Annotated in this window: 54 protein-coding genes and 1 pseudogene (2 of these 55 cut by a window edge); 21 read left to right on the forward strand and 34 right to left on the reverse strand. The window is 68.6% G+C overall.

Features of this window, described 5'->3' with window-relative positions; translation table 11 throughout:
- The 5 genes from VKQ35_RS19805 to VKQ35_RS19825 all read left to right on the forward strand — a co-directional run.
- Positions 1–9 carry the end of a 6,7-dimethyl-8-ribityllumazine synthase gene (locus VKQ35_RS19805; protein ID WP_324364445.1) on the forward strand. Its footprint begins 516 nt before the window's first position, so 9 of the gene's 525 nt are visible here — the last part of the coding sequence; its start codon lies beyond the left edge, outside the window; the stop codon is at positions 7–9.
- Positions 10–19: 10 nt separating this feature from the next.
- Positions 20–457, forward strand: coding sequence for a PaaI family thioesterase (locus tag VKQ35_RS19810; RefSeq protein ID WP_324364446.1), 438 nt, complete (start codon positions 20–22; stop codon positions 455–457).
- 98 nt (positions 458–555) lie between these two features.
- Positions 556–951 (forward strand): hypothetical protein, encoded by a 396-nt coding sequence (locus tag VKQ35_RS19815; RefSeq protein ID WP_324364447.1) that lies wholly within the window; start codon positions 556–558, stop codon positions 949–951.
- A 36-nt stretch (positions 952–987) separates the two neighbouring features.
- The gene (locus VKQ35_RS19820; protein WP_324364448.1) at positions 988–1,653 is read left to right on the forward strand and encodes a DUF2461 domain-containing protein; all 666 of its coding nucleotides are present in this window, start codon (positions 988–990) and stop codon (positions 1,651–1,653) included.
- Between the two features lie 90 nt (positions 1,654–1,743).
- Positions 1,744–2,646: a LysR substrate-binding domain-containing protein gene (locus VKQ35_RS19825; protein ID WP_324364449.1), complete on the forward strand. Its 903-nt coding sequence runs from the start codon at positions 1,744–1,746 to the stop codon at positions 2,644–2,646.
- A 3-nt stretch (positions 2,647–2,649) separates the two neighbouring features.
- On the opposite strand, the gene VKQ35_RS19830 is transcribed toward VKQ35_RS19825, so the two are convergent.
- On the reverse strand, positions 2,650–3,012 hold the full coding sequence (locus VKQ35_RS19830) for a DUF1428 domain-containing protein (protein ID WP_324364450.1): 363 nt from the start codon (positions 3,010–3,012) through the stop codon (positions 2,650–2,652).
- Positions 3,013–3,178: 166 nt separating this feature from the next.
- Between VKQ35_RS19830 and VKQ35_RS19835 the strand changes: the two genes are divergently transcribed.
- On the forward strand, positions 3,179–3,661 hold the full coding sequence (locus tag VKQ35_RS19835; RefSeq protein ID WP_324364451.1) for a DUF1203 domain-containing protein: 483 nt from the start codon (positions 3,179–3,181) through the stop codon (positions 3,659–3,661).
- An 18-nt stretch (positions 3,662–3,679) separates the two neighbouring features.
- Here VKQ35_RS19835 and VKQ35_RS19840 read toward each other — a convergent pair whose 3' ends face one another.
- Together VKQ35_RS19840 and VKQ35_RS19845 are read right to left on the reverse strand one after the other, a co-directional pair.
- A complete protein-coding gene (locus tag VKQ35_RS19840) occupies positions 3,680–5,020 on the reverse strand; it encodes a cytochrome c3 family protein (protein WP_324364452.1) in 1,341 nt (446 codons plus the stop codon).
- A 76-nt stretch (positions 5,021–5,096) separates the two neighbouring features.
- Entirely contained in the window at positions 5,097–5,579 is a 483-nt protein-coding gene (locus VKQ35_RS19845; protein WP_324364453.1) for an SRPBCC domain-containing protein, read from the reverse strand.
- 185 nt (positions 5,580–5,764) lie between these two features.
- On the opposite strand from VKQ35_RS19845, the gene uvrA reads away from it, so the two are divergent.
- Together uvrA and VKQ35_RS19855 are read left to right on the forward strand one after the other, a co-directional pair.
- A complete protein-coding gene (gene uvrA, locus VKQ35_RS19850; RefSeq protein ID WP_324364454.1) occupies positions 5,765–8,683 on the forward strand; it encodes an excinuclease ABC subunit UvrA in 2,919 nt (972 codons plus the stop codon).
- A gap of 81 nt (positions 8,684–8,764) precedes the next feature.
- Positions 8,765–9,376, forward strand: a complete 612-nt coding sequence (locus tag VKQ35_RS19855) for a glutathione S-transferase family protein (RefSeq protein WP_324364455.1) — start codon at positions 8,765–8,767, stop codon at positions 9,374–9,376.
- Here the strand turns inward: VKQ35_RS19855 and VKQ35_RS19860 are convergent.
- Positions 9,373–10,212, reverse strand: a complete 840-nt coding sequence (locus VKQ35_RS19860) for a hypothetical protein (RefSeq protein WP_324364456.1) — start codon at positions 10,210–10,212, stop codon at positions 9,373–9,375. The genes VKQ35_RS19855 and VKQ35_RS19860 overlap by 4 nt on opposite strands.
- A 27-nt stretch (positions 10,213–10,239) precedes the next feature.
- Positions 10,240–11,166, reverse strand: coding sequence for a hypothetical protein (locus VKQ35_RS19865; RefSeq protein WP_324364457.1), 927 nt, complete (start codon positions 11,164–11,166; stop codon positions 10,240–10,242).
- Positions 11,167–11,313: 147 nt separating this feature from the next.
- On the opposite strand from VKQ35_RS19865, the gene trmFO reads away from it, so the two are divergent.
- On the forward strand, positions 11,314–12,714 hold the full coding sequence (gene trmFO / locus VKQ35_RS19870; protein ID WP_324364458.1) for a methylenetetrahydrofolate--tRNA-(uracil(54)-C(5))-methyltransferase (FADH(2)-oxidizing) TrmFO: 1,401 nt from the start codon (positions 11,314–11,316) through the stop codon (positions 12,712–12,714).
- On the opposite strand, the gene VKQ35_RS19875 is transcribed toward trmFO, so the two are convergent.
- The 7 genes from VKQ35_RS19875 to yajC form a co-directional block, all read right to left on the reverse strand.
- Positions 12,698–14,308, reverse strand: a complete 1,611-nt coding sequence (locus VKQ35_RS19875) for an L-lactate permease (RefSeq protein ID WP_324364459.1) — start codon at positions 14,306–14,308, stop codon at positions 12,698–12,700. The genes trmFO and VKQ35_RS19875 overlap by 17 nt on opposite strands.
- 112 nt (positions 14,309–14,420) lie before the next feature.
- Positions 14,421–15,113 carry a squalene/phytoene synthase family protein gene (locus tag VKQ35_RS19880; RefSeq protein WP_324364460.1) on the reverse strand — a complete coding sequence of 231 codons (693 nt, stop codon included), beginning with the start codon at positions 15,111–15,113 and terminating at the stop codon, positions 14,421–14,423.
- A gap of 65 nt (positions 15,114–15,178) precedes the next feature.
- Entirely contained in the window at positions 15,179–15,784 is a 606-nt protein-coding gene (locus VKQ35_RS19885) for a urate hydroxylase PuuD (RefSeq protein ID WP_324364461.1), read from the reverse strand.
- 82 nt (positions 15,785–15,866) lie between these two features.
- A complete protein-coding gene (locus VKQ35_RS19890) occupies positions 15,867–16,226 on the reverse strand; it encodes an Mth938-like domain-containing protein (protein ID WP_324364462.1) in 360 nt (119 codons plus the stop codon).
- A gap of 16 nt (positions 16,227–16,242) precedes the next feature.
- Entirely contained in the window at positions 16,243–17,223 is a 981-nt protein-coding gene (gene secF, locus VKQ35_RS19895; protein WP_324364463.1) for a protein translocase subunit SecF, read from the reverse strand.
- Positions 17,224–17,234: 11 nt separating this feature from the next.
- Positions 17,235–18,842, reverse strand: coding sequence for a protein translocase subunit SecD (secD, locus tag VKQ35_RS19900; protein WP_324364464.1), 1,608 nt, complete (start codon positions 18,840–18,842; stop codon positions 17,235–17,237).
- Between the two features lie 17 nt (positions 18,843–18,859).
- Positions 18,860–19,174: a preprotein translocase subunit YajC gene (gene yajC, locus VKQ35_RS19905; RefSeq protein WP_324364465.1), complete on the reverse strand. Its 315-nt coding sequence runs from the start codon at positions 19,172–19,174 to the stop codon at positions 18,860–18,862.
- A gap of 118 nt (positions 19,175–19,292) precedes the next feature.
- On the opposite strand from yajC, the gene VKQ35_RS19910 reads away from it, so the two are divergent.
- Entirely contained in the window at positions 19,293–20,132 is an 840-nt protein-coding gene (locus VKQ35_RS19910; protein ID WP_324364466.1) for an ATP-binding protein, read from the forward strand.
- Positions 20,133–20,135: 3 nt separating this feature from the next.
- On the opposite strand, the gene VKQ35_RS19915 is transcribed toward VKQ35_RS19910, so the two are convergent.
- The 11 genes and pseudogenes from VKQ35_RS19915 to VKQ35_RS19965 all read right to left on the reverse strand — a co-directional run bounded on the left by VKQ35_RS19915 (position 20,136) and on the right by VKQ35_RS19965 (position 30,228).
- Positions 20,136–21,644, reverse strand: a complete 1,509-nt coding sequence (locus VKQ35_RS19915; RefSeq protein ID WP_324364467.1) for a LysM peptidoglycan-binding domain-containing protein — start codon at positions 21,642–21,644, stop codon at positions 20,136–20,138.
- 109 nt (positions 21,645–21,753) lie between these two features.
- Complete coding sequence (locus VKQ35_RS19920; RefSeq protein WP_414692370.1) at positions 21,754–22,413, reverse strand: protein-L-isoaspartate(D-aspartate) O-methyltransferase; 660 nt, start codon at positions 22,411–22,413, stop codon at positions 21,754–21,756.
- An 8-nt stretch (positions 22,414–22,421) separates the two neighbouring features.
- Complete coding sequence (gene surE, locus VKQ35_RS19925; protein ID WP_324364469.1) at positions 22,422–23,195, reverse strand: 5'/3'-nucleotidase SurE; 774 nt, start codon at positions 23,193–23,195, stop codon at positions 22,422–22,424.
- Positions 23,192–24,481 (reverse strand): serine--tRNA ligase, encoded by a 1,290-nt coding sequence (gene serS, locus VKQ35_RS19930; protein WP_324364470.1) that lies wholly within the window; start codon positions 24,479–24,481, stop codon positions 23,192–23,194. The genes surE and serS overlap by 4 nt, the downstream gene beginning before the upstream one ends.
- A gap of 71 nt (positions 24,482–24,552) precedes the next feature.
- Complete coding sequence (gene tatC / locus VKQ35_RS19935) at positions 24,553–25,467, reverse strand: twin-arginine translocase subunit TatC (protein WP_324364471.1); 915 nt, start codon at positions 25,465–25,467, stop codon at positions 24,553–24,555.
- A complete protein-coding gene (gene tatB / locus VKQ35_RS19940; protein WP_324364472.1) occupies positions 25,464–26,060 on the reverse strand; it encodes a Sec-independent protein translocase protein TatB in 597 nt (198 codons plus the stop codon). The genes tatC and tatB overlap by 4 nt, the downstream gene beginning before the upstream one ends.
- A 160-nt stretch (positions 26,061–26,220) precedes the next feature.
- Positions 26,221–26,436: pseudogene (locus tag VKQ35_RS19945) on the reverse strand (twin-arginine translocase TatA/TatE family subunit); the annotation flags it as partial.
- 99 nt (positions 26,437–26,535) lie between these two features.
- Positions 26,536–27,180: an SMC-Scp complex subunit ScpB gene (gene scpB, locus VKQ35_RS19950; RefSeq protein ID WP_324364474.1), complete on the reverse strand. Its 645-nt coding sequence runs from the start codon at positions 27,178–27,180 to the stop codon at positions 26,536–26,538.
- A gap of 220 nt (positions 27,181–27,400) precedes the next feature.
- Positions 27,401–28,207, reverse strand: a complete 807-nt coding sequence (locus VKQ35_RS19955) for a ScpA family protein (protein WP_324364475.1) — start codon at positions 28,205–28,207, stop codon at positions 27,401–27,403.
- Positions 28,208–28,268: 61 nt separating this feature from the next.
- Positions 28,269–29,294 carry a beta-N-acetylhexosaminidase gene (nagZ, locus tag VKQ35_RS19960; RefSeq protein ID WP_324364476.1) on the reverse strand — a complete coding sequence of 342 codons (1,026 nt, stop codon included), beginning with the start codon at positions 29,292–29,294 and terminating at the stop codon, positions 28,269–28,271.
- Between the two features lie 13 nt (positions 29,295–29,307).
- The gene (locus VKQ35_RS19965) at positions 29,308–30,228 is read right to left on the reverse strand and encodes an SPOR domain-containing protein (protein WP_324364477.1); all 921 of its coding nucleotides are present in this window, start codon (positions 30,226–30,228) and stop codon (positions 29,308–29,310) included.
- 357 nt (positions 30,229–30,585) lie between these two features.
- Here VKQ35_RS19965 and VKQ35_RS19970 point away from each other — a divergent pair, with 357 nt between their 5' ends.
- Complete coding sequence (locus VKQ35_RS19970) at positions 30,586–31,872, forward strand: aspartyl/asparaginyl beta-hydroxylase domain-containing protein (RefSeq protein ID WP_324364478.1); 1,287 nt, start codon at positions 30,586–30,588, stop codon at positions 31,870–31,872.
- Positions 31,873–31,893: 21 nt separating this feature from the next.
- Here VKQ35_RS19970 and VKQ35_RS19975 read toward each other — a convergent pair whose 3' ends face one another.
- From VKQ35_RS19975 to VKQ35_RS19985, 3 genes are all read right to left on the reverse strand, one after another.
- Complete coding sequence (locus VKQ35_RS19975; protein WP_324364479.1) at positions 31,894–33,897, reverse strand: toll/interleukin-1 receptor domain-containing protein; 2,004 nt, start codon at positions 33,895–33,897, stop codon at positions 31,894–31,896.
- 24 nt (positions 33,898–33,921) lie between these two features.
- A complete protein-coding gene (locus VKQ35_RS19980) occupies positions 33,922–34,686 on the reverse strand; it encodes a PEPxxWA-CTERM sorting domain-containing protein (protein ID WP_324364480.1) in 765 nt (254 codons plus the stop codon).
- Positions 34,687–34,889: 203 nt separating this feature from the next.
- The gene (locus VKQ35_RS19985; RefSeq protein ID WP_324364481.1) at positions 34,890–36,086 is read right to left on the reverse strand and encodes a deoxyguanosinetriphosphate triphosphohydrolase; all 1,197 of its coding nucleotides are present in this window, start codon (positions 36,084–36,086) and stop codon (positions 34,890–34,892) included.
- 81 nt (positions 36,087–36,167) lie between these two features.
- Between VKQ35_RS19985 and erpA the strand changes: the two genes are divergently transcribed.
- Entirely contained in the window at positions 36,168–36,500 is a 333-nt protein-coding gene (gene erpA / locus VKQ35_RS19990; RefSeq protein WP_324364482.1) for an iron-sulfur cluster insertion protein ErpA, read from the forward strand.
- Here the strand turns inward: erpA and VKQ35_RS19995 are convergent.
- The gene (locus VKQ35_RS19995) at positions 36,484–36,837 is read right to left on the reverse strand and encodes an ATP-binding protein (RefSeq protein WP_324364483.1); all 354 of its coding nucleotides are present in this window, start codon (positions 36,835–36,837) and stop codon (positions 36,484–36,486) included. The two genes, erpA and VKQ35_RS19995, sit on opposite strands and share 17 nt — an antisense overlap.
- 120 nt (positions 36,838–36,957) lie before the next feature.
- Here VKQ35_RS19995 and VKQ35_RS20000 point away from each other — a divergent pair, with 120 nt between their 5' ends.
- A complete protein-coding gene (locus tag VKQ35_RS20000; RefSeq protein ID WP_324364484.1) occupies positions 36,958–37,389 on the forward strand; it encodes a FecR family protein in 432 nt (143 codons plus the stop codon).
- An 11-nt stretch (positions 37,390–37,400) separates the two neighbouring features.
- Entirely contained in the window at positions 37,401–37,985 is a 585-nt protein-coding gene (locus tag VKQ35_RS20005) for an OmpA family protein (RefSeq protein ID WP_324364485.1), read from the forward strand.
- Here the strand turns inward: VKQ35_RS20005 and VKQ35_RS20010 are convergent, their stop codons facing one another.
- The 3 genes from VKQ35_RS20010 to VKQ35_RS20020 are packed head-to-tail and all read right to left on the reverse strand — an operon-like array spanning position 37,986 to position 41,405.
- Positions 37,986–40,043, reverse strand: a complete 2,058-nt coding sequence (locus VKQ35_RS20010) for a CHASE2 domain-containing protein (RefSeq protein ID WP_324364486.1) — start codon at positions 40,041–40,043, stop codon at positions 37,986–37,988. It abuts the gene before it with no gap.
- Positions 40,044–40,078: 35 nt separating this feature from the next.
- Positions 40,079–41,041 (reverse strand): MBL fold metallo-hydrolase, encoded by a 963-nt coding sequence (locus VKQ35_RS20015; RefSeq protein WP_324364487.1) that lies wholly within the window; start codon positions 41,039–41,041, stop codon positions 40,079–40,081.
- A 31-nt stretch (positions 41,042–41,072) separates the two neighbouring features.
- Positions 41,073–41,405 carry an STAS domain-containing protein gene (locus VKQ35_RS20020; protein WP_324364488.1) on the reverse strand — a complete coding sequence of 111 codons (333 nt, stop codon included), beginning with the start codon at positions 41,403–41,405 and terminating at the stop codon, positions 41,073–41,075.
- 133 nt (positions 41,406–41,538) lie between these two features.
- Here VKQ35_RS20020 and VKQ35_RS20025 point away from each other — a divergent pair, with 133 nt between their 5' ends.
- The 3 genes from VKQ35_RS20025 to VKQ35_RS20035 are packed head-to-tail and all read left to right on the forward strand — an operon-like array spanning position 41,539 to position 43,522.
- Complete coding sequence (locus tag VKQ35_RS20025) at positions 41,539–41,913, forward strand: hypothetical protein (protein WP_324364489.1); 375 nt, start codon at positions 41,539–41,541, stop codon at positions 41,911–41,913.
- 21 nt (positions 41,914–41,934) lie between these two features.
- The gene (gene xth / locus VKQ35_RS20030; RefSeq protein WP_324364490.1) at positions 41,935–42,714 is read left to right on the forward strand and encodes an exodeoxyribonuclease III; all 780 of its coding nucleotides are present in this window, start codon (positions 41,935–41,937) and stop codon (positions 42,712–42,714) included.
- A gap of 49 nt (positions 42,715–42,763) precedes the next feature.
- Entirely contained in the window at positions 42,764–43,522 is a 759-nt protein-coding gene (locus VKQ35_RS20035) for a hypothetical protein (RefSeq protein ID WP_324364491.1), read from the forward strand.
- A gap of 3 nt (positions 43,523–43,525) precedes the next feature.
- On the opposite strand, the gene VKQ35_RS20040 is transcribed toward VKQ35_RS20035, so the two are convergent.
- Together VKQ35_RS20040 and ilvD are read right to left on the reverse strand one after the other, a co-directional pair.
- Positions 43,526–44,215: an aspartate/glutamate racemase family protein gene (locus VKQ35_RS20040; RefSeq protein WP_324364492.1), complete on the reverse strand. Its 690-nt coding sequence runs from the start codon at positions 44,213–44,215 to the stop codon at positions 43,526–43,528.
- 11 nt (positions 44,216–44,226) lie between these two features.
- Entirely contained in the window at positions 44,227–45,963 is a 1,737-nt protein-coding gene (ilvD, locus tag VKQ35_RS20045) for a dihydroxy-acid dehydratase (protein ID WP_324364493.1), read from the reverse strand.
- A 499-nt stretch (positions 45,964–46,462) separates the two neighbouring features.
- Here ilvD and VKQ35_RS20050 point away from each other — a divergent pair, with 499 nt between their 5' ends.
- Both VKQ35_RS20050 and VKQ35_RS20055 read left to right on the forward strand, forming a co-directional pair.
- The gene (locus VKQ35_RS20050; RefSeq protein WP_324364494.1) at positions 46,463–49,093 is read left to right on the forward strand and encodes a TonB-dependent receptor; all 2,631 of its coding nucleotides are present in this window, start codon (positions 46,463–46,465) and stop codon (positions 49,091–49,093) included.
- A 116-nt stretch (positions 49,094–49,209) separates the two neighbouring features.
- Positions 49,210–50,022 (forward strand): enoyl-CoA hydratase-related protein, encoded by an 813-nt coding sequence (locus VKQ35_RS20055; protein ID WP_324364495.1) that lies wholly within the window; start codon positions 49,210–49,212, stop codon positions 50,020–50,022.
- Here the strand turns inward: VKQ35_RS20055 and VKQ35_RS20060 are convergent.
- Complete coding sequence (locus VKQ35_RS20060; RefSeq protein ID WP_324364496.1) at positions 50,019–50,498, reverse strand: glutathione peroxidase; 480 nt, start codon at positions 50,496–50,498, stop codon at positions 50,019–50,021. The genes VKQ35_RS20055 and VKQ35_RS20060 overlap by 4 nt on opposite strands.
- Positions 50,499–50,780: 282 nt before the next feature.
- Between VKQ35_RS20060 and VKQ35_RS20065 the strand changes: the two genes are divergently transcribed.
- Positions 50,781–53,672 carry a TonB-dependent receptor gene (locus VKQ35_RS20065; RefSeq protein WP_324364497.1) on the forward strand — a complete coding sequence of 964 codons (2,892 nt, stop codon included), beginning with the start codon at positions 50,781–50,783 and terminating at the stop codon, positions 53,670–53,672.
- A 73-nt stretch (positions 53,673–53,745) separates the two neighbouring features.
- Here the strand turns inward: VKQ35_RS20065 and VKQ35_RS20070 are convergent, their stop codons facing one another.
- Positions 53,746–54,678: a Gfo/Idh/MocA family oxidoreductase gene (locus tag VKQ35_RS20070; protein ID WP_324364498.1), complete on the reverse strand. Its 933-nt coding sequence runs from the start codon at positions 54,676–54,678 to the stop codon at positions 53,746–53,748.
- Between the two features lie 117 nt (positions 54,679–54,795).
- Between VKQ35_RS20070 and VKQ35_RS20075 the strand changes: the two genes are divergently transcribed.
- On the forward strand, positions 54,796–55,638 hold the 5' portion of the coding sequence (locus VKQ35_RS20075; RefSeq protein ID WP_324364499.1) for an NADP-dependent oxidoreductase. 159 nt of this gene lie beyond the right edge of the window; the window shows 843 of its 1,002 coding nt (coding positions 1–843); its start codon is at positions 54,796–54,798; its stop codon lies off the right edge, out of view.

Raw genomic sequence — 55,638 nt, forward strand, 5'->3', positions numbered from 1 at the left:
GCGGCGTGAGGGGGCGGCCATGAACATCGTCACCGACGGCCCGCCGGCCGGGTTCGAACCCCACGACCGCAAGAGCGCGCTCACCGAGCCCTGGGAGCCGCTCTACAGCCGCAAGACCGATCGCGCGGTGGTGCTGGGCCTGCGCGCCAGTCCGGCCCACGCCAACAGCCGCGGCTTCGTGCACGGCGGCCTGATCGGGGCGCTGGCCGATAACGCCATGGGCCTCTCCTGCGGCGCCATGCTGGGGCACACGGGCGGCCTGGTCACCGTCAACCTCAACGTCGACTTCCTAGCGAGCGCGCTGGAGGGCCAGTGGCTGGAGTTCGACACGGTGTTCGTGAAGCCGGGCCGCACCCTCTGCTTCGCCCAGGCCTTCGTCACCGCCGACGGCCAGCCCTGCGCGCGGGCCAACGCGGTTTTCAAGGTGGTCGGAGGCGAGATGCGGCGGACCGGCTGAATTCGCGCAGGTCCGCGAGCTTGGCCCTGGCGGATCGTGGGGCGCCACACTAGGTTGAAGCCTGAGAAACCAACCCTCGCACCCGGGGTTTTGCTAGCATGACCCAAGTTCCCCGCGTTCCGCTTCGCCCGCTCGCGTTGGCCTTGGCCGTGGCGGTCATGGCTGCCGCGGCGGGACCAGCGCTGGCCCAGGTGACCGACCCGCGCACCGATGAGCGGGTCGAGCCCTGGCGCGGGCCCGAGCCGCCTCCCGGCAAGCCCCGGAACGCCACCTCGAGCACGTCGGCCACCGAGCCGACCGAGGCCGAGCAGCGCGAGGCCCGCAAACTCGCCACCGCCATCTTCGCCGCCCCGTCCGCCGGCCAGCGGGCCGCCGACAAGGCAGCCCCGCCCGCCGCCGCCAAGGTGCCGCCGGCCCAGCCCAAGGCGGAGTGGCTGGCGGACGACAAGCTCGGCCCAGGCGGCGAAGGCGTGCAGGTCAAGACGCCGTTCTGACGCGCGCGTGACCGGCCCCGCGATGATCGGCCGCCCATGACCGACGCCAGCTTTCCCGGCTTTCCACCCGAGGCGATGGGCTTCCTCGCGAACCTGCGCGACAACAACGACCGCGAATGGTTCGCCGCCCACCGCAAGACCTACGACCAGGCGATCAAAGGCCCGGCCGAGCACCTGCTGGCGGCCCTCGAACCGGCGCTCGCCGATCTCACCGGCCGCCCCGTCACCGGCAAGATCTTCCGCATTCACCGCGACGTCCGCTTCTCCAAGGACAAGCGGCCCTACAACGCCCACCTGCACATCGCCTTCCCGGCCCGAAGCGGCGAGATGACCGCCTGCGGCTATTTCTTCGGCCTGGAGCCGGAGCGTGTCCTGGTTGGCGCCGGCGGCTTCGACTTTTCGGGGCCCGTGCTTGACGCCTACCGCGCGGCGGCGGCCGACGCGAAGAAGGGCCCCGCCCTGGAAGCGATCCTGGCCGGGCTGGAAAAGGCCGGGCTGCGCATCGAAGGCGCCGAGCTGAAACGGGTACCGCAGCCCTACGCCCGGGACCATCCGCGCGCCGCCCTCCTGCGCCGCAAGGGCCTCAACGCCTGGCGCGATATCACCGACCGCAAGACGGTCGAGAGCGAGGCGCTGTTCGCCGAAACCATAGCCGCCTTCACCACCCTGGCGCCCCTGGTGAACTGGCTGGCCGATCTGTGAGCTGAGATCACGGACGGGGCGCCCAGATGTCGTTTGGGCGGTTCGGCGACTGCGGTTATATCCAGGCTGACGTTCGTGAGCTGAGGTCACATGGCCAAGCGCAGCCAACTCCCCCTGACAGCCCTTCGCGCCTTCGAGGCGTTCGCGCGGCTCGGCAAGATGAGCCTCGCGGCCGACGAGCTCTGCGTCACCCACGGCGCGGTCAGCCGCCAGGTCCGAAGCCTCGAGGCGCTCTGCGGCGCCAAGCTCACGCAGGGCCCCCGCAACGCCCTGAAGCTCACCGACGCCGGCGAGCGCATGTCCCGGTCGCTCGGGCACATCTTCGACGAGCTGGAGCAGTCGTTCCGCGAGGTGCGCGCCGCGGCCGACCGCGAGCTGCACGTCTCCTGCGTCGGCACGCTCGCGATGAAGTGGCTGATCCCGCGCCTGTCGGGCTTCCACGCGCGCCATCCCGAGCTCTCGATCCGGGTCACCGAGGCCTATGGCCCGGTCGACTTCACCCGCGAACCCTTCGACGCCGCCATCCGCCTGACTGAGAGCGTGGTCGGCGACGGCCTGACGTCGACGGCCTTCCTGGACAACTTCCACGGCCCCATCGTCGCCCCGGAGCTGGCGCGCGGCGGCCTGGACCTGGCGCATACGCCCAGGCTCTACACCCGCTCGCACCGCCAGGCCTGGGACGAGTGGTCGGCCCATTCGGGCATCCCGGTCCCGCCGGAGCCGGAGAGCCGCGAATACGAGCACCTGTTCTATCTGCAGGAGGCCGCCGTCGCCGGCCTGGGCGTCGGCATCTCGCCCTGGATCTACGTCGCCAACGACATCGCCGCGGGCCGCCTCGTCGCGCCCTTTGGCTTCACCCGCACGCCGGCCAGGTTCCACCTGATCCTGCCGGGCCAGCCGCCTAAGCGCGGCCTGAAGGCCTTCCGCGAGTGGCTGATCGAGGAAGCCGCCACCGCACCGGCCCCGCCGATGCTGGCTGCCGCCGACGCCTAGCCCTTAGGCCTCGGTCCGCCCCATGGCGAAGACCGGCTGGAAACAGCCCAGGATCAGACGGCCGGGGTCGAACGGCGGCTCGCCGCCGGTGTCCAGGCGCCCCTCCTCGTGCATCTTCGCCTCGGCGGCCTCGAAGCTCGCCTTGTCGGGCCAAACCTGCCAGGTGAAGACGATTTTTTCGCCAGGCTTGGCGGCCACGGCCTTGCGGAAGTCGGTCTGCTTGCCGTCGGGGACGAAGTCCTCCCAGCTCTCGACGATCTCCAGGCAGCCGTAGTCCTTGAAGACCTGCGCGCCGTTCTGCGCCCATTGGCGATAGGCCTCGATTCTGTCCTCAGGCACTGGGATCACCAGACCGCAGACGTACATGACGAGGCTCCTCTGGCTTCGCATTGGGGGCTCGGCGCTAGCCTCTCAGACCCGGCGCCAGGCGCCAAGCCCACCCGCCGAGTGGCGGCTTTCGGACATGTGTTGATTTCGCCAGATTGGCTCCAAGGCCTCCCGCCCCGATGTTCCGGCCGCAAAGGAGACCCGCATGTCCGCCACCCAATCCTACGTCGTTTCCGGCCTTCCCCTGGAGCCGTTCGCCCCGCTATTCGGCCTTTCCGACGCGGATCTGGCCGACCGCGGCGTGATCCGCCGCGTCGTCGACAGCCCCACGGGCTTTCCCAGCCGCGTCGAGCTGGAGGACGCCCAGGTCGGCGATACGGTCCTGCTGCTCAACTACGAGCATCAGCCCGCCGATACGCCCTTCCGCGCCCGCCACGCCATCTTCGTCAACGAGAAGGCGCGCGCGACCCGCCGCGCCGTCAACGAGCTTCCCGGCGCCCTGGCGGTCCGCGACGCGGTCTCGCTGCGCGCGTTCCGCGAGGACGGCATGATGATCGACGCCGGCTTCGCGCCAAAGGGCGAGGTGGAGCGCGCCATCGGCCGCTTCTTCGGCCAGCCGCAGGTCGCCTACCTGCACGCCCACACCGTCGGCTGGGGCTGCTACCTGGCGCGCATCGACCGCGCCTAGCCGATCCGGACGACGCGGCTACTGTGTCATCCGCCAGGGCGAGCGGTCGTCCCAGTGCTTCAGCGCGTCCGTCGCCCAGGCGGTCGTCTTGTCCTTGTGGCACTGGTTGCAGGCGTTGGGGATCTTCAGCGCATCGGTCTGGGTCGGCGTCACGAAATGGAAGGTGTGGCTGGCGACGTTCACGTTGGCCACGGTCTGCGCGATCAGCGGCATGTGGCAGGCGACGCACTGCCCGCCGGGGCTGCCGGCCGCGTGGTGGGTGTGGGTCTCGATGGTCGCGGCGTGCGGGCCGTTCCGGCCGTTGGGGCTGTGGCAGGTCAGGCAGATCGTGGCCGGCGGCGCGCGCAGCATGGCCTGGTTCGGCGTGCCGTGCGCATCGTGGCAGGAGAAGCAGGTGACGCCGCGGGCGTACATCAGGCTCTGGGTGAAATCGTTGCCCTGCATGCGGTTCTTGTGCGCGGTCCCGTCGGGGAAGTGGGTGAAGGTCAGTTCGCCCAGCTTGTGCGGCTCCAGCTCCCAGTAGTCGCGCAGGTTCAGCCCGACGTGGAAGCCGACCGGCCAGTCGTAGTACTTGCCGTCCGCCGCCGGCTTGCCGGCGATCGGCTGGCCCTGCGAATGGCATTGGATGCAGGTGTCGTTGGCCCGCACATAGTCCATTCGCGCCGGGTTGAGGATGTTGTCCTTCGCCGGATGCGCCGCATGCGCCGAGCCAGCCCCATGGCACATCTCGCAGCCGACGTTCCATTCGGCCGGCGTCTCGGTCTTGGGGTCGTAGGCGACCGAATGACAGCCGTCGCAGGTCGGCCCGGTCGGGCGGCCCGAGTTGTCGCCCTTGGGGTCCGGATAGTGCGCCGCCCACCAATCGGCGGTGTCGGCGACATGGTAGGGCAGCCACTTCTTGTTCGTGATGTCCCACTGCGCGGGATAGGGCACGTAGGTCCGGCCGACCTTGTGGAAGTAGCGTTGCTTCCAGACCGTGCCGTAGACGAAGTCCACGTCCTTGACCTGGAAAGTCACCAGCGGGTTCGGCGTCTTGAAATCGCCGACCACGACCTCAGGATGGCTCTTCGGATCGGTCACGACGTTGGCCATGCGGGTCTTGGACCAGCGGGCGAACTGGTCTGCGTGGCAGCTGGCGCAGGCCTTGGAGCCCACGTAGCGGGCGCCCGGCGGCGTCGCCTGACTGTCCGGCTTGCGCTCGAGCGAGGCGAAGATCGGGTACTTGGTCGCGGGAAACTCAGGCGCCTGGGCATGCGCCGCGACGCCGGGCCACGTCAGACCCACTACGGCGAGCGCGATCATCCCCACGATCCCACCCCAGATCCGGGCTCCGCGCACCGCCGCGTCGTCGCCGACCATGAACGCTCCTCCTGATTGAGGCGCCACCTTAGGGCACGGGTTCCACCAGGCGAAAGCGCCGATGCGTCGTCGGCGGCTATGTCGAAGCCCGCGCGGCCAACCCCTCCAGCCACCGCTGGTGCCAGCGCTCCATGCGGCCGGGGAAGATCAGGCGGCCGGCGCGGGCGGCGAGGCCGTGCTGGGTCTCCTCGGTGACCACATGGCAGCCACCCGCCGCGGGCAGGATCAGCCAGGCGTGGTAGGCCTCGATCAGCGGCGCGGTGGCGAGCCAGGCGATGCGCTCGAAGGGCTCGAACTCGGTGACCTGCGTCTGCAGGTCGACGCCGAAGGTCTTCCAGGTGAAGCGTGCGCCGGCCGAAAGGTCGGGGCCGCCGCCTTCGACAACCACCTTCGAGGCGTTGGCGTAGTAGTCCGGCCATTCCGCCGCCCGGATCAGCACCCGCCACACCGCCTCCGGCGAGGCGGCCACGGTGATCGCATTGACCACGTGCACCGGCGCCCGGTCGGGTGAGAAACGGTCGGGCCAGCGGATCGAGGCGTCGGTCATGGCGCGGAGCATAGCGCAGGCCGCGCGTCCTGCTGCCACCGTCATGTCAGCAGAACGGCCGCGCGCTGTCGCCGCAGGGGCGCTGTTCAGGTTATGTTCCTATGTAATCTGCGAGTCGGCGCATTACATTGAGCGATCGCCCGACAGGACCCTTATCAACAAACCCTGCCACTGCGCTTTTGTGTTTCCGGGACAAGATGGCCGAACAACTCAACTTCATCCGCGTGCGCGGCGCACGTGAGCACAATCTGAAGAACGTCAGCGTCGACATCCCGCGCGGCGAGCTGGTGGTGCTGACCGGGCTCTCGGGCTCGGGCAAGAGCTCGCTCGCCTTCGACACCATCTACGCCGAGGGCCAGCGCCGCTATGTCGAGAGCCTGTCGTCCTATGCGCGCCAGTTCCTGGAGCTGATGAGCAAGCCGGACGTGGACCTGATCGAGGGCCTCTCGCCCGCCATCTCCATCGAGCAGAAGACCACCAGCCGCAATCCGCGCTCCACCGTCGGCACGGTGACAGAGATCCACGACTACATGCGCCTGCTCTGGGCGCGGGTCGGCGTGCCCTATTCGCCGGCCACCGGCCTGCCCATCGAGAGCCAGACCGTCAGCCAGATGGTCGACAAGCTGACCGCCCTGCCGGACGGCGAGCGCATCTACCTGCTCGCGCCCGTGGTGCGCGGGCGAAAGGGCGAGTTCCGCAAGGAGATCGCCGAGTGGCAGAAGGCGGGCTTCCAGCGCCTGAAGGTCAACGGCGAGTACTTCCCCATCGAGGACGCGCCGACGCTGGACAAGAAGTTCAAGCACGACATCGACGTGGTGGTGGACCGGCTGGTCACCAAGGCGGGGTTGGAGACCCGCTACGCCGACTCGATCGAACAGGCCCTGCGCCTGGCCGACGGCATCGCCGTCGCCGAATGGGCCGACAAGGACCCGACCGAGAACGAGCCGAAGCGCATCCTGTTCTCCGAGAAGTTCGCCTGCCCGGTTTCCGGCTTCACGATCAGCGAGATCGAGCCCCGGCTGTTCTCATTCAACAATCCCTACGGCGCCTGCCCGGTCTGCGACGGCCTGGGCATGAAGCTCGCCTTCGACGCCGACCTGATCGTTCCGGACAAGGACAAGACCCTGCACAAGGGCGCGGTGTCGCCCTGGGCCAAGGGACCCTCGCCGCTCTACACCCAGACCCTGCAGGCGCTGGCGCGGCACTACGACTTCTCGATGGACACGCCGTTCTGGAAGCTGCCGGACCAGGCCAAGCAGGTGATCCTGCACGGCTCGGACGGCGAGAAGATCCGCTTCGTCTATGACGACAACGCCCGCAAATATGAGGTCAACAAGACCTTCGAAGGCGTGCTGCCGAACCTGGAGCGCCGCTGGCGCGAGACGGACTCCTCCTGGGTCCGCGAGGAGCTGGCGCGCTACCAGTCGGAAACCCCCTGCGAGGCCTGTGAAGGCTATCGCCTGAAGCCCGAGGCGCTGGCGGTGAAGATCGCCGGCCAGCACGTGGGCCAGATCAGCCACCTGTCGATCAAGCACGCCGCCGCCTGGTTCGAGGGGCTGGAGAGCCAGCTCACCGCCAAGCAGATGGAGATCGCGCGCCGCATCCTGAAGGAGATCACCGACCGGTTGCGGTTCCTGGTCAACGTCGGCCTGGACTACCTCGACCTGTCGCGCTCCTCCGGCACGCTGAGCGGCGGCGAGAGCCAGCGCATCCGGCTGGCCAGCCAGATCGGCTCGGGCCTCACCGGCGTGCTTTACGTCCTGGACGAACCCTCCATCGGCCTGCACCAGCGTGACAACGCCCGCCTGCTGGTCAGCCTGAAAGGCCTGCGGGACCTCGGCAACTCGGTGCTGGTGGTCGAGCATGACGAAGAAGCGATCCTCACCGCCGACTACGTCATCGACATGGGCCCCCGCGCCGGCGTCCACGGGGGCGAGATCATCGCCACCGGCACGGCCGACGACATCATGGCCGAGCCCAGGAGCCTCACCGGCCAATACCTCTCCGGCGCCCGCGAGATCGAGGTCCCGGCCAAGCGGCGGCCGATCTCGAAGAAGAACGTGCTGCGCGTGATCGGCGCCACCGGCAACAACCTGAAGAACGTCACCGCCGAGATCCCGCAGGGGACCTTCACCTGCATCACCGGCGTCTCCGGCGGCGGCAAGTCGACCTTCACGATCGAGACCCTCTACAAGGCCGCCGCACGGCGGCTACACAATGCGTCCGACGCGCCGGCGCCCTACGAGCGGATCGAAGGGCTGGAGCTGTTCGACAAGGTCATCGACATCGACCAGTCGCCGATCGGGCGAACGCCGCGCTCCAACCCGGCGACCTACACCGGCGCCTTCCAGCCGATCCGCGACTGGTTCGCCGGCCTGCCGGAGGCGAAGGCGCGCGGCTATGGGCCGGGTCGGTTCAGCTTCAACGTCAAGGGCGGCCGCTGCGAGGCCTGCCAGGGCGACGGGCTGATCAAGATCGAGATGCACTTCCTGCCCGACGTCTATGTCACCTGCGACGTCTGCCACGGGAAGCGCTACAATCGCGAGACGCTGGAAATCCTTTTCAAAGGCAAGAGCATATCCGACGTTCTTGACATGACGGTCGACGAGGCCGCCGACTTCTTCAAGGCCGTGCCGGTGCTGCGCGAGAAGATGCAGACGCTCAATCGCGTGGGCCTGGGCTACGTCAAGGTCGGCCAGTCCTCGACCACGCTGTCCGGCGGCGAGGCCCAGCGGGTCAAGCTGTCGAAAGAGCTCAGCCGCCGCGCTACCGGCAAGACCCTCTACATCCTCGACGAACCGACCACCGGCCTGCACTTCGAGGACACCAAGAAGCTGCTGGAGGTGCTCCACGAGCTGGTCGACCAGGGCAACACCGTGGTGGTCATCGAGCACAACCTCGACGTCGTGAAGACCGCCGACTGGATCGTCGATTTCGGCCCCGAGGGCGGCGACGGCGGCGGCGAGATCGTCGCCGTCGGCACGCCGGAACAGGTCGCCCGCAGCGCCAACAGCTGGACCGGCCGCTACCTCGCCGAGCTCCTCGAGCGCCAGGCCGGCCGCCAGCGCGCCCAGGCGGCCAAGGCCGCTCCCAAGAAGGCCAAGGTCAGCGCCTGACGGATTGGGACTAGTCGGGGCGCCGACGGGTCCGTAAGCCTGGGAGCAATCGTCGTCAGAACGAACCCCAGGAATGAACGCATGATCCTCTATGGCGCGCCGAACCCCGCTCCCAATCCGCGCCGGGTGCGCATCTTCCTGGCCGAGAAGGGCATCGACCTGCCCGAGACCCGCGTCGATATGATGAAGCGCGAACACAAGTCTCCGGAGTTCCGCGCCAAGAACTCCATGGGCCAGTTGCCGGCGCTCGAGCTCGACGATGGGACCTGCATCGCCGAGACGGTCGCCATCTGCCGCTACTTCGACGAGACCCAACCCGACCCGCCGATGTTCGGCGTGACGCCGGTGGAAAAGGCGCTGGTCGACATGTGGGTGCGGCGCACCGAGTTCACGGTGATGACACCCGTGGGCATGTTCTGGCGCCACGCGCACCCGCGCACCGCCGCCCTGCTCACCCAGTTCAAGGACTTCGGAGAGAGCAACAAGCAAACCTACCAGGGGGCCCAGCGCTATCTGGACCGCGAGCTGGAGGGAAAGACCTGGCTGGCCGGCGACCGCTATTCCATGGCCGACATCTGCCTGCTGACCACCGTCGATTTCGCCGACTGGATCGGCCTGCCGCTGGAGCCCGAGTATGAGCAGCTGAAGGCCTGGCACGACCGCGCCACGGCGCGGCCCAGCGCCAGCGCCTAGCCCCCGTCAGGAGCGTCTTCGGGGGCCTCATCCGGCGCGGTCAGGGCCTGATAGGCCGCCGCCCAGGGGGCGCAGAAGACCACGATGACGAAAGGCCCGAACAGGAAGGGCGCGATGGCCTGCAGCAGGAAGAGGCCCGGGTGGTCGCGGAAGCCTTCGGGGCCTGCGAGGTTGCCGAGTTCCTGAAAGCCGACCACCGACAGGGTCAGCAGGAAGAACGCGCCCCAGACCAGAACGCTCATCAACAGGCCCAGGCAGCCGGCCAGCAACGTCATCCCGACCAGCGACCAGGTGTGGCCGCGGCTGAGGCGCCAGGAGCGGCCAAAGTCGATCCGCCGCTCGGCGACACAGATCGGCGCTGCGAAACTCAAGCGCATGAGCAGCCAGAAGCCGACGACGATGGCGCCCAAAGCCACAGCGCCGCTGGCGACGGGCGGCGCCGCCCGGGCCACGCCGACCGCCAGCAAGGCCAAGGCGCCGACACCCGCGGCCAGGACCAGGCTGACGCCGATCCCGCGCAGCTCGTCCGGCCCGAACCGCAGGTAGAGCCAACCGCGCTCTTGCGGCTGAAACATCAGCCGGTAGAGCGCCATGCCGATCACCAGCTGGATGGCCAGAGTCGCCAGTGAGAGCAGCGGACCGACAACCACCGCGCCGAACTGCGAGGCGTCACCGCCGGCGGTGGCGGCATAGAACACCCCGGTGATGACGATGACCGCGACCGCGGCGACCGGGGCCACCAGGTTGAAGCCGGCCCAGCCGACGATCACGCGCCAATGTCGGCGGATGACCTGGAAGCCTTCCAGGGCCGCGTCGCTGGCGGAAAAGGCGGCCATTCTCGCCAAAATCTCCGGGGGCGCTACTCAGCCCGCCTCGGGCTGGACGCTCAGCGGCCGTGGCGGCGGGTCGCCATGCAGCTGCTGATAGGCCACCGCGCCGGGCGCGGCCATCACGGCGTTCCAGAGCGCGCTGAACACGCTGGAAAGGATCATCGAAGCGATCAGCCCGATGCTGAGATAGCTGCTCAGCGTCACGTCCTTGGGGTTCAGGATCGACCCCAGGTCGGCCAGCTTGCCGCCGGTCAGCAGCACCACCACGCCAGCCGCGCCGGTGAACACCACGAGCGCCAGGAAACCCACCACCACCACGCAGGCCAGCGCCAGGACATAGGCTCCGAACAGCCGCCAGAACTGGCCCCGCGTCAGCCCCCAGGACTCGAAGATCGCCAGGCGCCGCTCGGCGAAGGTCGCCACCGGCGCCAACGACAGCCGCACCAGGACGTAAACGATCACCCCGAAGGACACCGGGATCGACAACCAGCCCAGGAAGTTCTGGACCGTAGGGCCCGCCAGGCCCGCGAGCGCGACAACGATGCCCGAGACCATGCCGACGCCGACCACGAGCGCGATGAACAGCACGATGTAGATCAGCGTCAGGCCCATGAGGCGCAACTCGTCCGCGCCCAGCCGCAGATAGCCGAAGCGGGTGTCGTCGTGCCGGAAGATCAGCCGATAGACCGCCGCGGCCATCACGTTCAGCACCGCCAGGCCCAACAGGATCACCGGCGCGGTCAGGATGAGCGCGTCCAGCAGCTGTGGCCCGGTCATCACATCGCTGGCGCTGATGGTCTCGAGCCCGTGCTTGACGCTGGCGGGCATGAAGGCGTCGATCACCCCGCTCAGCACATTGACCAGCAGCGACGCCGCCGCCCAGATGCCAAAAGCCTTGGGATTCTCACGGGTAAGCCGAAAGCCCTCAAGCGCCGCATCAGAGGGTGAAAACCCCGCCATCCTCGTCCTTCAAGGCCCGACCCGCGACGTAGGTCTACGCCATGGGAAACGAGTCGGCCTCCCCTTTGGATGCAAGGGTGGGGCTCGGCCGTGCCGCGTGCAAGGCCCTGCTCGCGATCTGACACGATCGTTGCTAGTTAGCCACGCATGACGAGCGGAAAACTCTCTGGTCCTGTACATGTGGTGGGCGGCGGCCTGGCCGGCTCCGAGGCGGCCTGGCAGATCGCCCAGGCCGGGGTTCCGGTGGTGCTGCACGAGATGCGGCCCGTGCGCGGCACCGACGCCCACCAGACCGACAAGCTGGCCGAGTTGGTCTGCTCCAACTCCTTCCGCGCCGACGACTGGACCGGCAACGCCGTGGGTCTGCTGCATGCCGAGATGCGCAAGCTGGGCTCGATCATCCTTTCCTGCGGCGACGCCCATCAGGTCCCGGCCGGCGGCGCGCTGGCGGTCGACCGCGACGGCTTTGCCCAGGCGGTCACCGAGCGGCTGGAGGCGCATCCGCTGGTCACCATCGCCCGCGAGGAGGTGGCCGGCCTGCCGCCCGCCGAGTGGGACAGCGTGGTGGTCGCCACCGGGCCCCTCACCTCGCCGGCCCTGTCGCAGGCGATCCTGGAGCTGACCGGCGAGGGCGAGCTGTCGTTCTTCGACGCCATCGCGCCGATCGTGCATCTGGAAAGCGTCGACATGGGCAAGGCTTGGCGCCAGTCGCGCTACGACAAGGAAGGCCCGGGCGGGGACGCGGCCGCCTACATCAACTGCCCGATGGATCGCGAGCAGTACGAGGCCTTCATCGACGCCCTGCTGGCCGGGCCCAAATCGGAGTTCAAGGACTGGGAGCATGTGCCCTATTTCGACGGCTGCCTGCCCATCGAGGTGATGGCCGAGCGCGGCCGCGAAACCCTGCGCCACGGGCCGATGAAGCCGGTCGGCCTGACCAACGAACACGACCCGCAGACCAAGGCCTGGGCCGTCGTCCAGCTGCGCCAGGACAATGCGCTGGGCACGCTGTGGAACATGGTGGGCTTCCAGACCAAGCTGAAGCACGGCGCCCAGACCGACATCTTCCGGATGATCCCGGGGCTGGAAAAGGCGGTGTTCGCCAGGCTCGGCGGCCTGCACCGCAACACCTTCCTGAACTCGCCCGCCCTGCTGGACGGGTCGCTGCGGCTGAAGGCCGATCCCCGGATGCGGTTCGCGGGCCAGGTGACCGGCGTCGAGGGCTATGTGGAGAGCGCCGCCATCGGCCTGCTGGCCGGCCGGTTCGCCGCCACCGAGCGCCTGGGGCGCCCCGCCACGCCGCCGCCGGCCACGACGGCGCTGGGGGCTCTGATCGGCCACATCACCGGCGGGCACCTGGACGGCGGCAAGGGCTCGTTCCAGCCGATGAACATCAACTACGGCCTGTTGCCACCGATCGAGGGCCCGCGCCACGGCGAGGACGGCAAGCGGCTGCCGCACAAGGAACGCGGCCGCGCCAAGAAGCGGCTGATGGGCGAGCGCGCGCTCGCCGACCTCGACGCCTGGACGGCTAGTTCGCCGGGATGATCCAGGGGATCAGGAACTGCTGAGCGGCGACCAGCGCCCCCAGGATCACGGTCAGCACGATACTGTGCGGGAAGGTGCGGGCGAAGATCTCGCCCTCCCGGCCGGTCATGCCGGTCACCGAGACGCCGGTGGCGATGTTCTGCGGCGAGATCATCTTGCCCATCACCCCGCCGGAGGAATTGGTCGCGGCGAACAGCACCGGGCTGAGATTCAGCTGGTTGGCCGCCACCACCTGCAGGTTGCCGAAGAGCGCGTTGCCGGAGGTGTCGCTGCCCGAGAGCATCACCGCCATCCAGCCCAGGAACGGCGAGATCAGCACGAAGGCGTGGCCGGTCGACGCCGCGCCGAGACCCAGCGTGTAGGCCAGGCCGGAATAGTTCATCAGATAGGCCAGGCCGACGATCAGCATGACCGTCACGACCGCCTTCCAGGCCTGGCGCACCGTCTGCACGGCGCAGCCGACGAAGGCGGCCGGGGAAATCCTGACAGCTACGGCGGTGATCACCGCGGCCAGCAGGATCGCGGTGCCGGTGGCCAGCGGCTGAAAGGCCCAGACCGCGGCATAGGGCTTGTCGTGGTAGAGGGTGATCGAGATCGCCTTGTCGAGCAGCGGCCAATGGATGGCCTGCTGGCCGATGTTGGCGACCTTGAAAGCGGTCCACAGCACCACCGTCGCCGAGAGGATCGCCCACGGTAGCCAGCCCTGCCAGGCCGCCGGCGCGCCGGCCGGCGGGGCTTCCAGCGCCGCCTCGTCCCGGATCGCGAAGGCCGGGTCCGGCGCCGGGCGCCAGACCTTCAGGAAGGCGAGCGTCACCAGCAGTGAAACCAGCGCGGCCAAGACGTCAGTGAGCGTGTAATCGATGTAGTTGGAGGCCGCGAACTGGCCGGCCGCGAAGCTCAGGCCCGCCACCACCAGCACCGGCCACAGGGCCCGCACCGAGCGCCAGCCGCCGTAGAGCGCCATGACGTAGAATGGCAGGATCGCCGCCATCACCGGCAGTTGCCGCCCGATCATCGCCGCCAGCACATGGGCCGGCAGGCCGGTCACCGAGCCCAGCACAGTCACCGGCGCGCCGAGCGCTCCGAACGCCACCGGCGCGGTGTCGAAGATCAGCACCAGGACCAGGGCCTCCATGGGCGGAAATCCGACCATGATCAGCAGCGAGCCGGTAATCGCCACAGGCGTCCCGAAGCCCGCCACGCCCTCCAGCAGCGCGCCGAAGCAGAAGCCGATGACGATCAGCACGACCCGCCGGTCGTTGGGCACATTGGCCAGCACCCAGGACCGGAAGGCCTCAAAGCGGCCCGAGACCACGGCGATATTGTAGACCAGCAAGGCGGCCAGAACGATCCACATCACCGGCCAGAGCGCGAACACCGCCCCGTTGGCGACCGCGCTCAGCGCCAGGGTCATTGGCAGTTTCCAGACCATGACCGCCGTCGCCAGGGCCACGGCGAGGCCGCCCAGCGACGCCTGCCAGGCCGGCCGCCGCAGCACGCCCAGCAGCAGGAGCACGGTTGCGATCGGGAGCGCCGCCACCAAGAACGACAGCGGCAGGCTGTCGGCGACCGGCGTCAGAAGCTGTTTGAACACCGGACGCCCCCATCCCATTGGGCGACCGCTGGCTCAGCCGCCTCATCGGCGGAGCTTGGCGCACGCCGGCCGATTGGCAAGCGGCATCTCGCGCGCCCCAGATAGCAGGCGCTCAGATCCTGCCGCGCGCCACCGCGATGGTCAGGCGCAGCCGCCGCGCGAAGTCGTTGCTGGCCGGGCGCCCCGCCAGCGCCGCGTGCGCCACCGCCGGAAAGGCCGCGACGCTGAGGTTGCGCGAGGCGCTACGCGCCGCATGGATCACCTTCAGGAAGGTGGGTCGCAGGTCCGGTGTCTCGGCGAGCCGTTTGCCCAGCGCCCAGGCCGAGCCGCCGGCCAGGGCCATCTTGGCGTCGGTCGCGGGGTCCAGGACCTCGGCCGCCAGCTGCGCCGAAAGCCCGCCGGTGTCCCGCGCCCAATCCAGGACCTCGCCCTCGCCCATCGGCGCGGGGTCGAGCTCGCGGTAGCGGGCGTCGATCATCCCCTCCAAGGGCTCGCGCTTCAGACCGCGCCGCTCGACCACGCGCAGCAAGGCCTGGGCGGTCGGATGCTGGCGCACCGGGCGGCCCTCGAACATCTCGTCCAGCGCCTCGCGCCACCAGGTCAGGCGCACCTCGCCGAGCAGCGAATTGGAGGCCACGCGGGGGGCGCGGGCGAGTTCGTTGTCGAAGGCGTAGATCGCCACCACGTCGGCGCGCGCCTCGCCCGCCCCGATGAACCGGCTGGAGAGCCAGCGGTCCGGGTCGATCCGGCGGATCAGGCCGTCCAGGTCGCCCTGGTCGGCGCTTGGGGCGTCAGGCTCGCTCATCGTCGCCTATGAAAAGGCCCGCCGGTTAAGGCGGGCCTTCCCGATATCAAGATCCAGGTCCGCGATCAGCCGAAGATGGTCTGGTTCATGGTCATGCAGGCCAGCATCGGCACCGACAGCAGGGTGTTGATGCGCGAGAAGATCATCGCCTTGCGCCCGGCGGCGGCCTTGGCGTCGGCGTCACCGTCGACGATGCCGAGCGCGATCTTCTGCGCCGGCCAGATGAAGGCCCAGACGTTGACCATCATGATCATGCCCAGCCACATGCCCAGGCCAATGAAGGCGTGGCCGATGCCGACAGGCGTTTCGGTGAAGCCGAACGTCAGCGCCTGCACCAGATAGCCGCGGTTCCAGGCCAGGATCAGGCCCATCAGCACCGTGAACAACGCCGCCCAGCGGAACCAGAACAGCGCCTCAGGTGCGATGAATTTGGAGACCGCCGGCTTCAGCTCGGCAGGGATCTCCGGCATCTTCCGGATCTGCACGAAGTTGAAATACCAGAGCAAACCGATCCACATGATGCCGAACAGCACGTGCATCCAGCGGAACAGCGCCTGCAGGAAGATGTCCATCCCGCTCTGATTGTGTACGTCGTACCCACCGACAACGATCAACGCCAGGATGAAGCTGACGATCAACGTGTTGCGGAGATTTGAAAGAAGTCCGGCCATCTGAGCGCCCTCGTGATTCCTACCCTGGGGCTCAGGTATAGGGCGTTTTGACGCAGGCGGAAACGGCCCTAACGCGACTTGGTCAGACGGCGATCAGGGCGCAGGCCAGCCGGCGGCCCTCCGATGTCAGGACGTTGTAGAGCTTGGCCGCCGAGGGCGTGTCCATGAACTCCAGGCCCAGGCCGGCGCCCAGCAGGGCCTCGCGGATGGCTCTGGGCGGCTGGGCGTTGCGGGCGCCCACGCCCAGCAGCAGGAACTCCACCTCGGCGCGGCCGGCCGCGAACACGGGACCAAGGCTCTCAAGCGTCAGATCGGCGAAGGCCGCCACCGGCCACGCCTGCGCCTGGTCGGCGACGATCAGCAGCGAGCCGGCATGCCATTCCCCCGACAGGCGGAAACCGCCGTCGCCATAGGCGTCGATGGACGGCGCGTCGCGGGCCAAGGCCCTGCCCTTCCGCCTAGCGGACGTTGATCGGCGTCAGCGGCTCGGCGACCTCGTCCTCGCCGCCACGCTTGACGCCCCAGAGCAGGATCACCGGGGCCGCGATATAGATCGAGGAATAGGTGCCGATGGCGATGCCGAACAGCATGATCACCGAGAGGCTGTAGAGCGTCGGCCCGCCGAAGAAGGCGAGCGCCAGCAGCGCCAGCACCGCGGTCATCGAGGTGATGATGGTCCGCGTCAGCATCTCGTTGATCGACATGTCGATCACTTCGCCGAGCGGCATGCGCTTGTATTTGCGCAGGTTCTCGCGGAACCGATCGAACACCACCACCGTGTCGTTCATCGAATAGCCGATGATCGTCAGGATCGCGGCCACCGACTTCAGGTCGAATTCCATCTTGCCGAAGCGGCCCATGATGGCGATCAGGCCGAAGGTCAGGAAGACGTCGTGGAACAGGGCGGCGACCGCGCCCAGGCCGAACTGCAGCTCGAAGCGGAACCAGATGTAGAGCAGCATGGCCAGGATCGCGAGGCCGAGGCCCAACAGGCCCTTGCCGAGCAGCTCGCCGGAGACCGTTGGGCCGACCACGTCGGTGCTGGCGAACTTCACCTTGCCGAAGGCTTGGTTGAGCGCGGCCTCGACGTGGCTGACCGTGGCGCTGATGTCGGCGCCCTTGGGCGCCTCGAAGCGCAGGATCGCCGCGCCCGGCGCGCCGGCGGTCTGCACCGTCTCGTTGAGGTTCAGGCCGCGCAGCGCCGCGTGAATCTTCACCGGATCGGCCGCCTGCGGCGCGGTCGAGATGTCCATGACCGTGCCGCCCTGGAAATCGATGCCGCAGGCCAGGCCCCCGCAGGGCGGCTTGAACGGATAGAGGGTCAGGAACAGCGAGCCGATGATGGCGATGACCGAAAGCGAGGCGAACAGCCGCGAGAGCCGCACGAACCGGAAGTGGGTGCGGACCGGCAGGACCTTGATGAGGGGCCAGAATTTCATTCGGCTGGTCCTTACGCGATCGGCAGGGTCTTCGGGCGGGCGGCTTTGAACCACCAGGCCAGAAGCACTTGGGTGACGAGAACCGCCGAGAACACGGTGGTGAAGACGCCGATCGCCAGCGTCCAGGCGAAGCCCTTCACCGGACCGGAGCCCAGGTTGAACATGATCAGCGCCGAGAAGATGTGGGTCATGTTGGCGTCGAAGATGGTGCCCCAGGCGCGCGCGAACCCGGCCTCCATCGAGGAGATCAGGTTCTTGCCGGAGCGCAGTTCGTCGCGCATCCGCTCATAGATCAGCACGTTGGCGTCGACGGCGACAGCGAGCGTCAGGATCAGGCCGGCGATGCCCGGGAGCGTGAGCGTCGCCTGGGTGAAGCTCATCACCCCGATGATCATCACCGCGTTGACCGCCAGCGCGATCAGCGAGATGCCGCCGAACAGCCCGCCGTAGATCAGCAGCATGAAGACCATGGTGGCGATCAGGCCGACGATAGCCGACGTCGTGCCGGCCTTCACCGCGTCGGCGCCCAGTTCGGCGCCCACGGTCCGCTGCTCCTCGACCTTCATTGGCGCGGGCAGGGCGCCGGCGCGGAGCAGCACGGCGAGATCGGTGGCGCTCTCGGTCGTGAAGTGGCCGGTGATCTGGCCGGAGCCGCCGGTGATCGGGTTCAGGATGTTGGGCGCCGAGATCACCTTCTTGTCGAGCACGATGGCGAAGCGCTTGCCGACGTTCTGGCGGGTGATGTCGGCGAAGCGGGTGGCGCCCAGGCTGTTCATGCGGAACTGCACCAGCGCGCCGCCGCCGCCCTGCTGATCGAAGCCCGGCCGGGCGTCGGTCAGCATCTCGCCGCTGATCGGCGCGCGCTTCTTGACCAGATACTGCGGCGCGATGCCGTCGGTGGAGACGAGCATCTCGTCGCCCGGCGGGATACGGCCGGCGGCGATATCCTCGGGACTGGCCTGCTCGTCGACCATCTGGAAGGTCAGTTTGGCGGTCTGGCCGATGACCGCTTTCAGGCGCTCAGGGTCGCTTTCGCCGGCCGCCTCGATGACGATGCGGTCCTTGCCCTGGCGATTGATCTCCGGTTCCTTGGTGCCCATCTGGTCGATCCGCCGGCGGATGACCTCGATGTTCTGCTCGACCGCGCTGGAGGCTTCGGCGTCGAAGGCTTCGGCCACGAAGGCCACGACGATGCGCTGGTTGGCGGCCTCGGAGACGGTGACGTCGCGGGCGTTGGCGGCGCCGGGGAGCGACGAGCCCAGCGTGCGGCGCAGCAGCGTCACCGCATCGTTCAACTGCGCGGGGTCGGTGATCCGCAGGCCGATCGCGCCGTTGGTCACGGCCAGATCGGTGAAGGCGATGTTCTTGCCGTGCAAGCCGGTGCGGATGTCCTCGGCCATGTTGGTGAGCCGCTCGGTGCGCAAGGCCGCGGTGTCCACCGAATAGAGCAGGCGCGAGCCGCCCTGCAGGTCGAGGCCCAGGTGCAGGGTCGAGCTGGGCATGAAGCCCGGCAGCCCGTCGCGGACCTTGGCCGGCAACAGGTTGGGCAGGGTGAAGAGCAGGCCGAGCACCGTCGCCAGAACGACGAGGATGACCTTCCAGCGGGCAAGATTCATCATGGCGGGAGAAGCGCTTTTTAAGTCTTGGCGTCGTTGGCCGGCGCCGGCGCGCCGCGGGCCTGGACCTCGGAAATCATCCCCTTGCGCACCTTGACGGTGACGCCGGTGGCGATCTCGACGCCTACGTCGGCGTCCTCCACGCGGACGATCTTGCCGTGCACGCCCGAGGACAGGACGACGTTGTCGCCGCGCTTGATGCTGGCCAGCATCGCCTGGTGCGCCTTCATCCGGTTCTGCTGCGGGCGGATCATCAGGAAGTAGAACAGCACGACCAGGCCGATCAGCGGCAGGAACTGGACTAGCATGGTCTGCATGTCATTGGCGGCGGGCATGGCCTCTCCGGAAAGCAGTGCGGCGGCGGCCTTTTGGGAGGCCCCGCTCGAAGTCGGCGGAAGCTATGCGCTGCGACCCTGTTTTGCAATGGAAGCGGGCCGGGTTAGGTGTCGCGCGATGACGCATGACCTGGAACCTGTGCTTTCGCGGATCGCCGACGCCCTGGAGCGGCTGGCGCCGGCCCGCGCGCCGCAGCCGGCGTTCGAGGCCGCGCGGCTGTTCCGCCACGATCCGGCGAGCGGCGCCTTCCATCCGGCGCCGGACTATCCCCTGCCGCTGGCCGCCCTGGTCGGCGTCGACCGCCAGAAGGAACGCTTCGTCGAGAATCTGCAACGGTTCGCCAAGGGCCTGCCCAGCAACCACGCCCTGCTCTGGGGCGTGCGCGGCGCCGGCAAGAGCTCGCTCGCCAAGGCGGCCTTCATGGATGTCGCCAACTCGGCCAAGAACCTCAGGCTCGTGGAAGTCGACCGCGACCACGTCACCGCCCTCCCCGACCTCTTCGACATCCTGCGCAGCCGAGGCGAGCGCTTCCTGGTGCTCTGCGACGACCTGTCGTTCGAGGAAGGCGCGGCCGCCGCCAAGGCGCTGAAGTCGGCCCTGGAGGGCGGCGTCTCGGGCCCGCCGGCCAATGTGCTGTTCACCGCCACCTCGAACCGCCGCCACCTGATGCCGCGCGGCCATCAAGAGGACCGCGGCCTGATCGCCAGCGCCGAGGACGCCGAGGAGGAGGTCAGCGTGTCCGACCGCTTCGGCCTGTGGATCGGCTTCCCGCCCATGGACCAGCCGACCTACCTGGCCGCGGTGAAGGCCTACGCCAAGCGCTACGGCCTGAAGGCGGATGCCCTCGACCGCCGCGCGCTGCAGTGGGCGCAGCTGCGCGGCGCCCGCTCCGGCCGCGTCGCCTGGCAGTTCATCCGCGATCTGGCGGGTGAGCTGGGGAAGAGCCTGCCGCTCTAGCGCCTAGCGCGCCGGCAGCACCAGCCTCGGGTTCACCGACCGCGCCCGTTCGGAGGCGTTGGGCTGATAGCGGGCCTCGAAGTGCAGCTGCGGCTCCGACACGCCGCCGGACATGCCGGCCTGGCCGATCTGCTGCCCCTGGGTGACCTTCTGCTGCATCTTCACGTCGATGCGGCCGAGGTTGCCGTAGACCGTGGCCCAGCCGTCGGCGTGGCGCAGCAGCACCAGGTTGCCGAAGCCCGGAACGATGTCGCCGGCGTAGATCACCTCGCCATCGGCCGCCGCGCGCACCGCGGCGCCGGCGTCGGCCTGGATGTTGATGCCGTCGTTGCTCTGGCCGCCGGGCTTGGGCCCGAACTCGGAGAGGATCATGCCCGTCAGCGGCCACTGGAAGCGGCCCTTGGACAGCTGCTGGATCTGAGCGTCGGTGAGCCCCGGCGTCGACGGCGCGGCTTCCGCTCCCGGCGTCACCGCATAGGGGATCGGGTGCGCCGGCAGGGCGGGCGCGCCGCGGCCCGGCGGGTAGACGGTCGGGTAGTGTTCCGAGCGGTCGCCGCGGTCCGACCGCTCCGGCGCCGGCGCCTCGCGGTCGTGGTAGCCGTCCGGCAGGAAGATCTTCTGGCCGGAGCGGACGCTCAGCACGCGCTTGGAAAGCTCGTTCTCGGCCCTGAGGCTCGCGACGCTGACGCCGAACCGCCCGGCGATGCTGGCCAGCGTGTCGCCCGGCTGGGCGGTGTAGATATGCTCGGCGAAGCTCGGGCCGCGGTAGACCTGCCCCACGTGGACGGCGGAGCCCTTGATGTGGTTGAGGCGCTTCAGCTGGCCGATGTCGGTGTCCAGGTGGTCGGCGATCTTGGCGAGCGTGTCACCCTTCCGGGCCTTGTAGCTCTCGCCCTTGGCCTCGCGGGTCATGACGGTGCCGCCGCCAGTCGGCGGGCTTTCGTCGGAGGCCGTGGCGGGCGGCGCCTTGCCCTTGTGGCCCTTCGCCGGCTTGGCCGCCTCGGCGTCCGCCTTGTCGCCCTTATCGGCCTCGTCGACCGCCGCCTCGACGGCCGGCGCGCGATAGTCGGACGGAAGGCGAATCTGCTGGCCGGGCCGGATCGGGGTCTTGGGCGAGAGGTCGTTCTCTTCACGCAGCTGTTCGACCGTCACGTGGAAGCGCTTGGCGATCGAGAAGACGGTGTCGCCCTTGGTGACCACATAGGCCTTCTTGGTCACCACCGGGCCCTTCAGCACGTCGCCCGGCTGCAGCACGCTGGTCTTCTTCAGCTTGTTGGTCTTCATCAGCTCGTCGACCGTGGTGTCGAGCTGATCCGCGATCTTCTCGAGGGTGTCGCCCTTCTTCACCACATAGGAGGCGCGTTCGCCCTTCTCGGTGACGATCTTGCCGTTGGCCGCGGTCGGCGGGGCTTCGGCCTTGCGCGCGTGATGGGTCGCCGCGAGCGCCGGACCCGTGGCAAGCGCCGTCGTGGCCAGGAGGATCAGGGCCGATCGCTGGAAGAAGTGCGTCATCTGCGCTCCGGTTTGGAATTTGGAATCAGTCGGGGCGTCAGGGTTGATGATGGGTTAACCGGACCCATCCCGCCAACCTGCAAACGACCGCAGGCCCCACAAGTCTTCGTCACAATTCTTTCGCCACCCCGTCGAGCAGTGGCACGAACCGCACGTCGGTCAGCGCCTCCACCTCGAAGCCTCCCTTGCCGTCGCCGGCATAGCGCCGCAGGCTCTGCACCGGCCCCTTGCCGATCGGCGCCACCAGGATGCCGTTCGGTTTGAGCTGGGAAAGCAAAGCCTTGGGTTCATCAGACGCTGCGGCTGTGACCATAATGCGGTCGAACGGCGCCTGTTCGGGCCAGCCCTCGCCCCCATCGCCGAAGCGGGTGATCACATTGGTCAGGCCCAGCGTCTTGAAGCGCGCCTCGGCCTCCCGCATCAGGGTGCGGTAGCGCTCCACCGTGTAGACCAGCCGCGAGAGCTTGGAGAGGATGGTGGTCTGATAGCCGCTGCCGGTGCCGATCTCGAGCACCCGGTCGCGCTTGTCGACTTTTAGCGCCTGGGTCATCAGGCCGACGATGAACGGCTGGCTGATCGTCTGGCCGCAGGCGATCGGCAGCGCCGAGTCCTCGAAGGCGCGTTCCTTGAACAGGTCCGGCGTGAAGGCCTCGCGCGGCGTCGTCTCGATGGCGCTCAGCACAGCGGGCTCGCTGACACCCTGCGAGCGCAGGGCCAGGATCAGGCGGGCGAGCCGCGTCTCAGCCGTGTCGTCGTCTTTCTTCGCCACCATCATCTTCAGGCTTTCGGTGGCGCGCCACCCAGCACGCCACGAAGCTTGTGCACTGACTCGGCGTGCGTGAGGTCGATATGCAGCGGCGTGACGGAGATTTTCCCGTCATAGAAGGCCCGCAGGTCAGTGCCTTCGTCCGGCTTCGAGCGCTCCTGCCGGTAGCCGACCCAGAAATACTCGCGGCCACGCAGGTCGGTGCGCTTCTCGGCCATCCGCACGTGGGCGTCGCGGAAGCCCTGGCGGGTCACCTCGACCTCTTTGACCTTGTCCGGGCCGCCGGCCGGGAAGTTCAGGTTCATGATCACCCCGTCGGGCCAGCCCACCTCCAGCAGACGTCTGACGATCCCGGGCGCATAGACCTCGGCGCAGGCATAGCCGGTCTGGCCGTCGTAGAAGCCGCCTTGCGAGAGCGCGATCCCCGGCACGCCCATGGCCATGGCCTCGATGGCGCCGGCTACGGTGCCGGACATGGTCACGTCCTCTGCCAGGTTCACGCCGCGGTTGACGCCGGAGAGCACCAGGTCGGGCCTGGCGCCCTTCACGACTTCGCTGATCCCCAGCATCACGCAGTCGGTGGGCGTGCCGGTCGTCGAGAACCGCTGGGGACCATATTGCTTCACCCGGATCGGGTCGGTGAGCGTCAGCGCCCGGCTGGCCCCGGAGCGTTCGGCCTCCGGCGCGCAGACCCAGACGTCGTCGCTGAGCTTGGCCGCGATCCGCTCCAGCGCGGCCAGGCCCTCGGCGTGGATCCCGTCGTCGTTGGTGAGCAGGATCCTCAAGCGGGCTTGCCCCCGATGTGGGTGAGGCCCGGCAGGTAGCTATGCAGGGCCTGCGGAATGGCGATCCGGCCGTCGGTGTCCTGATAGTTCTCCATCAGCGCCACCAGGGTGCGGCCGACAGCCAGGCCCGAGCCGTTCAGAGTGTGCACGAACCGCGTGCCCTTCTCGCCGGCGGCCTTGGCGCGCGCATTCATGCGGCGGGCCTGGAAGTCGCCGGTGTTGGAGCAGGAGCTGATCTCGCGGTAGCGATCCTCGCTCGGCAGCCAGACCTCCAGGTCGTAGGTCTTGCGGGCGCCGAAGCCCATGTCGCCGGTGCAGAGCAGCATGGTGCGGAACGGCAGTTCCAGCCGTTTCAGGATCGCCTCGGCGCAGCCGACCATGCGCTCGTGCTCTTCGTCGGACTTGTCCGGCTCGACTATGGAAACCAGTTCGCACTTGTAGAACTGGTGCTGTCGAATCATGCCGCGGGTGTCGCGGCCGGATGCGCCGGCTTCCGAGCGAAAACAAGGGGTTAGCGCGGTGTAGCGGAGCGGCAGATCCTCGGCGGCGACGATCTGGTCCATGACCAGGCTGGTGAGTGGAACCTCCGCGGTGGGGATCAGCCAGCGGCCGTCGGTGGTGCGGAACAGGTCGTCGGCGAACTTGGGCAGCTTGTCGGTGCCATAGGCCGCAGCATCATTGACCAGCAGCGGCGGCGAAACCTCGGTATAGCCGTGCTCCTGCGTCTGGATGTCGATCATGAACTGGCCAAGCGCGCGCTCCAGCCGCGCCAGCTGACCCTTCAGCACGACGAACCGCGAGCCGCTCATCCGCGCGGCGGCCTCGAAGTCCAGCAGGCCCGACTGCTCGCCCAGGTCGGTGTGGTCCTTCGGGTTGGCGATGGCGAACGGCGTCCCCCAGCGGCGGACCTCGACGTTCTCATGCTCGTCCGCCCCGGCGGGGACATCGGGCGCGGGGATGTTAGGCAGGCCGGCCAGGAGGTTCTGCAGGCTGGCCGCGGCGTCGCGCTCGCTCGCCGCCTCGGTGGCGACGGTGGCCTTCAGGCTCTCGACCTCGGCCATCAGACGCGTCGCCTCGGCCTCATCCTTCTTCGCCTTGGCCTGGCCGATCAGCTTGGAGAGCTCGTTGCGCCGCGCCTGTGCGACCTCGCCCACGCTCTTGGCCTTGCGCACCAGGGTGTCGTAGCCGGTGATCTCGATGACCAGCTCGGCCCCGGGCAGGCCTTTCGCGTCCCAGCCTTTGATGTAGGGCTCGGGCGTTTCGCGAATGGCTCGGATATCGTGCATGGCGGCCGCAAAAACCTAGTGGAAGCGGCCTTCTCTAGAGCGCGCCGCCAGACGGGCCAACCCCCAGGGGATTAAGCCGCCGCCTCGTCGTCCTTCTTGCGGCGGCGCTCGATCAGCCAGACGCAGCCCATGGAGATGAAATAGAGGCCGATGATCGGGATCGACAGCAGGGTCTGGCTGATCGGGTCCGGCGGGGTGATGATCGCGGCCACCAGGAAGACGCCGACCACCGCATAGCGCCAGCCGGCCATCAGCATCTTGGAGCTGACGATGCCGGCCATGCCGAGCAGGGTCAGGATCACCGGCAGCTGGAAGCAGAGCCCGAACGCCAGCAGCAGCGTCGTCACCATGTCGAAATACTCGGAGATCTTCGACATCAGCTGCACGGAGATCGGCCCGGCGCTGATCTGCTGGTTGAGCGCGAACCACATCAGGAACGGCAGCACCATGTAGTAGACCATGGCCCCGCCGATCACGAACAGCACCGGCGAGGCGATCAGGAACGGCAGGAAGGCGCGGCGCTCGCGCTTGTAGAGGCCCGGCGCCACGAAGGCGTAGATCTGGCCGCCCAGCACCGGGAAGCTCAGCGCGACCGCGCCGACCGCCGCCAGCTTCACCTTGGTGAAGAACAGCTCGAGGGGCGCGGTCGAGATCAGGGTGGTCGCGGCCTTGGCCGTCGGCTCCGCCATCTGTCCGGCCAGCACCAGGAACATGTCCCGGGTGCCGGTCCAGGCGCTGACGATCGGGCCGAAGAAGCCGTGCGAACCGCCGGCCGGCGCCTTGGCGCGGACCGCCGCCAGGCCCTGAGCCACCGTGTAGGGGTGCACGATGATGATCAGAATCTGCTGCGAGAAGGCGAAGCAGAAGATGAAGGCCACGAAGAGCGCGATCACGCAGACGATCAGCCGCGATCGCAGCTCCACCAGATGGGTCAGGAGCGGCGCGCGCGACGCCTCGATTTCGTCCTCGTCCGGGGCGCCGCTCACGAGACGGCCGCCTTGCGGGCGCGGGGCTTGGCCGGCGCGGCCTTCGCGGCGGGCGCCTTGGGCTTGGCGGCCGGCTTGAGCGCCGCGGCCTCAGGCTTGGCGGGCGCTTTCGGGGCGGCGGCCTTGGCGACGGCCTTTGGGGCCGCAGCCTTCTTCGCCGCGGCAGCCTTGGCCGGCGCCTTTTGGGCGGGCGCCTTCTTGGCCGCGGTCTTGCGGACCCGGGGCGTGCGCGCGGGAGCCTCTTCGATGTGGGCCGTCTGCGCCGGCGTGTAGACCGGCGAATTGAACGACACGCCCACGTCCGACAGGCCCTGGCTGATCTCGTCGAAGGCCTGGTTCATCTCGGGCGCATGGGTGGCGATGTCGTCCAGCTGGCCCTTGCGCATGGCCTCGACCTCCTTGCGCAACTCGTCGAGCTCCGACTGGCGGGCCATCTCGTCGAAGCTGGCGCGGAACTCGGCGGCCATGGCGCGCACCTTGGCCATGAACTGCCCGAACTTGCGCAGCAGGATCGGCAGGTCCTTGGGACCCACAACGATGAGCGCCACGGTGGCGGCGATCAGGAACTCGAACAGGCGTCCTTCGGGAAACATGGCCGTGGGCTTAGCGCGGTTTCAGGCGCGTTGGAAACGGAGACCGCGAGCGGGCCGACGGATCGGCTCAGGCCTTGGTCTTGGCGCGGGGCTTGGCGGCCGGCTTCGCCGCCGTCTTGGCCTTCGTCGTCCCCGCTTTTGCGGTTCGGGGCGCGCTGGCGCGGGCCGCGGGCTTGGCGGCCGGCTTCGGCAGCGGCTTGGAAGGTTCTTCTTCCTTCTCCTTAGCCTGTTCCTCTTCGCCCTTCAGGCCCTCGCGGAACGCCCGGATGCCCTTGGCGGCGTCGCCCATGATGCCCGAGAGCTTGCCGCGGCCGCCGAACAGCAGCGCGACGATCGCCAGCAGGATCAGCCAATGCCAGATACTGAAAGAGCCCAAAGTCTAACTCCTGGAAGCGCGCGCGGCCCGATCCGACCCCGACTCCGCGATGTTCAACCGGCTATATAATCGGTCTCGGCGCAACACGCCACGCGACAATCAGGCGGTCTCTTCGCCCAGGAAATCGGTGTGGAACTGCGGGGCGTCGCCGTCGTCCAGCGGGTCCTCGTCGGCGGCGAGCGCATTGGGGTCCGGCACCGCGAAGTCGGCGGGGAGGTCCAGCGACAGGAGGCCCGCGGCGCGCATCTCGGCCGCGCCCGGCAGGTCGCCGACGCTGGCCAGGCCGTAGTGCTCCAGGAAGGCGTCGGTGGTGCCGTAGGTGATCGGCCGGCCGGGCGTGCGCCGGCGGCCGCGCATGCGCACCAGGCCCAACTCCAGCAGGACGTCCAGCGTGCCCTTGCTGGCCTGCACGCCGCGCACCGCTTCGATCTCCGCGCGGGTGACCGGCTGGTGGTAGGCGATGATAGCCAGCGTCTCCTGCGCTGCGCGGGAAAGCCTGCGCGGTTCCTCCCGTTCGTCGGTCATGAGCCAGGCAAGGTCGGCGGCGGTCTGGAAGCGCCAGCGCCCGGCCACCGCCACCAACTCGACGCCGCGGCCGGCATAGCGCGCCTGCAGGGCCGCGATGGCGCCCGCCACGTCCGCGCCCTCCGGCAGCCGCTTGGCGAGGTCGGCGTCGCTCAGGGGGCCGGCGGCGGCGAACAGCAGGGCCTCGACCTCGCGCTCGGTGTAGGCCGCGTCGCTCATGGTTGGATGCTTCCCTTCAGGGGCCCTCCTCCCCTTGTGGGAGGAGGTGTCAGCCGGAGGGCTGACGGAGGTGGGGTTTTGCTCCGCCCTCCGCGCGAGAGGGAGCCGCGGCTAGCTCGGCGAGTCTGAGAAACCCCACCTCCGACCTGCTCCGCAGGCCACCTCCTCCCACAAGGGGAGGAGGGACACTCTGCCCGGACGATCTGCAAGCGCGGACCCATCATGCCGCTTTCACCTTCCTGGTCCGCAGATAGATGTCGGCGAAGGCCTCCAGCTGGCGGGCCTCCAGCGCGCCTTCCTTGACCAGCTCCAGGCCCGCCGAAAGGGTCGAAGCGACATAGGAGGCGCGGCTCGGTCCCTGCCCTTCGGGTCCAAACGGCGCGACGCCGGTGAGCGGCGTCCAGCGGTCGAGCTCGGGCAGCAGGCGGCGGAGGCGGTCGCGCGCCTCCTCCAGCGGATAGGCCTTGGGGAGCGCCGGGGTGTAGGTGCGGCTGGCTTCCTTGGTGCGTTGCGCGATGTAGGCGCTCATCAGGCCGTAGAGATCGCCCTCGATGCGGCCGGACGGGATCACCCTGATCGCTTCCGGATCGCCGCGTCCGAAGACGTCGCGCTTGAACTGCGGGCGGGTGCGCAGCGCCTCGGCGGCGTTGCGCATGGCGTCGAGCTTGGCGAGCCGGAAGGCCAGCCGCGCGGCGATCTCCTCGGCCGGCGCCTCGTCGGCCTGGGGCTGCTCGGGCTTGGGGAGCAGCAGGCGGGATTTCAGGTAGGCGAGCCAGGAGGCCATCACCAGATAGTCGGCGGCCAGCGAGAACTGCGCGCGCCGCGCCTGCTGCACAAAGGCCAGGTATTGCTCCGCCAGCTTCAGGATCGACAGCTGCAGGAGGTCGACCTTCTGGCTGCGGGCCAGCGCCAGCAGCACATGCAGCGGGCCTTCGTAGCCATCGATGTCGACGATCAGCGCCTCGCCGTCCTCGACCGCATTGGCGACGGCGTTGAAGTCAAGGTTGGGCTGGAAGCCTTCGCTCATCCTACTTCGCTCCTGACGGAGCTTCGAAGGACAAGTCCTGCGTAGCCTTGGCGAAGCAGGGTCATGCGGCGAACTTCCCGTCGAAGGCGGCGTCGAACCGCGCCCGGGCCTCACCCGCGTCGAACGGTTCCGGCGCCCGCGCCAGCCTGGCGAGCGCCGCCTTGGCGCGCGCCGCGGCCTTCCCCTTCAGCTCGCCCGCGCCCTTCACAACCGCCTTCATCTCGGCCATCGATCCGTTGCAGTGCAGGACGACGTCACAGCCCGCCGCGCGGCTCATCTCGGCCCGTTCGGTGAAGTCGCCGGAGAGCGCCTTCATGGAGAGGTCGTCGCTCATCACCAGGCCGTCGAAGCCGATCACGCCGCGCACGACGCGGCGCATGACCTTTTTGGAGGTGGTCGCCGGGCGTTTGCGGTCGACGGCGGTGTAGATCACATGGGCGGTCATCGCCATGGGCATGTCGGAGAGCACGCGGAACGGGGCGAAGTCTCGGGCGTCGAGGTCGTCGAAGCCTGCGTCGACCACCGGCAGCTCCAGATGGCTGTCAGCCATGGCGCGGCCGTGGCCGGGGATGTGCTTGATGACCGGCAGGACGCCGCCGGCGATCAGCCCCTCGGCGGCGGCGCGGCCGAGCGTCGCCACCTCGTCCGGCGTCAGGCCATAGGCCCGGTCGCCGATGATCTCATGGCCGCTGGGGTCGGGCACGTCGAGCACCGGCACGCAGTCGACGTTGATGCCCAGCGCCGCCAGGTCGTGTGCCATCAGCCGCGCGCCAAGCCTGGTCACCTCGCGGCGCACCAGCGGGTCGTTGCCGCCGAGCGTCCCAAACGCGCGGCCGGGCGGATAGAGGCCCCAGTGCGGGGGCCCTAACCGCTGTACGCGGCCGCCCTCCTGGTCGATCAGCACCGGGGCGTCGGCGCGGCCCACCGTGTCGCGCAGCGCATCCACCAGCGCCCGCACCTGATCCGGCGTTTCCACATTGCGCTTGAACAGGACGAAGCCCCAGGGCTTCACCCGCCGGAAGAAGGTGCGCTCTTCCGGCGTCAGGACGGGGCCCGAACAGCCCAGGATGGCCGCACCAATACTCATTTGAAAAGCGGGCTCACTTGACGAAGCAGGCTTTCCCGGCGGCCTTCAGCTTGTCGCAGAAGGCGGTGGCCGAGGCCCGGTCGCCAAAGCCGGTGACCTGGACGCGGTACAGGGTCTTGCCGTTCACATCGACCTTCTCGACGTTCTTGCCCTTGCCGGCCGCGAGGCCGGGCGCGATGGCCGCCGCGTCCGTCCAGGCCTTGTCGGCCAGGGCCGTTGAGGACACCGCACCGATCTGGACGAAGGCGGCGCCGGCCTTCGCGGGCGCGGGCGTCACGGCCTTGGGCTCGGGCTTGGCCTCGGCCTTGGCGGGCTTCGCGGGTTCGGCCTTGGCCGGCGCGGGTTTCGCAGGCGCCGGCGCGGGGGCTTTGTCGGCCTTCGGCGCCGGCTTGGGCGCGGGCGGCTCGACCTTGGCGGCAGGCGCCGGCGTCGCGGCGGCCGGCGGCTGGGCCGGGATCGACGGGCGGAGGGTCGGCGCGGGCTGAGCCGGCGTCCCGGCCGCGGAAGGGGCGGCGGGCGGCGGGGCGGCCGGCGTGATCGGCGCGGCGACGACCTTGGGCTGGGCCGGCTCGGGGCGGGCCTGCGGCTGTTCCGGGCCGGGCGTGAAGGTCGGGGCGGCGGGACCGGACGCGGCCTTGCCGCCCTCGGTCTTGTAGATCTGCAGGCCGGCGGCGGGATCCTGCGGCTGGGCCTCGGCGGGCGGCGGGGCCTTCATGGCGCTGACCGGCGCGCCGACGGCCTGCGGCGGCTGGCCCGCCTGGCGCACGCCGGAGCGGTAGAAGACGAAGATCGCCGCCGCCACGCCCAGCAGCACCAGCACCGAAATGATCAGGGTGAAGGGCATCGGCCGCGCGCCGCGCACCGGCTGGCGGGCGTCGAAGCTCAACGGCGCATCGGTGGGAGGCGTGTAGGCGCCGCGCTCATGATCGGACATCGAAGGCTCCGCAGACAGGCGCGTCGGCGGACCGAATCGCGCGCTAGAGGCGACAGTCTAGCCGAGCGCGCGCCCCCAAAACCGCCCACCAACCCCATGGGCGGCGATTTCTGTGGGCGGCCGTCGCTTCTCTTCGGGGGAGATGGGCCGGAATTGGGGCCGCGGACCTCGCTGCCGGCGCCTGGGTCCCGCCGCCGGCGTTGCCTCCCGTCCCGGCCTGGCCTACGCCCAAGCTGCGGAAACTGTTCATGTCAGCGGCGACATAAGAATTCCATAAAAATTCACTAGGACCCCATGCCACGCAATCCTCAGTCGGCCCCGCCGGCCAAACGTCCGAAGAAGCGAGGCGTCCGCAGTATGCTTTCCAGTGAAGACAAGGACGTCCGCAAGCTTATCGATGCGGCGTCGCAAGCGATGTCGGCCGGCCGCCACTACGACGCCGAGCGGCTGACCCGCGAGGCGGAGACGAAATACCCCAACCACCCGATGGTCCTTAACGAGGTCGGCAAGCGCAAGCTGATGTCCGGCGACAAGGCCGGCGCGCTCGCGGTGCTGGAGCAGGCGCTGAAGGAGCGCCCCAACGAGGGTGCGCTGTGGCTCAACTACGCGACCGCGCTGCGCGACCTCGGCCGCCCGGAGGACGAGGACGCGGCGCTCACCAAGGCCCTGCTGCTGGAGCCGACCAACATGCGCGCGCTCCTGCAGTCCGCCGCCTTGCAGGAGCGCCGCGGCGACTCGCGCACCGCGGCGGCGACCTACCGCAAGGCGCTGCAGCTGATCCCGCGGAACCTGCAGATCCCCATGGACATGCGCCCGATCCTGGCCCAGGCCAAGGCCGCGGTGGACGCCAACAACCGCGAACTGGAAGCCTTCCTCGCCGGCCATCTGGAGGCCCTGCGCGCGCGCCACGCCGACCAGTCGCTGAGCCGGTTCGACAAGTCGCTGGCGACGCTGCTGCAGAAGCGCCGCGTCTATCGCCCGCAGCCGACCTTCCTCTACCTGCCTGAACTGCCGGCCATCGAGTTCTACGAGCGCGGCGACTTCCCCTGGCTGGACAGCATCGAAGCGGCCACCGGCGACATCCGCGAAGAGCTGATCGGCGTGCTGGCGCAGGGCCGCGAACAGCTGGAGCCCTATATCGCGCGGCAGGAGACGCCGGACGCGCGCTGGCGGGCGCTGAACAATTCCCGCGACTGGGGCGTCTTCTACCTGTGGAAGGCCGGCGAGGCGATCGAGGCCAACATGGCCCGCTGTCCCAAGACCGTGGCGGCGCTCTCGGCCTGGCCGAAGTGCGAACTGCCGGGCTCGGCGCCGACGGCGGTGTTCTCGATCCTGGAGCCCAAGACCCGCATCCCGCCGCACACCGGCGTCAACAACGCCCGCCTGATCTGCCACCTGCCGCTGATCGTGCCGCCCGGCTGCGGCTTTAGGGTCGGCGCGGAGACCCGCGAGTGGGAGCCCGGCAAGGCCTTCGTCTTCGACGACACCATCGAGCACGAAGCCTGGAACAACAGCGACGACACCCGCGCCGTGCTGATCTTCGACATCTGGAACCCCTACACCACCGAGGCCGAGCGCGAGATGGTCAGCGCGCTCACCACCGGGGTCGAGCAGTTCTACGGGGAGCTGCCGTCGTATCTGTGACGGACCGCCGCGACGGGTCGGTCAGGGCCGCGAGACGCCGGAGCCGTCGGTCATGCCGGCTCTCTTCTGCATCGCCAGCAGGCGGCCGCCGTATAGGGTGGTCTTGCCCCAGCGGGCGCTGATGACCGCCGCGTTGGCGCGGAGCAGCGGCGCGCCCTCGCGGACACGCCCGGCCCGCGTCAGGCAGTCTCCCCGCACGGCCTCGACCCACGCCGTCCGCCAGGCGTCGTCAGGGTACACAGCCTTCATGATCGGCCCGGCCTCGCCGAGGAATCTGAACCCCTGGGCCGAGGCGCCGCGCTCGCAAGCTATCTCCGCGCGCTCCACCAGGATCGGCGCGAGATTGCGGTGCTTGTGGATCCGCGCCACCCGCTCGGCCTTGGCGAACAGGTCGTCGGCGTCCTGCAGCCTTCCCAGTCCACGCTCGGCGATGGCCAGGTTGGCATATTCGAAGGCCAGGTCGTCGCTGTCGGCGCGTTTTGCCAGATCGATGCCAACGGCGCGCCGAAGCAGCGGTTCGGCCTTGGCGAAGGATTGCTGCTCCAGCTCGACGCGCGCGAGATTGTTGAGCGCGCCGGCCACCTGCGGATGGTCGGGACCCAGCACCGCTTCATAGCCGGCCAAGGCGCGGCTGAAGTCCAGCTCCGCCGTGGCGCGGTCCTGCGCCATGTAGGCGATCGAGGCGAGGGTGTTCAGGTCGTCCGAAATAACCCAGTAGCGGGGGCCGTGCGTCTTCGACCGGATGGCGATGGCCCGCTCGACGTCGCGGCGCGCGCCCGCCAGATCACCCTTGTAGAATTCGATTTCTCCCAGGCCTTCGAGATCCAGGGCGACGTCGTCGTGGCTGTCGCCGAGCCGTTGGATATCGGCCTGCAGAGCGCGCCGCAGGTTCTTCTCGGCCGAGGCGTAGTCGCCCAGACGCCCCTGGGCGGCGCCCAGGCCATTCCAGGCGCGCGGCATCAGCGCCGCGGCTTCGGGACCGCGGCCTTTCAGCAGGGCCAGGGCCCGTTCCTGGGTCTTCGCCGCGGCCGGATAGTCCCCGAGCCGGGCCTCGATCTCCCCCAGGATCGTGTACTGGCGCGCCGCCGTGCTCGGATCGACGCCCTTGAGCGCCAGCGCCTTGCGCACCGTGGCCTCCCCCTCATGGAACAGGCCCAGCTTGTTGTAGACTTCCCCAAGCGTGGTCGTGAGCTCGGCTTTCACCGTCGGCTCGCCCTCCAGCCCCTGGTCGAGGTCATGGGCCCCGCGATCGAGAATCTCTCGCGCGGTGATGGTGTCGCCCCGCGCTTCCGACGGGTCGGCCACCTCGAAGAGCGACTTCACGAACCCGACCGTCCGCTCCGCGGTCAAGGTCTTCTGCCGGGCGATGTCGCGCTGGTGGATCGCCTCGTTGCGCGAAACCAGGGCGAACGCCGTCAGGCCCGACATCACCAGGAAGCCCACGGAAGACACCGAGGCCGCGGCGAACATCTGGCGCTGCCGGCGGGCCTGTTCGCGCTGGCGCAATTCGTCGTAGCCGACCCCCAATATGCCGGCCAGCAGCTTGAGCCTGGCCGATGAGCGGTCGTCCTGGCCGGGGCGGATGTCGCACGCAAGCGGCTCGCCCGCGCCGCCCTCGAACAAGACCGGCGGCAGGCATTCCAGCGCCGGATCGACGCCGGGACGGCTGGCCGCGTGCGGTTCGCCGCCGACGATCAGGCACTGAATGCGGTCGCGCCGGCCCAGCGCCGTGAAGGCGCGGATCTCCTCGTTGACCCACCGCGACGCCACCGCATTGGGCGAGCAGATCACAATGAGCGTCGCGGCGTTTTCGAGCGCCTCGCGCACCGAGGCGGCCAGGTCGCTCGACGCGGCCAGTTCCTCGCGGTCCTGGAAGATCGGCGGCAGGCGCGAGCCGATCACCCCGAGCGCGCCCTCGCGTCCCTGCAGACGCTTGGGAATGCGGTAGGTTTCCAACGCCCGATGAAGCCAGGAGGCTGCTTTCCGATCCCGATGATTGTAGCTGATGAAGGCCGAGTAGCGCACGCCAGGTACGCCGAGCCGGCCGCGTCAGGCCAGGGCGCCGCGACGTCGGCGCAGCGCGCCGCCCAGCAGTGCGAAACCGCTCAGCAACATCGCCCAGGTCGCCGGCTCCGGCACGCCGCCGCCTGACGAATAGGGGCCGGCGCCGTCGTCGAAGGCCGGCGCATCGCCGCAGTCCGCGCCAACGCCGTCCCCGCAGATCGCCAGCGCGCCAAGGCCGGTGCTGAGGTCCACAATGCCGGTCGAGCCGATGAAGGCTGTCGGCGAGATGCCCAGGCCCGGGAACGAGCCCCGGGGATCCTGGCCCGAGGTGTCGTCGCCGGCCCCGAAGTGGATCAACATCTCCTGTTCGCCGATGAGCGGATCGCGGCCGTCGGTGAACAGAACCTGGAAGACGCCGCCCGTGCCCGGATCGCCGACGTAGAAGTTGAACCCGATGGATTCCGGCGTGTGCATCGTCTGTTCCTGGACGAAGGCGTTCAGGGACAGGTCGAGACCGGGCGCCAGATAGTAGCCCGGGCTGACGATCTGGCCATCCACCACGTGAACCGCCGATCCCAGCCCGATCACGCCCTGGGCGTAGACATAGAGCTGGTTGCTGCTCGTGCCGTCCGGCAGGGTATAGGAATAGCTCAGGGTCTCGGGCGTGTCGCAGGCTTGGCCAAAGGTGCAGACCACAGCGTCCCGCGCCGTCGCCGTTCCGCCCGTCGCGGGATCAAGGTTATCGATGCGGATCCCGCCATGCGCTTGCGCCGCCGCGGGTTGAGCCAAGGCCACGCAGGCCAGAAACAAGCAACTCGCCGCAACGCCGGCGAAGGTCCTCGAAAACATACTCTACCCCCCAACACTCTACTCTACCCAACCGTGACTACGACTCATGCCACCCGACACGCGGCCTGGAAAGACCCAAGATCGTCTTTCACCGCCACGGACTCCGATGGCTGGAATTGAGGCGCCCGCACGAGGGCCGGCCGAGGATATGGCCGCAGCGATCGCTAGTGCAGGGCGTCCAGGTTGAACAGGTTGCGGTGTTCCTGGATGGCGTAGCGGTCGGTCATGCCGGCGATGTAGTCGCAGACCACGCGGGCCTTGCCGGCCTCGCCGCGGCCCTGGGTGCGGGCGTACCATTCGGCGGGGAGCACGTCGGGCTGCGCCAGGAACAGCTGGAACATCTCGCCCAGCATGCGGCGCGCCTGGCTGCGGGTGCGGTTGACCTTCCAGTGGCGGTACATGCGGTCCATCAGGAAGCCGCGCAGGACCGAGAGGTCCTCAGCCATGTCGCGGGAAAAGGCAACCAGCGCATGGCCCAGGACGCGCACGTCCTCGGCTGAGCCCACCTTGTCGGCGGCGGCGCGGCGGCGGGTTTCGGCCAGCACGTCGGCGACCATGGCCCCGATCATCCGGCGCACGGCCTCCAGGCGCAGGATGCCGACATCCACGTCCGGATAGTCGGCCACGGCGCTCTTCACATGCGGCCCGATCAGCGGGATCGCGCGCAGTTCGTCCAGGTTGAAGAGCCCGGCCTGCACCCCGTCGTCCACGTCGTGGTTGTTGTAGGCGATGTCGTCGGCGAGCGCGGCCACCTGCGCCTCGGCCGAGGCCCAGCCGTCGAGCCGCAGGCCGTAGTCGGCGTCGAACTCGGCGATGGCGCTCCAGGACGGCTTCTCGAGCTTATCGGTCACTGGGCCGTTGTGCTTGATGATCCCTTCCAGGGTCTCCCAGGTCAGGTTCAGGCCTTCGAAGCGCGGATAGCGGCGCTCCAGCTTGGTGACCACCCGGAAGGTCTGCACATTGTGGTCGAAGCCGCCGTGGTTCGCCATCTGCACCTGCAGCTCGTCCTCGCCGGCGTGGCCGAACGGCGGATGGCCGAGATCGTGGGCCAGCGCGATGGTCTCGGCGAGGTCGGCGTCGAGGCCGAGCGCGGTGGCGAGCGACCGCGCGATCTGCGCCACCTCCAGGCTGTGGGTCAGGCGGGTGCGGAAGTGGTCGCCCTCGTGGGCCACGAAGACCTGGGTCTTCTCCTTCAGCCTTCGGAAAGCCGTGGCGTGGATGATCCGGTCGCGGTCGCGGGCGAAGGGCGTGCGCGTCAGGCTCTCGGGCTCGGCGACCTTGCGCCCCCGGGACTTCGACGGGTCCTCGGCATAGGCGGCCCGTTCTACGAGGGAAGAATGGGGAGGGATCGTGGCGGCCATCAAATCCATCTATAAGGCAGCCTCTTGGTCGAAGCCGTTGGCGTCCTCATATAGTCCAGGCGTTTCATTCTCCTAACTCACATGACTTCAGCAGAACTCACCCTTTCCCCATCGGCCGCCCAGCGCATCCACGCCATCGGCAAGGCTGAAGGCAGGGCGCTGATGCTGCGGGTGGCGGTGGAGGGCGGCGGCTGCTCGGGCTTCCAATACCAGTTCGATCTGGTGGAAGACGAAAACCCCGACGACTTCCGGGTCGAGCGCGACGGGGCCGCGGCCCTGGTCGACGAGATGTCGTTCGTGCTCCTGAAGGGTTCGGAGATCGACTTCGTGGACGAACTGGCCGGCGCCGAGTTCCGCGTCCGCAATCCCAACGCCAGGTCCAGCTGCGGCTGCGGCGTCAGCTTCTCGATCTGAGCACGAGGCGGTTGCGCCCGGCGCGGCGCTCATAGGCCTCGATGTCGCACCAGGAGCGGATCAGCGCGATCCCGGCCCCGCCGCCGCGCTCCAGGTTCGGCCCCTGGTCCTGTGCGGTCCGCGGATCGAAGGCGACGCCGGCGTCGGTGAAGGTGATGCGCGTGGCGGCCCCTTCCCTTTGCAGGCGCAGGACGATCAGGCTGGTCGGCGCGGCGCCGCCGTGCTCGACGATATTGGCCGCCCACTCCTCGACGATCACCACCAGTTGGTCCGCGGCGTCCTGCGACAGGCGCGCGGTCTCGGCGAACCGCCGCGCAAACGCGATCGTCCGCGCCACGGCCCGGTCGCCCACCGCCAGGCGCGCGGCCGCGGCCTTTTCGCCTGCGACGGGATGGGAGTCGGAATGGGTCGGCCGCTGAGCTATGGTTAAGCCTTAGGGGTTTGGGGGCTATGCATCGTGAAACTCTTCGCAGCAGGATTGCTGATCGCGGCGGCTGTGTCGACGCAGGCGCTGGCGGCGGACATCGGACGCATCAAGACGGTCGTCGGACAGGCGAACATCGTGCGCGGCGCCCAGACGCTGCCCGCCACACCGGGCGCGACGCTGAGCGTCAAGGACGTGCTGACCACCGGCAAGGACGGGCGGATCGGCGTCACCTTCATCGACAACAGCCGCTTCGCCGTCGGGCCCAACGCGCACGTCTCGCTGGCCGAGTTCGAGTTCGATGACACGACCCACAAGGGGAGTTCGCTGACCCAGGTCGACCGCGGCTCCCTGGCCATCGTCTCGGGCCAGATCGCCAAGGAAAACAAGGACCAGATGAAGGTGAAGACGCCGACCTCACTTTTGGCGGCGCGCGGCACCCGCTTCGTGGTCGACGTGCCATGAAAGGTTTGGCCGTGAGGGCGCTTCTGGTCCTGCCGCTGCTCCTGCTGCTGGCGGCCTGCGCGACGACGCCCGCCGGCTCGGTCACCCTCTTGCCCGGCGAGCCCGGCGCCAACGTCGGCGCGGTTGCGCTGTTCGACGGCAAGACCGGCGCCGAGACCGGCTCGCTGACCGCGGAAAACACCCAAGCCGCGCTGGGCGGCAAGTTCGCCGCCAAACCGGCCGATCCCAAGCTCTACGCCGCGCTCACGGACACTCTGCCGCCGCCGCCGGCCAGGTTCACCCTCTACTTCCTGGAGGGCACCACCAAGCTGACGCCGGACTCAGAGCCCGAGCTGAAGAAGGTGTTCGCCGAGATCGCCAAGCGGCCGGGCGCCGAGGTGCAGATCACCGGCCACACCGACACGGTCGGCAAGGAGGGCGACAACGACATGCTGTCGCTCAAACGCGCCCGCGATATCCGCGAGGCGCTGATCGCCCAGGGGCTCAACCCGACGATCAGCCGCGCCGTCGGCCGGGGCGAGCGCGAACTGCTGGTGCCGACGCCGCTCAACACGGCTGAGCCGCGCAACCGGCGGGTGGAGATCACGGTCCGCTAGCTAGGCGGGCCGGCGCACCGCCAGGACGGTCAGGTCGTCGCTGGGGTCCTCGCCGGCCTCGAAGGCGCGGACGGCGCTGATCAGCGCGTCGATCATCTCGGCCAGCGGCTGGGCCGCCTTTGCGCTCAGCACAGCCATCGCGCCCTCGCGGTCGAAGAGGTCGCCGGTCGGGTTCTGCGCCTCGGTGACGCCGTCGGTGTAGACGATCAGGGTCTCGCTGGGCTCCAGGCGGTGGCGCTCCACCGGATAGGGGAAGTCCTCGGCCACGCAGAGCGCCGGGCCGCCCTCCAGGCGCAGCTCGCGCACCGCGCCCGCGGAATCGACCACCAGCGGATTCTCGTGGCCGGCGTTGCAGAGGTCCAGGGTCCCGTCGGCGAGGTCCAGCACGCCGACCAGCAGGGAGACCGCCATCGCCTGGCCGTTGTCGCGCGACAGCTCGGCGTTGATGCCGTCGAGCGCCATATCCAGCCCGATCTCCGGCCGCATCAGGAAGCTGCGCGAGAGCGCCTTGGACAGCGCCATGAACAGCGAGGCCGGAACGCCCTTGCCGGTCACGTCGCCAACCAGGAAGCAGAGCCGGGTCTTGTCGATCATGAAGGCGTCGTAGAGGTCGCCGCCGACGCTCTTGGCCGGCTGCAGCACCGCGTCGATCTCGACGGCGCTTGAGACGCGGCGCAGCGCTTCGCGCGGCAGCAGCATGCCCGACTGGATCTCGGCCGCCGCCGACAGCTCGCCGGCGATCTTGGCGGCCGACACCCGCTCCTCGTCCAGCGCGCCTCGCAGGCGCGCCTGCACGCGGCGGCCTTCGACGAACAAGAGCGCGATCATCGCCGCCGCGGTCGCCACGCCCGGCGCCAGCACCGGCGCCGGGTCGAGGAGCCAGCCCTGCTGCAGGAATCCGCCATAGCTCGTCCCCACCGCCAGGCCGGTCAGCGCCACGGCCGCCGTCACCAGGGCCAGGAGCCCCAGCCGCGGCGTGAACCACCAGGCCGCCGCCGCCGCCAGCAGGCCCAGGCTCCATTCGGCGATCATCGCCCAGTCAGGGCGATAGAGGCCGCCGCTCCCTTTGGCGCTGGAGCCGACGATGTTGTTCACCGCCTCGGCCTGCACCAGCACGCCGTAGGTCTGGACGCCGGTGGGCGTGGTGACGATGTCGGAGGTTCCGGCCGCCGCCAGGCCGACCAGGACGATCTTGTTCTTGAAGATGTCGGGCCGCACCCCGGTCCGCAGCAGCTCCACCGCCGAGATGGTGTCGGCGCCCTTCAGGCCGCGGAACCGCAGCGCCATCCGCCCCTGCGCGTCGACCGGAAGGGTGTGGCGGCCCAGCTGCACGGCCCGCAGCCGCCCGCCGTTGGAGATCAGCTTCGCGCCGTCCTCGCCCTCGGCCACCCGCACCAGTTCGAGGGCGAAGCCGGGCGTGAGCGTTCCGGCGGCCCGCGCCACCAGGGGCACCCGCCGGGTGACGCCGTCCGGGTCCTTGGGCCCGTTGTAGAGGGCGTGGCCGAGCGCGGCGCCGTCGAGGATGGTCAGGCTCGCACCCACCTCGGGATAGGCGAAAATCCCGCTTGGCGCCGCGCCAGTGAACTGCGCCTCGGGCGGCGCCGGCGCCGCCCCGCCCACCAGATCCAGCGAGTCCTTGTCGATGCCCGCCCGGCCCAGGACCACGGGGCTGCGGCCGATCACCCGGGCGAAGATCGCATCCATGGACGGCAGCTTGCGGATCTCGTCCGCCGTCGGCTTAGGGAGTTCCGGATAGAGGTCGGCGAACAGCCCCGGCGTCGTGCGGTCCGCCTCCGGGAACAGGATGTCGAAGCCGATCGCCTTGGCGCCGCGCGACGCGATGGCCTCGGTCAACCGGGCCATGACATAGCGCGACCAGGGCCAGCCGCCGACGGCCTTGAGGCTCGGCCCATCGATCAGCACCACCGCCGCGGCGGACGGCGGCGGCGGAACGGGCGCGGCCAGCCGCTGCCAGGTGTCGAACAGCGGCTGGCGGATCGCGTCGCCCGCGGTCAGCAGCGTCAGCGCCGCCAGGATCGCCGCGGCGATCCCGCCCAATAGGACCCGCAGGCGGGCGCCGGGATCGAGCTCGTTCAGACCTCGACCTCAAGGCCGTCGTAGGCGCAGATCACCTCGAGCTCCGGCCGGTCGGCGCGGACCAGCTCCTCGTAGCGGACCGTCTCGGCGTGCATCCGCTGGATGTCCTCGTCGGCATAGGTCGGCTCGTGGTGGAACAGCGCCAGGCGCTTGGCGCCGGCCGCGTGGCACAGGTCGACCGCCACGATGTTCGAGGAATGGCCCCAGTCCTGCTTCAGGCTGACGGTGTCGCCCAGCGAATACATGGTGTCGCAGATCACCAGATCGGCGTCGGCGAAGAAGGCCTCGAAGGCGGCCTCCGACTCCATGTTGTCCAGCTTGTGCTCGCTGTCGGTGGAATAGATCACCGAGCGACCGTCGCGGACGAACTGATAGCCGAAGGACTCGTGGCTGTGGTGCTGCTGGATCAGGGTCACGGTCACGCCGGCGACCTCGAAGGGCGCCGCGACCCGATGCACCTTGAACGACATCCTGGCCTTCAGCCAGTCGAACGGCACCGGGAAGGAGATCTCCTCCTGCTGGCGGCGCAGCGCCTCCTCGGCGTCGGGGTGGCCGGTGTGAAAGACGATGGTCGCGCCGGGGTCGAAGGCCGGCCCGAAGAACGGGAAGCCCATGATGTGGTCCCAGTGCAGATGGGACAGGAAGATATGGAAGACCCGCGGGTGGCCCGCGGCGCACCGCCGGAACGCGTCGATCCCGAACTCGCGCAGGCCCGAGCCCATGTCGCAGACGAAGTAGGCGTCGTCGGCGCCCTCGATCTCCACGCAGGAGGTGGCCCCGCCGTAGGCGCCGTAGGTGGCGAAATCCAGGTTGGCCTGGGCGAAGGCCGCGGCCTGCGCCTCATCGGCGAACGCCTGGCCGCTTGCCGCCACCAGGGCCCGGGCGATCTTGGCCTGGATGGCGCCGGCCTTCTGCGCGACCGGCAGCGACCCGCGCGTGCCCCAGAACCTTACGCGCATCGGAAAGCGACCTGCATCATGCCTCCTTTGATCACGTTTCCGGTTCGACGGCGTCGGTCACGTTGAACAGCTTGTCGTAGCGGCTGATCGCCAGGATCTCGCGCATCCGGTCGTTGGGGGCGGCGAGCGTGATAGGCACCGTCTCGCCCGCCTCGCGCTTGGCCATGGTCAGCGCCCGCAGGCCCCGCGACGACATGTAGTCGAGTCCGGAGAGGTCGACGATCAGCGGCAGGCCGCCGGCCGCGGCGGCTTCGCGCACGGCGCCGGTCAGCGCCTGGGAAAAGGCTTCCCAGGTGGTCTCGTCGACCCGCCCGCGCGGTTCGCCCACCAGGCGCGTCGCCGAGCGCTTAAGCTCCCAATCCATGCCGCCTCCCCAATTGCGCGGATGCTGCCACAGTTCAGCAAGCCCTGACACCCGGCAAGGGCCAACGAGGTTCGCCTTGCGCTCAACGGCAGACTCCCCAAGTCTTCAGCACAACCTTCGGGAGGGCGTCAGAATGAGCATCGCTTCGATCACGCGCCGCATGGCGCTGGGGGTGGCCGCGGCGGCGCTCCTTTGCGGTTCAGCGTCCGCGCAGGCGCCCCAGGCTTACGATGGCGTCTGGGCCGGCGCGATCTCGGCCGGCGGCCAGACCCTGCATCTCGAACTCACGGTCAAGACCGCCAATGGCGAAACGACCGCCGAGATGAACAGCCTCGACCAGGGCGCCACCATCCCGGCGTCCGCGGTGAAGACCGACGGCGGCCAGCTTTCGCTGCTGTTCCTGTCGGTCGGCGCCGAGTACACCGCCAAGCTGTCGGCGGACGGCAAGAGCCTGGCCGGCAGCTTCACCCAGGGCGGCTCGGTTCCGCTGACCATGACCAAGAAATAGCGGCCGGAAACCTTATCGCCGATGCGCATCGCCACCTGGAACGTGAACTCGGTCAACGCGCGGCTGGAGACGGTGCTGAAGTGGTTCGAAGCCGCGCAGCCGGACGTCGCCTGCTTGCAGGAGATCAAGTGCGTCGACGAGAAATTCCCCGCCGAAGCCTTTGAACGGCTTGGCTACAACGTCGCCGTCCACGGCCAGAAATCCTACAATGGCGTGGCGCTGCTCTCGAAGTCGCCGATGGAGGATGTGCGCCGCGGTCTGCCCGACCCTGGCGAGGAGGAGCAGTCGCGCTACCTGGAGGCGGTGATCTCCGGCCCGACGCCGGTCCGCGTGGCCTCGATCTACCTGCCCAACGGCAATCCGGTCGATACCGAGAAATACCCCTACAAGCTCGCCTGGATGGACCGGCTGAACCGCCATGCGCAGGATTTGCTGAAGCTGGAAGAGCCGCTGGTGCTGACCGGCGACTACAACGTCATCCCCGAAGCCCGCGACGCCGAGTTCCCGGCCAACTGGGAGGGCGACGCCCTCTTCCGCCCGCAGACCCGCGAGGCGTTCCGGGCGCTGAAATACCTGGGGCTGACCGACGCCTACCTGGCCGCCGACGGTGCGCCCGGCGCCTACACCTTCTGGGACTACCAGGCCGGCGCGTGGCAGCGGAACAACGGCATCCGCATCGACCACGCTCTGCTCTCGCCGCAGGCGGCGGACCTGCTGGCGGGGGTTAGCATCCACCGCGACGTGCGGAGCTGGGACAAGCCCTCCGACCACGTCCCTTTCGTGATCGAACTCGACCTCTAAAGGCGCCCCATTTGGGGAGACTCAGCGAACCGGCTTAGCTTCGCCCCCCATGGACGAGGTCACCCGGCTTCTGGCTCTGCTCGGCGTCGCCGGCATCGCGGTCACTCTGGCGGCCGGGATCGCACGCTGGACCAACAACGAGGGCCGCAGGATCCGCCGCGGCCTGAAGGTGGTCCTGAAGGGCCCGCCGCACGGCTTCCTGGCGGCGCTGGGCCGCGGGCGGGGCATGGGCTTCAACTTCACCAGCAACCAAGTGGCCGTGGTCTGGGACGCCGGCGCCTGGGGCCTGGTCTATGCGCTGGACGAGCTGATGGGCGCCGAGGTGATCGTCGACGGCCTGGTGGTCGGCCGCGCGCACCGGGGCGAGACGCGCCGCGCGCTGGACGCCTTCGACGCCGCCGAGCGGGTGGCGCTGCGCCTGGTGTTCGACGACCTGGCGCACCCCGATTTCGTGCTCGACCTGTGGCTGGCCGAGGACGAGGGCCGCGCCGACGAGCTGCCGCCCGCCGAGGCGATCGCCGAGGCCAACCGCTGGCTCGCCCGCATCGAGGCCCTGCTGCGGCGCCCGGTCACCACGCGGCGGGCGGCGAGCGTCGCAGTCGCACCGGCGCCGGCCCAGGCCGCGCCCGCTCCGCCAGCGGCGCCGGCGCCTGACCCGGAGCCTCCGCCACCCCCGCTGTTCGCCTTCGCCGCCGACGCGGCGCGCGACGCGGCGCCGTGGGAGGACGATCCCGCCCAGGCGGAACATGTCGCGGCGGACGAGGACGACGAGGACGATCTGGACCGCCCCCTGCGGATGGGGCTCTAGGACCTAGGCCAGCGCGAAGCTGACCGCCGCCTCGCAATGAGCGACGGCGCTGTCGACGGTGGGCAGCGGCATTGCGTTGACGTCCAGCAGGAGACCGATCTCGGTGCAGGCGAAGACGATCCCGTCGCAGCCGGCGGCCCTGCCCTTGTCGATCATAGCCAGCACGGCGGCCTTGGAGGCTTCGGTGATCACGCCGACCACCAGTTCGTCGTAGATGATGGCGTGCAGCGCGTCGCGGTCGGCCTTGTCGGGCGTCAGGGTCTCGATCCCCTGGGCGCTCAGCCGCTCGGCGTAGAACGGCTTTTCCATGGTGAAGCGGGTGGCGAGCAGCAGGGCTTTTTTGACGCCCGCGGCCTTCAGCGCCGCGCCGGTGGCGTCGGCGATATGGATCACCGGGACGGCGGTCGCGCCGGCCACCTCATCGTAGTTCAGATGCATGGTGTTGGCGCAGATCAGCAGGCAGTCGGCGCCCGCGCCCTCCAGCCTCACCGCCGTGTCGGCCAGGATCGCGCCGGTGGCGTCCCAGTCGTCCTTGGCCTGCAGTTCGGCGACGGGGGCGAAGTCCAGCGACCACAGGGCGATCTGCGCCGAGTGCAGCCCGCCCAGCCGCTCGCGCACCAGCCGGTTGATCAGCTGGTAGTAGACGGTGGTGCTCTCGGCGCTCATCCCGCCGATCAGGCCGATGGTCTTCATGGGGTCATCACCTAGAGGTCGGCGTAGACGTGGGTCTCGCCGTCCATCCCCGGATGGGTCACCGCCCCCAGATGCGCGGGGCCGACGAGCTGGGCGAACTTCCAGATCGCGCCGGAGCCGTAGTTGGTCTTCTTCGGCTCCCAGTGCCGCTGGCGGTTCTCCAGCTCGATGGGATCGACCTCCAGCTCGATCGTGCCCTTGTCAGCGTCGATGGCGATGATGTCGCCGTCCTTGACCAGGGCGATGGGACCGCCGAGCTGGGCCTCGGGCCCGATGTGGCCGACGCAGAGGCCGCGCGTGCCGCCGGAGAAGCGCCCGTCGGTGATCAGGGCCACCTTGTCGCCGCGGCCCTGGCCGGAGAGCGCCGCTGTGGTCGACAGCATCTCGCGCATGCCGGGCCCGCCGCGCGCGCCTTCGTAGCGGATCACCAGGACGTCGCCGTCCTGGTAGTTCCCCGCCTCGACCGCGTCGAAACAGGCCTGCTCGCCGTCGAAGCAGCGGGCCGGGCCGCGATGGCTGCGGTGGCTGGTCATCCCGGCGACCTTGACGATGGCGCCGTCGGGGGCGAGCGAGCCCCACAGGCCCACCACGCCGCCGGTCGGCGACAGGGGATTGGTGATCGGGCGGATCACCTCCTGGTCGTCGCGCCAGACCACGTCCTTCAGGTTCTCGGCGATGGTCTTGCCGGTGACCGTCATGCAGTCGCCGTGGATGTAGCCGCCCTCCAGCATGGTCTTCAGCAGCATCGGCATGCCGCCGGCCTCGCCCATGTCCTTGGCGACGAAGCGGCCGCCGGGCTTCATGTCGGCGATATGCGGCGTGCGGGCCGCGATCTCGGCGAAGTCGCGCAGGGTGAAGCTGATGCCGCACTCATGCGCCATGGCCGGCAGGTGCAGGCCGCCGTTGGTCGACCCGCCGGTGGCCGCCACCACCGCCGCGGCGTTCTCGAAGGACTTGCGGGTGACGATGTCGCGGGGCCTGAGGCCCGTGGCGATCAGCCGGACCACCGCCTCGCCCGAGGCCACCGCATAGGCGTCGCGGCTGAGATAGGGCGCGGGCAGCGAGGCCGAGAGCGGCAGCGCCAGGCCGATGGCTTCGGAGACGCAGGCCATGGTGTTGGCGGTGAACATCCCGCCGCACGCGCCGTCGGACGGGCAGGCCGCCTGTTCCAGGCTGCAGAGGTCGTCCAGGCTGAGCCGCCCGGCCGAGTGCATGCCGACGCCCTCGAAGACGTCGACGACGGTCACGTCCCTGCCCTGCCAGGAGCCCGGCAGGATCGAGCCGCCGTAGAGGAAGACGCTGGGCACGTTCAGCCGCAGCATGGCCATCATCATGCCCGGCAACGACTTGTCGCAGCCGGCGATGCCGACCAGCGCGTCATAGCCGTGGCCGCGCATGGTCAGCTCCACCGAGTCGGCGATCAGGTCGCGGCTGACCAGGGAGGAGCGCATGCCCTCGTGGCCCATGGCGATGCCGTCGGTGACGGTGATGGTGCAGAACTCACGCGGCGTCGCGCCGGCCGCCTTGACGCCTTCGGACACGGCCTTGGCCTGGCGCATCAGGGCGGTGTTGCAGGGGGCCGCCTCGTTCCAGCAGGAGGCCACGCCGACGAAGGGCTGGGCGATTTCGCGGCTGCCCAGGCCCATGGCGTAGTAGTAGGACCGGTGCGGCGCGCGGCTGGGCCCCTCAGTCACATGGCGGCTGGGCAGTCGGGTCTTGTCCCAGCTTCCATCGGGCTTGCGGTGCATCGGAATGGGCCTCCCACGTCGAGGGGGCTTCCTTAAGCGCGCGCCGCCGCGCGGGGAAGAGCCTGGCGCTCTCCGGGGCAGCAAAAGGCGGGCGGCCCGCTCGTTACGATGGTAACCACTATTTCAACTTGCAACTTCAGGTGGGATGGATCGTATGGTGGATGCGTCTGATTCCGTGACAAATTTCGAGATTTTCGAATGAATGGTATCTCGCGGAATCCAAGGTCGCCATACTTCAGACACAGTATACAACGTATCCAGATAAGCTTTTAGACTACCCTGACTACAATTCCCAGATGACAAGATGCCGCTAGGTAAAGCTTCCGGGCGACGCACCAGCGTTCGAAAACCTGTGTCTCCTAAAATCCACATAGGTGAGACTTAGTCAGTTATCGCTGATAACTTAGTTCCGTGACGTTGACGTCACAATTCCACAGCTACAGCGTCCCTCCTCAAGCGCAGCCAATAGCGCTCGTGAAAACCCTGGGAGAAGACGCATATGCAGTGGAAACACGCCCTTCTGGCGTCCAGCGCCATGCTTGTCGCCGCGCTGGGCACGTCGGCCTACGCTCAGACCAAGCCGGTCGCCGGCGCCGCAGCCAGCAACACCATCGAAGAGCTGGTCGTCACCGCCGAGCGGCGCTCGGCCAACCTGCAGGACGTGCCGGTGGCCGTGACCGCGTTCAGCGCCCGCGAACGCGCGATCGAGGGCATCTCCACGGTCCAGGACATGACCAACTTCACGCCTGGCCTGACCTATTCCAGCCAGCTGGACCGCCCGGTCATGCGGGGCCTCGCGCGCAACAACAACATCTATCTCTCGGACTCGGCGGTCGCGGTCTACTACGACGACTTCTTCTCCAACTCGACCTTCCTCGTCGGCCGCGACGACATGCTGATCGACCAGGTGGAAGTGCTGCTGGGGCCGCAGGGCACGCTCTATGGCCGCAACGCCGTGGGCGGCCTGATCAACACCCTCTCCAAGCGCCCGCAGGAAGACTTCGGCGGCGAGGTCCGCCTGATCGCCGGCAACTACGGCTACACCAAGATCGAGGGCACGGTCACCGGGCCCGTCCCCGGGGTCAATGGGCTCACCTACCGGCTGAGCGCCTACGACCTCAACCAGACCAAGGGCTACTTCAAGAACCTGACCGGGCCGACCGAGGGCGACGTGCGCCACGACCCCTATTTCGACGCCATGCTGGAGTACAAGAACGACAAGAACGACATCTGGCTGGACGCCTACACGCTGTGGTTCAACAACGACCGCGGCGGTCCGGGCGGCCTGCTCGGCATCCCGACGTCCGGCCACTACGACACCTCGGAGACCCAGCCCGGGCAGCTGGTGTTCAACCCCAACTTCCCGTTCGGCGGCGGCGCGGTGCCCGGCTCCGTGGTCGGCATCCCGGCCGGCCTGACCGACAACCCGGCGCTGAAGAACATCCGCACCTTCGCCCACGCCCAGCCGACCGACATCGTGCTGAACGCGACCTACACGATCACCCTGCACTTCACCCATCACTTCGATGGGTTCGACATGAAGTACATCGGCGGCTACAGCCAGTATCACTACAATCTGCACACCGCCTACTTCAACAACGACAACTCTCCGGTCACCTCGTTCCAGATTCCGCTGGCGCCGGGCGGGACCTGCGCCAGCCTGGGGGCGCCGATCTGCACGCCCCTGACCGTGCATCCGAAACAGATCTTCCAGTATGAGGCGCACCCGAACTGGTCGAGCCACGAGCTCGACTTCGCGTCGACCAACGACGGGCCGGTGCAGTGGATAGGCGGCTTCTACCGCTACGACGAGTTCGACAACAATCCGGAGACCTTCCAGGAGCCGGACCAGCCGCAAATCGCCCACCCCTCGCCGGCCGCCGCCGGCCTGCAGGCGCCGCCGAACCCCAGCCTAAACTACCTGCTGCTGGACTATCAGGACCACATCTCGTCGACCGCCGCCTTCGGCCAGATCGACTGGAAGTTCACCGATCAGCTCAAGCTGACGGCCGGTCTGCGCTACACCTATGACGAAAAGCACGGGCAGGAAGAGGCCCGCTACATTGTCTTCCAGGACCTCTCCGCGGCGGTCAGCGCCGAGAACCTGGGCTCGCTGCTGCCGGCTGTGGACATCACCCCGGTGCAGGTCAGCAATGCGATCAGCAAGGGGGTCTGCTCGGCGCCGACCCTGCAGACCACCGGCAAGTTCGCCGGCGACGACGTGCGCTGCCTGAAGGATCACTCCGACGCCTTCACCGGCACGCTGGGCCTGTCGTGGACGCCGGACGACAAGACGCTGGTCTACGGCCGCTACAACCGCGGCTACAAGGCCTTCGGCTTCAACGCCGGCTTCATCGGGGCCAACGTCGAGGCGCTGCCGGAGCACGTCGACGACTTCGAGGTCGGCTTCAAGAAGACCATGGGCAACTTCGTGCTCGACGCCGACGCCTTCTACTACAACTACCAGGACGCCCAGATCCCGATCGGCGTGCCGGTGGGCGCGGTCAACGTCACCGAGTTCGTCAACATCCCCAAGGCGATCTCCAAGGGCGTCGAGTTCACCGCCATCTGGAACCCGGTCGAGCACCTGAACCTGAGCCTGGTCTACGGCTTCGACGACACGCGCATCCAGTCGGGCTGCTCTCTGGTGGGCGGCGTGGCGACCGGCACCTGTCTCGTCGACGTCGCCGACCCCCACGCCACCGCGCTGGGCGCACGGCCCATCGGCGGCACCGGCGCCCAGGCGGTGAGCGGCGACCCCCTGCCCCAGGCGCCGAAGAACAAGGTGGCCTTCAACGCCAACTACACCTTCGTCTTCGACCCCGGGAACCTGATCCTTTCTGGCAGCTACATCTGGAAGGACAAGTCCTACGCCTCGGTGTTCCTGCGCAGCTACGACGAGGCGCCAAGCTGGGATCAGGTCGACCTGCGGGCCACCTGGCAGGGCAACCACGACAAGTACGAGCTCGTGGCCTACGTGCGGAACCTGTTCAACACGCTCGGCTACGACGCGGCCGCCGGCGGCTATCCGATCGCAGCGCCGGTGGGCGGCGGCGGCTTCACCCAAGGGCCGGCTTACGACCTCACCCCGCCCAGAACCTATGGCGTCGAGGTGCACTACAAGTTCTAGGCCCTATTCAACCAACCGCCTGACGAACGAGGGCGCTCCGCTTTGCGGCGGGGCGCCTTTGTCGTTTGCGGACCCGGCCTATAGTCGGGTCAAAGCCGAAGAGGGAGACGCTTCAGATGACCTTCCACGACATCGTCTACGCCGCGAAGGACGGCGTCGGCGTCATCACCCTCAACCGGCCCGACTACCGCAACGCCCAGAGCTACCGGATGCTGGACGAGATCGACGCCGCCTTCGACCTTGCCCGCGCCGACGAGGCGGTCCGGGTGGTGGTGGTCCGGGGGTCCGGCGGGGTGTTTTCCACCGGCCACGACCTGGGCACCAAGGAGGGCATGGCCTACCGGGCGGCGCTGGGCGCCAAGCCCGGCATCCAGACCTACGACCAGTTCAAGACGTACAATCTCGACCTGCTGCTGAAGTGGCGGAACTTCCCCAAGCCGACGGTCGCCATGGTCGAGGGCTACTGCATCTACGCCGGCTGGATGCTGGCCGCGGCCATGGACGTGGTCTTCGCCGCCGATGACGCCGAGTTCCTGGCCGGGATGGTGGAATATATGTCGATCCCCTGGGACATCGGCGTCCGCCGGGCCAAGGAGCTGGTGTTCGAGAGCCGCTTCATCACCGCCGCCGAGGCGGCCCAGTACGGGCTGGTCAACCGCGTGCTGCCCAAGGGCGAGCTGGAACGTGAGACCTTCGCCTATGCGGCGCGGGTGGCGCAGAACAGCCCCGAGGTGCTGCGCAACACCAAGCTCCAGATCAACCGCGCCCAGGACGCCCAGGGGTTCACCAATGCGGTCGAAGCCTGCCTCAGCGACTACGTGGCGATGATGAACCAGCCCGGCGTCAACCTGCGCATGGAGGGCGAGAACCGCCTGCTGGCCGTCGACCTCGCCGTCCGCGGCAAGCGCGGGACCCGGCAGCCCGCCTAGAGGGCCTTTTCGATCGCCGCCACGATCTCCGGGCCTTCCGGCTCGGTGCGCGGGCCGAAGGCCTCGAGCGCCTCGCCGTGCTTGCCGATCAGGATCTTGTGGAAGTTCCAGACGGGCACCGCGCCCTCGCCCAGTTCCTTCTCCGCCCAGGCGTAGAACGGGTGGCGGCCGGCGTCCTTCACCTCGACCTTCGAGGTCAGCGGGAAGTCGACGTTGAAGCGGGTCTCGCAGAAGCTCTTGATCTCGGCCTCGCTCCCCGGCTCCTGGCCGGCGAACTGGTTGCAGGGCACGCCCAGCACGACCAACCCCTTGTCCCGGTAGTCCGAATAGAGCTTCTCAAGCCCGTCGTACTGCGGGGTGAGGCCGCAGGCGGACGCGGTGTTCACCACCAGCACGACCTTGTCCTTGAAGGTCGTCAGCGGCAGCGGCGCGCCGTCGATGGTCTTGAACTCATAGTCGTAGGCGCTGGCAGTCATAGGACGTCTCCGGAGCTTCGGGCGACGCTAGCGCCGATCCGCGACGCACTCCAGACCGCGCCTTTCCGGCTTCCCGCAGGCAACCCGAGAATTCGGCCGAAAATGATTTCTCGACCGAAATATATGAAAAACCAAGCTTTTGACAGACCGGCGATATCTTATCGCTGATAACCTCGTTTTTTTTGATTGACGCCCCCTCCGCACGTACCCAGCCTCGAAAAAAAGAGAGGTCGCCTACACAGCTAGAGGCGGCACATGGGAGGGCCGTGGGAGGGCCGTGCGATGAAATTCAAACATCAATTGATGCTGGGCAGCGCACTGATTGTAGGGGCGATTTCCAGCAGCGCGGCCGCTCAGACGCGCCCCACAAACGCCGTCGCCGCGACGACGAACACCATCGAAGAACTGGTGGTCACGGCCGAGAAGCGCGAACAGAACCTGCAGGACGTTCCGATCGCCATCTCCGCCTTTACCGACAAGCAGCGTGACATCGTCGGCATCCAGTCCATTCAGGACATGACCAACTTTACGCCGGGCCTGCAATATTCGACCTCGACCGACCGGGTGTCCCTGCGGGGCCTGGGCCGCCTCACCAACGTGCTGTCGGCGGATGCTTCCGTCGCCAACTACGCCGACGGCGTCTACGAAACCTTCGCCGTCCGGGCGGGCGCATCGACCCTGTTCACCGATCGCGTGGAAGTCCTGCGGGGACCGCAGGGCACCCTCTATGGGCGCAACTCGATCGCCGGCGCCCTCAACATCATCTCCAAGCGGCCGACCGAGGATTGGTACGCCGAGGCCCGCGTGGGCTATGCGAACTACGAGCACAGCGACGTCGAGTTCGCCGTGTCCGGCCCGACCGCGATCCCGGGGTGGAAGTTCCGCCTCGCCGCCCAGTGGGAAGATCAGGAACAGGGCTGGATCAAGAACACGGTCCCGAACCGGGCCAGCGAGGGCAACGTCCTCAACACCCTGTACATCGAGGGTCAGATCGAGGGGAAATTCGGCGACAATCTCGAGATGTGGTCGAAGTTCGGCTACACGAACTGGAAGAACGGCGCGGGCGGCCCAGGGTCGCAATCCGGCGGTTGGACCCCGAACATCTATTCCGCCGATCCGGCGCACCCGAATCAGGTCCTGCCGAACATCAGCGCGGGCAACCCCAACGGCGGCAACGGCTTCAACATCATCGAGTTTCCGCAGGCCTCCACCAACATCAACGCCGGCTTCGGCTGCAGCGGCCTGGCGACCAACGTGATCTCGGCGAACGGGCCCGGCATCGCCGGTTGCGTGAACGCCTCACACTCGAGCCCTTGGCTGAAGAACTCGCCGATCTCCTATCAGGTCCGTCTGCCCAACGCCTACACTGTGGCCAGCCACTGGACCTATCACACGCCCGATTTCGACGTGAAATACATCGTCGGCGGCGTGCGCTACTGGTACCACCTGAACGGCTCGGTCCCGAACGGCTCGGCCGACTCGCCGATCACCCAGTTCACGGCCGGCGCCACCACCTTCTACCCACAGGAGAGCTTCGACTATCAGGAGCGCAACGGCTTCATCAGCCACGAGCTCAACCTTGTCTCCACCACCGACAAGCCGCTGCAGTGGATCGTCGGGGCCTACTACTTCGACCAGAACTACACCCAGCCTGTCTCCACCGAAGAAGAGCCGGCCCAGAAGCAGTGGTTCTCCGTCCCGCCCTTCGGCGTCTGCCTGAGCGGCACCATCCCCAACGCCACTTCAGTGGCCTGTCCGACCGGCATCGGCCGTCGGTTCGACAACCGTCCGGCGGTCGAGGACATCTCCTACGCGACCTACGGCCAGCTCACCTACAAGTTCGATCCGACGCTGACCCTGACGGGCGGCCTGCGCTATTCGCACGATGAAAAGCGCGGCACCGAATCCGTGCGGCTGCTCTGCTTCGGCCTGCCCGCCTGCCTGAGCGGTCTGCCGCCGGAAATCTTCGCAGCCCCGCTCGACCTGACCGGCGTCACGACTGTCGTGGCCGGCGGCACCGGGGTCGGCATCGATCAGATCCCGCAGGGCGTCACCGGTGGCACCAGCTACAATCCGGCCACGGGCTTCGCCACCCGCCACTACGACGCCAGCTGGGAGGCGGTGACCGGCACCGCCAAGGTCGACTGGCAGCCGGACGACAACACCCTGCTCTACGGCAGCTACAGCCGCGGCTACCGCTCCGGCGGCTTCAACATCGGCATCTTCACGGTGCTGAGCTTCAAACCGTTCTCCGACAAGGAGACCGTCGACGCCTTCGAAGTGGGCTTCAAGAAGAACTGGCCCAACAACCTGCAGACCAACGTCGCGCTCTATCACTACGAATACAACAACCTGCAGATCCCGATCACCGAGATTCAGGGCGGAAGCGGCGCGCTCGTGTCGACGTCCACCACCGCGTTCTACAACGTGCCCAAGTCGCGCTCGCAAGGCATCGAGCTCGAAACGATCTGGCAGCCGATCCAGGACCTGCAGCTGATCTTCAACTACTCGCTGATCGACGCGAAGGTCATCACGGGTCAGGCCGTCGACATCGTCGATCCGACAGCGGTGCAGCAGGGCGCCAAGCCGATCCACACCCTCGCCCAGTGTCAGGCCGGCGGCGCGGCGGTGGCCGGCGACTGCGCGACCGACGACCCGACCAACGGCCTGCCGGGCGGCGGCTTCCAGCGCCAGCAAAGCCTGGCCGGAAACGACCTGCCCAACGCCCCGCGCAACAAGCTCGCCTTCGCCGGCAACTACACCTGGCGCTTCGCGGCGGGTTCGCTGACCGGCAACCTGTCCTACTCGTGGCGGGACAAGGCCTACGGCACGGTGTTCACCCGCTGGTACACCGAAGCGCCCTCATGGGATCAGTGGGATGCCCGGGCCATCTGGACCTCGAAGGACAACCACTACGAGCTCATCGGCTACATCAAGAACATCTTCGACAAGATCGGCTACGACCAGGGCGCCATCGCCAGCCGCATCAACGGCGCGTTCTCCAACGTCTACGGTCCCAATCCGGCCGGCCTGACCTGCAGCCCGATCGTCACGGGTTCAGGCAACCTGGCGGCCGGACAGCTCGGCACCGTGAACTGCGTCCAGGGTATCCAGAAGACCTTCTACACGACGCCGCCGCGCACCTTCGGCGTCGACCTGCGTTACAAATTCTAGGGAGCGACTGGGCGGGCCCGGTGCGCCCGGGTCCGCCATTATTTCCTGGTGCTGCGAGACCTGCGTTCCACGCCTAGCCCGCGAGACCCTGTTCGACGGCCAGCGCCAGGTCGAGCGCGGCGATCGCCTCGGCGGCGTCGACCACCGGCCTTGGCGCCTCGCCCCGGACCGCGGCCAGGAAGCCCTCGACGCTGGCGCCTAGCGGGTCGGTCCCGGCCGGCGTGTCGGCGAAGTCGGCGTTGAGCGCAAACGGGGTGGTGTTGCGGAAGGTCCGCGCCACGAAGTCGATCTCCACCTCGCCGGAGGGATAGACCACCCGCATGGTGCGCTTGCGGGCCGGCGCCTGGCGCGAGACGTCGAAGATCGCCGTAAAACCGTCCTCGAAGCTCACTTCGCTGCGCGCGATGTCCCAGACGCCGTCGTCGCTGAGCTTGCCCTCGCCTTCCGCGGTCACCGGATCGGAGGCGCTGATCGCCAGCGCCAGGTCGATGTCGTGCACCATCAGGTCGAGCACGGCGGAGACGTCGCGGCTGCGGTCCGACGGCGGGCCGTGGCGCAGGGCCTCCAGCAGCAGCGGCTGTTCGGGGATGTCCAGCAGGCCCATGGCCTGGAACACCACCCGCTCCTGATGCCCGCAGGCGACGACGAGGCCTTTCGAGGCGGCCAGCGCGCGGACCCTCTCGCCGTCCGCGACCGAGGTGGCGATGGGTTTTTCGATATAGACCGGCTTGCCGGCCGCCAGCGCCGCCAGCGCATGCTCGGCGTGGAAGGTCGCGGGCGAGGCCACCGTCACCACGTCCGCCGCGTCCAGGAAGGCCGCCATGTCGTTGAAGCCGCGGCCGCCCAACGGCATGGCCACGTTCGCCGCGCGGTCCGGATGGGTGTCCAGCACCGCCGACAGCACGACGCCGGGCAGACGGACGTACTGCTTGGCGTGATAGCCGCCAAACACGCCCGCCCCGATCACGCCGCCCCTGAGAGGCGAAGAGTTGGAGGACTCACCCATCGAACGCTCCGAAATGAGCCTCGCCGCCTATCAGGTCACGGCCCTCGACGCCACCCGGCCTCAGGAGCTAAACAAGCGTTTGAACGGGCCGGTGAGGTCCGAGGGAGCCTGAACGCCATGACCACCGTCCGCGAGATCCGCCTGAAGAGCCGCCCGTCCGGCCTGCCGACCCACGACAACTTCGAGCTGGCCAGCGTGGAGCTGCCGGCGCCCGCCGCCGGCGAGGTGCAGGTGAAGAATCTCTGGATGACGGTCGACCCCTACATGCGCGGGCGCATGAACGACGTGAAGAGCTACGCCCCGCCGTTCCAGCTGGGCAAGGCGATGGACGGCGGCGCCATCGGCGAGGTGACGATTTCCAACGATTCCGCCCTGAAGGTCGGCGATCTGGTGCAGTCGGGCTTTGGCTGGCGCGAGGGCTTCAACGCGCCGGCCGGCGCCATGCAGAAGCTCAATCCGGGGAACCTGCCCATCCAGGCGTTCCTGGGCGCGGCCGGCATGCCGGGCCTCACCGCCTATGCGGGCCTGCTGAAGGTCGCGGGCCTGAAGGAGGGCGACGTGGTCTTCGTCTCCGGCGCGGCGGGCGCGGTCGGCGCCATGGTCTGTCAGATCGCCAAGGCCAAGGGCCACACCGTCATCGGCTCCGCCGGCGGCGCCGACAAGGTGGCCTATCTCAAGTCCATCGGGGTCGACCACGTCATCGACTACAAGGCGCAGAAGGACCTGAACGCGGCGCTGGCGGCCGCCGCGCCCGGCGGCATCGACGTCTATTTCGACAACGTCGGCGGCGCGCACCTGGAGGCGGCGCTCAACAACGCCAAGATGTTCGCCCGCTTCGCCATCTGCGGGATGATCTCGATCTACAACGCAACCTCGCCCGAGCCCGGCCCGTCGAACCTCGCCCAGCTGATCGGCCGCAACATCCGCATGGAAGGCTTCATCGTCAGCCACCACTTCGGG

Origin of the sequence: Phenylobacterium sp. (genome assembly GCF_035309685.1) — a bacterium.
Classification (GTDB): Bacteria; Pseudomonadota; Alphaproteobacteria; order Caulobacterales; family Caulobacteraceae; genus Phenylobacterium.

Excerpts from the sequence above, each read along its gene's own strand:
- nagZ (WP_324364476.1), bottom strand. The coding sequence starts at position 29,294 with ATGAGTATTGGTGCGGCCATCCTGGGCTGTTCGGGCCCCGTCCTGACG.
- VKQ35_RS20070 (WP_324364498.1), bottom strand. The coding sequence starts at position 54,678 with ATGGGTGAGTCCTCCAACTCTTCGCCTCTCAGGGGCGGCGTGATCGGG.
- VKQ35_RS19910 (WP_324364466.1), top strand. The coding sequence starts at position 19,293 with ATGACGCATGACCTGGAACCTGTGCTTTCGCGGATCGCCGACGCCCTG.
- tatB (WP_324364472.1), bottom strand. The coding sequence starts at position 26,060 with ATGTTTCCCGAAGGACGCCTGTTCGAGTTCCTGATCGCCGCCACCGTG.
- VKQ35_RS19880 (WP_324364460.1), bottom strand. The coding sequence starts at position 15,113 with ATGAGCGAGCCTGACGCCCCAAGCGCCGACCAGGGCGACCTGGACGGC.
- trmFO (WP_324364458.1), top strand. The coding sequence starts at position 11,314 with ATGACGAGCGGAAAACTCTCTGGTCCTGTACATGTGGTGGGCGGCGGC.
- VKQ35_RS20055 (WP_324364495.1), top strand. The coding sequence starts at position 49,210 with ATGACCTTCCACGACATCGTCTACGCCGCGAAGGACGGCGTCGGCGTC.
- VKQ35_RS20015 (WP_324364487.1), bottom strand. The coding sequence starts at position 41,041 with ATGCGCGTAAGGTTCTGGGGCACGCGCGGGTCGCTGCCGGTCGCGCAG.
- VKQ35_RS20050 (WP_324364494.1), top strand. The coding sequence starts at position 46,463 with ATGCAGTGGAAACACGCCCTTCTGGCGTCCAGCGCCATGCTTGTCGCC.
- VKQ35_RS19830 (WP_324364450.1), bottom strand. The coding sequence starts at position 3,012 with ATGTACGTCTGCGGTCTGGTGATCCCAGTGCCTGAGGACAGAATCGAG.
- scpB (WP_324364474.1), bottom strand. The coding sequence starts at position 27,180 with ATGAGCGACGCGGCCTACACCGAGCGCGAGGTCGAGGCCCTGCTGTTC.
- VKQ35_RS19820 (WP_324364448.1), top strand. The coding sequence starts at position 988 with ATGACCGACGCCAGCTTTCCCGGCTTTCCACCCGAGGCGATGGGCTTC.
- VKQ35_RS19965 (WP_324364477.1), bottom strand. The coding sequence starts at position 30,228 with ATGTCCGATCATGAGCGCGGCGCCTACACGCCTCCCACCGATGCGCCG.
- VKQ35_RS19840 (WP_324364452.1), bottom strand. The coding sequence starts at position 5,020 with ATGGTCGGCGACGACGCGGCGGTGCGCGGAGCCCGGATCTGGGGTGGG.
- VKQ35_RS19970 (WP_324364478.1), top strand. The coding sequence starts at position 30,586 with ATGCTTTCCAGTGAAGACAAGGACGTCCGCAAGCTTATCGATGCGGCG.
- VKQ35_RS19845 (WP_324364453.1), bottom strand. The coding sequence starts at position 5,579 with ATGCTCCGCGCCATGACCGACGCCTCGATCCGCTGGCCCGACCGTTTC.
- VKQ35_RS19955 (WP_324364475.1), bottom strand. The coding sequence starts at position 28,207 with ATGAGCGAAGGCTTCCAGCCCAACCTTGACTTCAACGCCGTCGCCAAT.
- uvrA (WP_324364454.1), top strand. The coding sequence starts at position 5,765 with ATGGCCGAACAACTCAACTTCATCCGCGTGCGCGGCGCACGTGAGCAC.
- ilvD (WP_324364493.1), bottom strand. The coding sequence starts at position 45,963 with ATGCACCGCAAGCCCGATGGAAGCTGGGACAAGACCCGACTGCCCAGC.
- yajC (WP_324364465.1), bottom strand. The coding sequence starts at position 19,174 with ATGCCCGCCGCCAATGACATGCAGACCATGCTAGTCCAGTTCCTGCCG.
- VKQ35_RS20040 (WP_324364492.1), bottom strand. The coding sequence starts at position 44,215 with ATGAAGACCATCGGCCTGATCGGCGGGATGAGCGCCGAGAGCACCACC.
- VKQ35_RS19855 (WP_324364455.1), top strand. The coding sequence starts at position 8,765 with ATGATCCTCTATGGCGCGCCGAACCCCGCTCCCAATCCGCGCCGGGTG.
- VKQ35_RS19825 (WP_324364449.1), top strand. The coding sequence starts at position 1,744 with ATGGCCAAGCGCAGCCAACTCCCCCTGACAGCCCTTCGCGCCTTCGAG.
- VKQ35_RS19865 (WP_324364457.1), bottom strand. The coding sequence starts at position 11,166 with ATGGCGGGGTTTTCACCCTCTGATGCGGCGCTTGAGGGCTTTCGGCTT.
- VKQ35_RS19835 (WP_324364451.1), top strand. The coding sequence starts at position 3,179 with ATGTCCGCCACCCAATCCTACGTCGTTTCCGGCCTTCCCCTGGAGCCG.
- VKQ35_RS19860 (WP_324364456.1), bottom strand. The coding sequence starts at position 10,212 with ATGGCCGCCTTTTCCGCCAGCGACGCGGCCCTGGAAGGCTTCCAGGTC.
- VKQ35_RS19810 (WP_324364446.1), top strand. The coding sequence starts at position 20 with ATGAACATCGTCACCGACGGCCCGCCGGCCGGGTTCGAACCCCACGAC.
- VKQ35_RS20025 (WP_324364489.1), top strand. The coding sequence starts at position 41,539 with ATGAGCATCGCTTCGATCACGCGCCGCATGGCGCTGGGGGTGGCCGCG.
- VKQ35_RS19815 (WP_324364447.1), top strand. The coding sequence starts at position 556 with ATGACCCAAGTTCCCCGCGTTCCGCTTCGCCCGCTCGCGTTGGCCTTG.
- VKQ35_RS20020 (WP_324364488.1), bottom strand. The coding sequence starts at position 41,405 with ATGGATTGGGAGCTTAAGCGCTCGGCGACGCGCCTGGTGGGCGAACCG.
- serS (WP_324364470.1), bottom strand. The coding sequence starts at position 24,481 with ATGCACGATATCCGAGCCATTCGCGAAACGCCCGAGCCCTACATCAAA.
- secD (WP_324364464.1), bottom strand. The coding sequence starts at position 18,842 with ATGATGAATCTTGCCCGCTGGAAGGTCATCCTCGTCGTTCTGGCGACG.
- VKQ35_RS20065 (WP_324364497.1), top strand. The coding sequence starts at position 50,781 with ATGAAATTCAAACATCAATTGATGCTGGGCAGCGCACTGATTGTAGGG.
- xth (WP_324364490.1), top strand. The coding sequence starts at position 41,935 with ATGCGCATCGCCACCTGGAACGTGAACTCGGTCAACGCGCGGCTGGAG.
- erpA (WP_324364482.1), top strand. The coding sequence starts at position 36,168 with ATGACTTCAGCAGAACTCACCCTTTCCCCATCGGCCGCCCAGCGCATC.
- VKQ35_RS20060 (WP_324364496.1), bottom strand. The coding sequence starts at position 50,498 with ATGACTGCCAGCGCCTACGACTATGAGTTCAAGACCATCGACGGCGCG.
- VKQ35_RS19885 (WP_324364461.1), bottom strand. The coding sequence starts at position 15,784 with ATGGCCGGACTTCTTTCAAATCTCCGCAACACGTTGATCGTCAGCTTC.
- secF (WP_324364463.1), bottom strand. The coding sequence starts at position 17,223 with ATGAAATTCTGGCCCCTCATCAAGGTCCTGCCGGTCCGCACCCACTTC.
- VKQ35_RS19985 (WP_324364481.1), bottom strand. The coding sequence starts at position 36,086 with ATGGCCGCCACGATCCCTCCCCATTCTTCCCTCGTAGAACGGGCCGCC.
- VKQ35_RS19915 (WP_324364467.1), bottom strand. The coding sequence starts at position 21,644 with ATGACGCACTTCTTCCAGCGATCGGCCCTGATCCTCCTGGCCACGACG.
- VKQ35_RS20035 (WP_324364491.1), top strand. The coding sequence starts at position 42,764 with ATGGACGAGGTCACCCGGCTTCTGGCTCTGCTCGGCGTCGCCGGCATC.